This is a genomic window from Chitinophaga sp. 22308 (genome assembly GCF_052045305.1).
Taxonomy (GTDB): domain Bacteria; phylum Bacteroidota; class Bacteroidia; order Chitinophagales; family Chitinophagaceae; genus Chitinophaga; species Chitinophaga varians_A.
Genome location: NZ_JBQEOP010000001.1, coordinates 1,224,886 through 1,282,191, shown reverse-complemented (window position 1 = coordinate 1,282,191; position 57,306 = coordinate 1,224,886). Strand labels below are relative to the sequence as shown.

General features: G+C 48.6%; 56 protein-coding genes (2 of these 56 cut by a window edge). 17 read left to right on the top strand and 39 right to left on the bottom strand.

Going from position 1 to position 57,306, the window contains the following annotated elements:
• The 6 genes from ACTJJS_RS05455 to ACTJJS_RS05430 form a co-directional block, all read right to left on the bottom strand.
• Positions 1-969: the 5' portion of a GMC oxidoreductase gene (locus ACTJJS_RS05455; RefSeq protein ID WP_168868958.1), read on the bottom strand. 729 nt of this gene lie to the left of the window's left edge; the window shows 969 of its 1,698 coding nt (coding positions 1-969); the start codon lies at positions 967-969; its stop codon lies off the left edge, out of view.
• A 76-nt stretch (positions 970-1,045) separates the two neighbouring features.
• Positions 1,046-1,621 (bottom strand): gluconate 2-dehydrogenase subunit 3 family protein, encoded by a 576-nt coding sequence (locus ACTJJS_RS05450; protein ID WP_168868959.1) that lies wholly within the window; start codon positions 1,619-1,621, stop codon positions 1,046-1,048.
• Positions 1,622-1,800: 179 nt separating this feature from the next.
• Positions 1,801-2,550: a L,D-transpeptidase family protein gene (locus tag ACTJJS_RS05445; RefSeq protein WP_440662780.1), complete on the bottom strand. Its 750-nt coding sequence runs from the start codon at positions 2,548-2,550 to the stop codon at positions 1,801-1,803.
• 276 nt (positions 2,551-2,826) lie between these two features.
• On the bottom strand, positions 2,827-3,642 hold the full coding sequence (locus ACTJJS_RS05440) for a hypothetical protein (RefSeq protein ID WP_440662779.1): 816 nt from the start codon (positions 3,640-3,642) through the stop codon (positions 2,827-2,829).
• Positions 3,643-4,076: 434 nt separating this feature from the next.
• The gene (hppD, locus tag ACTJJS_RS05435; protein ID WP_440662778.1) at positions 4,077-5,204 is read right to left on the bottom strand and encodes a 4-hydroxyphenylpyruvate dioxygenase; all 1,128 of its coding nucleotides are present in this window, start codon (positions 5,202-5,204) and stop codon (positions 4,077-4,079) included.
• 71 nt (positions 5,205-5,275) lie between these two features.
• On the bottom strand, positions 5,276-6,433 hold the full coding sequence (locus ACTJJS_RS05430; RefSeq protein ID WP_343746853.1) for a homogentisate 1,2-dioxygenase: 1,158 nt from the start codon (positions 6,431-6,433) through the stop codon (positions 5,276-5,278).
• Between the two features lie 488 nt (positions 6,434-6,921).
• Between ACTJJS_RS05430 and ACTJJS_RS05425 the strand changes: the two genes are divergently transcribed.
• The 6 genes from ACTJJS_RS05425 (at position 6,922) to rpe (ending at position 14,676) form a co-directional block, all read left to right on the top strand.
• The gene (locus tag ACTJJS_RS05425) at positions 6,922-7,584 is read left to right on the top strand and encodes a hypothetical protein (protein ID WP_440662777.1); all 663 of its coding nucleotides are present in this window, start codon (positions 6,922-6,924) and stop codon (positions 7,582-7,584) included.
• A gap of 565 nt (positions 7,585-8,149) precedes the next feature.
• The gene (gene thrA, locus ACTJJS_RS05420; RefSeq protein WP_440662776.1) at positions 8,150-10,594 is read left to right on the top strand and encodes a bifunctional aspartate kinase/homoserine dehydrogenase I; all 2,445 of its coding nucleotides are present in this window, start codon (positions 8,150-8,152) and stop codon (positions 10,592-10,594) included.
• 76 nt (positions 10,595-10,670) lie between these two features.
• Complete coding sequence (locus ACTJJS_RS05415) at positions 10,671-11,597, top strand: homoserine kinase (RefSeq protein ID WP_440662775.1); 927 nt, start codon at positions 10,671-10,673, stop codon at positions 11,595-11,597.
• A gap of 21 nt (positions 11,598-11,618) precedes the next feature.
• The gene (gene thrC, locus ACTJJS_RS05410) at positions 11,619-12,914 is read left to right on the top strand and encodes a threonine synthase (protein ID WP_440662774.1); all 1,296 of its coding nucleotides are present in this window, start codon (positions 11,619-11,621) and stop codon (positions 12,912-12,914) included.
• A 23-nt stretch (positions 12,915-12,937) separates the two neighbouring features.
• Positions 12,938-13,945: a tetratricopeptide repeat protein gene (locus ACTJJS_RS05405; RefSeq protein ID WP_440662773.1), complete on the top strand. Its 1,008-nt coding sequence runs from the start codon at positions 12,938-12,940 to the stop codon at positions 13,943-13,945.
• A 62-nt stretch (positions 13,946-14,007) separates the two neighbouring features.
• Positions 14,008-14,676, top strand: coding sequence for a ribulose-phosphate 3-epimerase (rpe, locus tag ACTJJS_RS05400; RefSeq protein WP_262888714.1), 669 nt, complete (start codon positions 14,008-14,010; stop codon positions 14,674-14,676).
• Here rpe and ACTJJS_RS05395 read toward each other — a convergent pair.
• Together ACTJJS_RS05395 and ACTJJS_RS05390 are read right to left on the bottom strand one after the other, a co-directional pair.
• A complete protein-coding gene (locus ACTJJS_RS05395) occupies positions 14,654-15,046 on the bottom strand; it encodes a response regulator (RefSeq protein ID WP_343746848.1) in 393 nt (130 codons plus the stop codon). The genes rpe and ACTJJS_RS05395 overlap by 23 nt on opposite strands.
• Before the next feature lie 8 nt (positions 15,047-15,054).
• Complete coding sequence (locus tag ACTJJS_RS05390; RefSeq protein ID WP_440662772.1) at positions 15,055-17,706, bottom strand: PAS domain-containing sensor histidine kinase; 2,652 nt, start codon at positions 17,704-17,706, stop codon at positions 15,055-15,057.
• Between the two features lie 448 nt (positions 17,707-18,154).
• Here ACTJJS_RS05390 and ACTJJS_RS05385 point away from each other — a divergent pair, with 448 nt between their 5' ends.
• The 3 genes from ACTJJS_RS05385 to ACTJJS_RS05375 all read left to right on the top strand — a co-directional run bounded on the left by ACTJJS_RS05385 (position 18,155) and on the right by ACTJJS_RS05375 (position 20,619).
• On the top strand, positions 18,155-19,117 hold the full coding sequence (locus ACTJJS_RS05385) for a PhoH family protein (protein ID WP_168868971.1): 963 nt from the start codon (positions 18,155-18,157) through the stop codon (positions 19,115-19,117).
• A gap of 248 nt (positions 19,118-19,365) precedes the next feature.
• Entirely contained in the window at positions 19,366-19,845 is a 480-nt protein-coding gene (locus ACTJJS_RS05380; RefSeq protein WP_168868972.1) for a DUF4878 domain-containing protein, read from the top strand.
• 234 nt (positions 19,846-20,079) lie between these two features.
• The gene (locus tag ACTJJS_RS05375) at positions 20,080-20,619 is read left to right on the top strand and encodes an inorganic diphosphatase (RefSeq protein ID WP_440662771.1); all 540 of its coding nucleotides are present in this window, start codon (positions 20,080-20,082) and stop codon (positions 20,617-20,619) included.
• An 87-nt stretch (positions 20,620-20,706) separates the two neighbouring features.
• Here the strand turns inward: ACTJJS_RS05375 and ACTJJS_RS05370 are convergent, their stop codons facing one another.
• The gene (locus tag ACTJJS_RS05370) at positions 20,707-21,483 is read right to left on the bottom strand and encodes a C40 family peptidase (protein WP_440662770.1); all 777 of its coding nucleotides are present in this window, start codon (positions 21,481-21,483) and stop codon (positions 20,707-20,709) included.
• Positions 21,484-21,574: 91 nt separating this feature from the next.
• On the opposite strand from ACTJJS_RS05370, the gene ACTJJS_RS05365 reads away from it, so the two are divergent.
• From ACTJJS_RS05365 to ACTJJS_RS05350, 4 genes are all read left to right on the top strand, one after another.
• Positions 21,575-22,144, top strand: coding sequence for an RNA polymerase sigma factor (locus tag ACTJJS_RS05365; protein WP_168868974.1), 570 nt, complete (start codon positions 21,575-21,577; stop codon positions 22,142-22,144).
• Positions 22,137-23,255, top strand: a complete 1,119-nt coding sequence (locus ACTJJS_RS05360; RefSeq protein WP_440662769.1) for a zf-HC2 domain-containing protein — start codon at positions 22,137-22,139, stop codon at positions 23,253-23,255. Before ACTJJS_RS05365 ends, ACTJJS_RS05360 begins: the two co-directional genes overlap by 8 nt.
• Before the next feature lie 133 nt (positions 23,256-23,388).
• Positions 23,389-23,970, top strand: a complete 582-nt coding sequence (locus ACTJJS_RS05355; RefSeq protein ID WP_440662768.1) for an RNA polymerase sigma factor — start codon at positions 23,389-23,391, stop codon at positions 23,968-23,970.
• A 17-nt stretch (positions 23,971-23,987) separates the two neighbouring features.
• The gene (locus ACTJJS_RS05350) at positions 23,988-24,341 is read left to right on the top strand and encodes an anti-sigma factor family protein (RefSeq protein ID WP_440662767.1); all 354 of its coding nucleotides are present in this window, start codon (positions 23,988-23,990) and stop codon (positions 24,339-24,341) included.
• A 73-nt stretch (positions 24,342-24,414) separates the two neighbouring features.
• Here the strand turns inward: ACTJJS_RS05350 and ACTJJS_RS05345 are convergent, their stop codons facing one another.
• Both ACTJJS_RS05345 and clpB read right to left on the bottom strand, forming a co-directional pair.
• Complete coding sequence (locus tag ACTJJS_RS05345) at positions 24,415-24,894, bottom strand: nucleoside deaminase (RefSeq protein WP_440662766.1); 480 nt, start codon at positions 24,892-24,894, stop codon at positions 24,415-24,417.
• Positions 24,895-25,009: 115 nt separating this feature from the next.
• Positions 25,010-27,610 carry an ATP-dependent chaperone ClpB gene (gene clpB / locus ACTJJS_RS05340; RefSeq protein ID WP_168868979.1) on the bottom strand — a complete coding sequence of 867 codons (2,601 nt, stop codon included), beginning with the start codon at positions 27,608-27,610 and terminating at the stop codon, positions 25,010-25,012.
• 207 nt (positions 27,611-27,817) lie between these two features.
• Here clpB and ACTJJS_RS05335 point away from each other — a divergent pair, with 207 nt between their 5' ends.
• The gene (locus ACTJJS_RS05335) at positions 27,818-30,172 is read left to right on the top strand and encodes a right-handed parallel beta-helix repeat-containing protein (RefSeq protein ID WP_440662765.1); all 2,355 of its coding nucleotides are present in this window, start codon (positions 27,818-27,820) and stop codon (positions 30,170-30,172) included.
• 305 nt (positions 30,173-30,477) lie between these two features.
• On the opposite strand, the gene ACTJJS_RS05330 is transcribed toward ACTJJS_RS05335, so the two are convergent.
• From ACTJJS_RS05330 to ACTJJS_RS05315, 4 genes are read right to left on the bottom strand one after another with little or no spacing between them, the layout of a single operon-like run.
• The gene (locus ACTJJS_RS05330; RefSeq protein ID WP_440662764.1) at positions 30,478-31,323 is read right to left on the bottom strand and encodes a glycine betaine ABC transporter substrate-binding protein; all 846 of its coding nucleotides are present in this window, start codon (positions 31,321-31,323) and stop codon (positions 30,478-30,480) included.
• 7 nt (positions 31,324-31,330) lie between these two features.
• Positions 31,331-32,164 (bottom strand): ABC transporter permease, encoded by an 834-nt coding sequence (locus ACTJJS_RS05325; RefSeq protein WP_440662763.1) that lies wholly within the window; start codon positions 32,162-32,164, stop codon positions 31,331-31,333.
• Positions 32,165-32,175: 11 nt separating this feature from the next.
• On the bottom strand, positions 32,176-33,381 hold the full coding sequence (locus ACTJJS_RS05320; RefSeq protein ID WP_440662762.1) for a quaternary amine ABC transporter ATP-binding protein: 1,206 nt from the start codon (positions 33,379-33,381) through the stop codon (positions 32,176-32,178).
• A 14-nt stretch (positions 33,382-33,395) separates the two neighbouring features.
• Positions 33,396-34,499 (bottom strand): hypothetical protein, encoded by a 1,104-nt coding sequence (locus tag ACTJJS_RS05315; RefSeq protein WP_440662761.1) that lies wholly within the window; start codon positions 34,497-34,499, stop codon positions 33,396-33,398.
• A gap of 397 nt (positions 34,500-34,896) precedes the next feature.
• Here ACTJJS_RS05315 and ACTJJS_RS05310 point away from each other — a divergent pair, with 397 nt between their 5' ends.
• Entirely contained in the window at positions 34,897-36,192 is a 1,296-nt protein-coding gene (locus tag ACTJJS_RS05310; RefSeq protein WP_440662760.1) for an OmpA family protein, read from the top strand.
• Between the two features lie 111 nt (positions 36,193-36,303).
• Here ACTJJS_RS05310 and ACTJJS_RS05305 read toward each other — a convergent pair whose 3' ends face one another.
• Positions 36,304-38,208 (bottom strand): DUF3857 domain-containing protein, encoded by a 1,905-nt coding sequence (locus tag ACTJJS_RS05305; protein WP_440662759.1) that lies wholly within the window; start codon positions 38,206-38,208, stop codon positions 36,304-36,306.
• Positions 38,209-38,213: 5 nt separating this feature from the next.
• Complete coding sequence (locus tag ACTJJS_RS05300) at positions 38,214-40,241, bottom strand: transglutaminase domain-containing protein (RefSeq protein ID WP_440662758.1); 2,028 nt, start codon at positions 40,239-40,241, stop codon at positions 38,214-38,216.
• Between the two features lie 75 nt (positions 40,242-40,316).
• Here ACTJJS_RS05300 and queG point away from each other — a divergent pair, with 75 nt between their 5' ends.
• Positions 40,317-41,237: a tRNA epoxyqueuosine(34) reductase QueG gene (gene queG, locus ACTJJS_RS05295; protein WP_440662757.1), complete on the top strand. Its 921-nt coding sequence runs from the start codon at positions 40,317-40,319 to the stop codon at positions 41,235-41,237.
• On the opposite strand, the gene ACTJJS_RS05290 is transcribed toward queG, so the two are convergent.
• Positions 41,234-42,040: a DUF4350 domain-containing protein gene (locus tag ACTJJS_RS05290; protein WP_440662756.1), complete on the bottom strand. Its 807-nt coding sequence runs from the start codon at positions 42,038-42,040 to the stop codon at positions 41,234-41,236. The genes queG and ACTJJS_RS05290 overlap by 4 nt on opposite strands.
• 348 nt (positions 42,041-42,388) lie before the next feature.
• On the opposite strand from ACTJJS_RS05290, the gene ACTJJS_RS05285 reads away from it, so the two are divergent.
• Positions 42,389-42,595 carry a DUF6965 family protein gene (locus ACTJJS_RS05285; RefSeq protein ID WP_440662755.1) on the top strand — a complete coding sequence of 69 codons (207 nt, stop codon included), beginning with the start codon at positions 42,389-42,391 and terminating at the stop codon, positions 42,593-42,595.
• On the opposite strand, the gene ACTJJS_RS05280 is transcribed toward ACTJJS_RS05285, so the two are convergent.
• From ACTJJS_RS05280 to ACTJJS_RS05180, 21 genes are all read right to left on the bottom strand, one after another.
• Positions 42,592-43,404, bottom strand: coding sequence for an SOS response-associated peptidase (locus tag ACTJJS_RS05280; protein ID WP_440662754.1), 813 nt, complete (start codon positions 43,402-43,404; stop codon positions 42,592-42,594). The genes ACTJJS_RS05285 and ACTJJS_RS05280 overlap by 4 nt on opposite strands.
• Before the next feature lie 6 nt (positions 43,405-43,410).
• Positions 43,411-43,899: a hypothetical protein gene (locus ACTJJS_RS05275; protein WP_440662753.1), complete on the bottom strand. Its 489-nt coding sequence runs from the start codon at positions 43,897-43,899 to the stop codon at positions 43,411-43,413.
• Entirely contained in the window at positions 43,896-44,354 is a 459-nt protein-coding gene (locus ACTJJS_RS05270; protein ID WP_440662752.1) for a hypothetical protein, read from the bottom strand. The genes ACTJJS_RS05275 and ACTJJS_RS05270 overlap by 4 nt, the downstream gene beginning before the upstream one ends.
• 121 nt (positions 44,355-44,475) lie before the next feature.
• Positions 44,476-44,682: a hypothetical protein gene (locus ACTJJS_RS05265; RefSeq protein ID WP_440662751.1), complete on the bottom strand. Its 207-nt coding sequence runs from the start codon at positions 44,680-44,682 to the stop codon at positions 44,476-44,478.
• A 6-nt stretch (positions 44,683-44,688) separates the two neighbouring features.
• Positions 44,689-44,853 carry a helix-turn-helix domain-containing protein gene (locus ACTJJS_RS05260; protein ID WP_440662750.1) on the bottom strand — a complete coding sequence of 55 codons (165 nt, stop codon included), beginning with the start codon at positions 44,851-44,853 and terminating at the stop codon, positions 44,689-44,691.
• 768 nt (positions 44,854-45,621) lie between these two features.
• Positions 45,622-46,113 carry a helix-turn-helix domain-containing protein gene (locus tag ACTJJS_RS05255; protein WP_440662749.1) on the bottom strand — a complete coding sequence of 164 codons (492 nt, stop codon included), beginning with the start codon at positions 46,111-46,113 and terminating at the stop codon, positions 45,622-45,624.
• A gap of 58 nt (positions 46,114-46,171) precedes the next feature.
• Positions 46,172-46,411, bottom strand: coding sequence for a hypothetical protein (locus ACTJJS_RS05250; protein ID WP_440662748.1), 240 nt, complete (start codon positions 46,409-46,411; stop codon positions 46,172-46,174).
• A gap of 330 nt (positions 46,412-46,741) precedes the next feature.
• Positions 46,742-47,272: a hypothetical protein gene (locus tag ACTJJS_RS05245; RefSeq protein ID WP_440662747.1), complete on the bottom strand. Its 531-nt coding sequence runs from the start codon at positions 47,270-47,272 to the stop codon at positions 46,742-46,744.
• A complete protein-coding gene (locus ACTJJS_RS05240; protein ID WP_440662746.1) occupies positions 47,269-47,838 on the bottom strand; it encodes a hypothetical protein in 570 nt (189 codons plus the stop codon). Before ACTJJS_RS05240 ends, ACTJJS_RS05245 begins: the two co-directional genes overlap by 4 nt.
• Positions 47,839-47,939: 101 nt before the next feature.
• On the bottom strand, positions 47,940-48,197 hold the full coding sequence (locus ACTJJS_RS05235) for a hypothetical protein (protein WP_440662745.1): 258 nt from the start codon (positions 48,195-48,197) through the stop codon (positions 47,940-47,942).
• On the bottom strand, positions 48,194-48,577 hold the full coding sequence (locus tag ACTJJS_RS05230) for a hypothetical protein (protein ID WP_440662744.1): 384 nt from the start codon (positions 48,575-48,577) through the stop codon (positions 48,194-48,196). Before ACTJJS_RS05230 ends, ACTJJS_RS05235 begins: the two co-directional genes overlap by 4 nt.
• A complete protein-coding gene (locus ACTJJS_RS05225) occupies positions 48,574-48,906 on the bottom strand; it encodes a hypothetical protein (protein ID WP_440662743.1) in 333 nt (110 codons plus the stop codon). Before ACTJJS_RS05225 ends, ACTJJS_RS05230 begins: the two co-directional genes overlap by 4 nt.
• A gap of 11 nt (positions 48,907-48,917) precedes the next feature.
• On the bottom strand, positions 48,918-51,683 hold the full coding sequence (locus ACTJJS_RS05220) for a glycosyl hydrolase family 28-related protein (RefSeq protein WP_440662742.1): 2,766 nt from the start codon (positions 51,681-51,683) through the stop codon (positions 48,918-48,920).
• Positions 51,680-52,192, bottom strand: coding sequence for a hypothetical protein (locus tag ACTJJS_RS05215; protein ID WP_440662741.1), 513 nt, complete (start codon positions 52,190-52,192; stop codon positions 51,680-51,682). Before ACTJJS_RS05215 ends, ACTJJS_RS05220 begins: the two co-directional genes overlap by 4 nt.
• Before the next feature lie 61 nt (positions 52,193-52,253).
• A complete protein-coding gene (locus tag ACTJJS_RS05210; protein WP_440662740.1) occupies positions 52,254-52,568 on the bottom strand; it encodes a hypothetical protein in 315 nt (104 codons plus the stop codon).
• On the bottom strand, positions 52,558-53,127 hold the full coding sequence (locus tag ACTJJS_RS05205; RefSeq protein ID WP_440662739.1) for a hypothetical protein: 570 nt from the start codon (positions 53,125-53,127) through the stop codon (positions 52,558-52,560). Before ACTJJS_RS05205 ends, ACTJJS_RS05210 begins: the two co-directional genes overlap by 11 nt.
• Positions 53,124-54,338: a hypothetical protein gene (locus ACTJJS_RS05200; RefSeq protein WP_440662738.1), complete on the bottom strand. Its 1,215-nt coding sequence runs from the start codon at positions 54,336-54,338 to the stop codon at positions 53,124-53,126. The genes ACTJJS_RS05205 and ACTJJS_RS05200 overlap by 4 nt, the downstream gene beginning before the upstream one ends.
• On the bottom strand, positions 54,331-54,924 hold the full coding sequence (locus tag ACTJJS_RS05195) for a DUF6046 domain-containing protein (protein WP_440662737.1): 594 nt from the start codon (positions 54,922-54,924) through the stop codon (positions 54,331-54,333). Before ACTJJS_RS05195 ends, ACTJJS_RS05200 begins: the two co-directional genes overlap by 8 nt.
• Positions 54,924-56,570 carry a tape measure protein gene (locus ACTJJS_RS05190; protein WP_440662736.1) on the bottom strand — a complete coding sequence of 549 codons (1,647 nt, stop codon included), beginning with the start codon at positions 56,568-56,570 and terminating at the stop codon, positions 54,924-54,926. Before ACTJJS_RS05190 ends, ACTJJS_RS05195 begins: the two co-directional genes overlap by 1 nt.
• A 163-nt stretch (positions 56,571-56,733) precedes the next feature.
• Positions 56,734-57,090, bottom strand: a complete 357-nt coding sequence (locus ACTJJS_RS05185; protein WP_440662735.1) for a hypothetical protein — start codon at positions 57,088-57,090, stop codon at positions 56,734-56,736.
• 1 nt (position 57,091) lies between these two features.
• A protein-coding gene (locus tag ACTJJS_RS05180; RefSeq protein WP_440662734.1) for a hypothetical protein crosses the window boundary here: on the bottom strand, positions 57,092-57,306 show its 3' portion. Its footprint extends 208 nt past the window's final position; the window shows 215 of its 423 coding nt (coding positions 209-423); its start codon lies off the right edge, out of view; its stop codon occupies positions 57,092-57,094.

Here is a 57,306-nt window from a genome sequence, read left to right as displayed (position 1 = left end):
TCCGTTAGGGAAGCGGGAAGAAGTGGAGTTGAGCATCACGAAGGTGGAGCCGAGGGTGGAACCGTTGATGAAGATGATCTTGGCGTAGTATTCCACCATTTCCTTGGTGTTTTTGTCGATCACCCTTACACCGGTTGCTTTGCCTTGTTTTTCGTCGTAGATAACAGAATTTACGATGGCGTCCGGATGGAGCGTCAGGTTACCGGTGGCCATGGCAGCAGGCAGCGTAGACGACTGCGTGCTGAAGTAGGCGCCAAACGGACATCCGCGGCTGCACAGGTTACGGAACTGACAGCTTTCACGGCCGGGCAGTGGCTTGGTAATGTTTGCCACACGGCCCATGGTGATAATACGGCCTTTATATTTGCTTTCAACGGCTTTTTTCACGTCTTTTTCCACGCAGTTCATTTCCATAGCGGGCATGAACTGGCCATCAGGCAGCTGGGGCAGTCCTTCTTTCTGACCGCTGATGCCGGCAAATTTCTCTACATAGTCGTACCAGGGCGCTATGTCTTTATAACGGATCGGCCAGTCTACGGCGATACCGTCTTTCAGGTTGGCTTCAAAGTCAATATCGCTCAAACGGTAGGACTGGCGGCCCCACATGATGGACTTACCGCCTACGATGTCAGGACGGTACCAGTCGAAGCGTTTTACTTCGTTATATGGGCTCTGGGAGTCGTTGATCCAGTATTTTTCGTTGTGCTCACTATAAGGGTAGTCGCGGCTCAGTTTGGGATGGGTTTCGCGCTGGTCTACGGTGATGCGGCCACGATGCGTAAATTCCCATGGGTCTTTGGTCGCTGTTTCGTAGTCTTTCACGTGTTCCAGTTTCTTGCCACGGTCCAGCATCAGTACCTTCAGGCCTTTTTCTGTCAGTTCTTTGGCAGCCCAGCCACCGCTTACACCGGAGCCGATGACGATAGCGTCATAGGTGTTCTGCTCCTGTGCTTTGATATTTAAGTTCATGGAATGTCATTATGGGTTTGAAAAGAAAGATACCGGCCGGCGCGGGCCAGCCATTCCGCCTGTCTGTAATGACGGCTTAAACAGCCCAGGCTTTATCACCTTTTTTGTAAGGGATGCAACCTTCGTACTTACCAGGTACCGGCACATAGCGTAATGCCTGGGTAGCGCCTTCCTTGGACGTGAAATAACCCAGCAGGGTCAGTTCCTTCAGGTACTGGAAGTAATGGGTAGGATCGCCTTCTTTCTTGTCTTTCCGTTTGTTGTACTCCACCCGCTCTTTATCGATCTGGGTGAGTAATTCGGTGCGCTGCTCAGGGGTAATGTCCATAAAGTTCTTTTTGAACTGTTTCTGGCTGGCAGCATCAATTTTCTTCAGGCCATCGAGGAATACCTCCTGGTCGCTTTTTTTGTAGCAATCGTTCATCATCACTACAATGAAATCGTCAACCTTGGCGGCTTTGGCACCAGGTGTACTGGTGGTGGGTATGATGGTTTCCGCTATTTCAGCCAGTAACGCTTTGGTTTCAGGCTTGTGCAAATCATAGTTTTTCGGTGCGGAACCGGTGCAGCTTTCTAATGCTGATAACGTGGAAGCGGAAATGGCAGTCCCCAACAAAATCGCCACATTCCTGATTGCGTCTCTTCTGTGCATAAATAGTATATTGATTTGACCTTTGGACAAGTTTCAAAAAAAAAATCTAAAAAACAAATAGAATAATGATGAAATACGCGTGATAGATACCGAATCGTTGAAAAAAACGAAGATCCGGGCAATTTATTATATGCCCGGATCTTCGTTTTATTTTTACCAGTGGTCAGGATAGTCCCGGCCTACATAATATACTTGCCCCTGTCGTCTACCATTACGACTGGCAGACGGTGGTGTTTCTCAAAATAATCGTACGCACTCCGCAGCTCTGTCCAGAACTGTTTGGAGGAGTTGTCGGTCAGGGAGAAGTTGCCCAGGTACTCCATTGACCGGCTGTTACCGAATTTTACCGGGAATACGTGTACTGGAATAAAGTCCTGGCCGGCATTTTTGGCGTTTACGGCCAGAATGTACACCTCATCGATGAATTCGTTGGTCAGCGGGATACAGCCCACCGTGATACAATCGCCATGGATGTAGATTTCGCCGCCTGGTTTTTTCGGATCGCTCAGGATGCGGTCAGAAAAATTAGGGTAGTTGATACCCAGCGACAAGTGATAGTTGCTGTTTGGGTTGAAGTCGTTGATATAATAGAACCCTTCCGGTACCTGGCGGTCGCCTTCTTTTCTTTTAGGCCCCATTTTACCCGACAGGGTACACACCCGGTACGATTTAAACAGGCGGAACGTATCGGCCACACTGTTCTTTACCCAAATTTCCATTTCACTGTCCAGCTTGAAAGAGCGGACGAAAATGTATTTGGCGGGATAAGTAAGGCCTTTTTTCTCAAATTCCTTCTTTAGTAGTTCTTCTTTTTCCCGGTACGCCTCCCCTACTTTAGGGAACATTTTCTGGTTATCCAGGAAAGACTGTTGAGCTGAAAGGGTCCCCACCCCCAACAACAACATAGCCAAAACAACAAGTCGCTTCATATCAGATTTTCACAAAATTTTAAGAATTACACCAGATTTATGTAAGCAAGATAAAACAATAAGAGTGACAAAATGAAATATATCACCATACTTACTTTTCTGTTGGCTATCTTCAGTATATAGTGCTTGTGCCCCTGATAGATCAATATCGCCGTAAATGCCTGAAAAATCCCACCTAATAAAAACAGTACGCCAAACAGTGTTTGTATGCTCATAAAAAAAACGAAACAGTTAATATGAATATTGTACCGTAAAGTTACGCGAATATTGTTATCCTCAGAGTTTTGTCCATTCCAGTTTAACAGTTCCTTCGTCCATGCCATTGCGGAATGTGCCGCGTACCGGGTACCTGCTGGCGTTGTAGGCGTAGCTATAGGTATGGGTGTAGGTACGGGAGGAATAGGCAGTGCTGATGCTTTCGGACAGTACGTTATGGGCTGAGAGGTTGGCAGGTGTCACGTCCATCAGGTAAGCCAGTTCCGGGCAGAGCTGTTGCGGGTTCTGCTGGCGGTCGTAGGTGTAGGTGACGGTGGAGGTGAGGTTAAAGCGGTTTTGGCCGGGCTGTTTGCCGTAGTTGTCCATCCGGGCCACATTGCCTTCCTTGTCCCAGGTGTACTGCTGATAGCCGGACACCTCAGTTTTAGCCGGCTGTACGGCCAGGTGGTAGCGGGCGCTGATTTTCCCGTCGGCGTTGTATACGAGGGAGTCTACAGTATATACCATATTGTTCCGGTAGTAACTGATCGTTTGCAATTGACGGCTGCCGGGCATGTAGCTGAAAGTCGCGTTCAGGTCGCCGGTGAGGGCCGTGGCGTCGTCCGTGGAGAGTGTCCTGACGAGGCGGCCGTTTTCATATACCGGCAGCTGTATGTCCTGCCAGGTGGTACCGTCTTCTGCCTGATGTACCTGGATGATTTTCCGGAGCGTTTTATCCGGGTTGTACTCCAGCGATGTGTTGCCTGCCGGGGAGGATATTTTGTGCAGATAAGTGCCTCCGGGCGTGTCTTTATCTGCCCGGAAAGCTGTTGCAAAGGCCATTGATGTTAACAACAAGGCACAGGTAGCCCATTGGGCTTTGGCATAATGTAGCATAGGTGTATATATTTAAAAAATTATCTATCTAAATATTTTAAAATATCATATATACAAATAGGGAAAAAGCCAGGAATATGGTTTTTATTTAAAGCATTGATTTTCGTCGGGTATATCTACGGAAAACAACACAGAATGGTTTTAGTGAAGATAATAAATATATATTATGAATTGTAATATATATTTTATTTTTATAATAATTTAAGAAGATATAAATACAGTGGCTGATTATAATTGATGAGTTTGCTATTGACAGCAGAAGCCACATTTTGTCGCTGGAAGATGCATAAAGCGTTCTACCCTGCTATGAGGGAAATAAAAAAACCGCACTGTGTTTCCACAGTGCGGTGCAGGCGTTGTTTTGTTTTAGCCTTCAGCAATATAGCAGGCTTGCGATGGAGGTTGTAACCAAAGCCGGGTTTCTATCCTAACAATTATAAATTACCGCGCAGGGCCTGTTCTCTCTCGATGGACTCAAACAGTGCCTTGAAATTTCCTTTACCGAAAGACTGGGCGCCTTTACGCTGTATGATTTCAAAAAATACGGTTGGACGGTCCTGGATAGGTTTTGTAAAAATCTGCAACAGATAGCCTTCATCATCGCGGTCAACCAGGATACCGAGCTTACGCAGTGGTTCTATAGACTCATCGATGGTACCTACTCTTTCCAGCAACGTATCATAGTAGGAACCAGGAACGGTCAGAAACTCCACGCCGCGGTCCTGCAGGTCGGAAACGGTTTGAATGATATCATTGGTAGCGATGGCAACGTGTTGCACGCCAGGGCCGCCATAGAAATCCAGGTACTCTTCGATCTGGGATTTTTTCTTCCCTTCAGCAGGTTCGTTGATCGGGAATTTCACACGGCCGTTACCGTTACTCATTACTTTACTCATGAGTGCCGAGTATTCGGTGGAGATATCGCTGTCGTCGAAGGAGATCAGGTTTTTGAAGCCCATGGTGCGCTCATAGAAAGACACCCAGGTATTCATTTCGTTCCAGCCTACGTTGCCCACGCAGTGGTCTACATATTGCAAACCGGTATCAGTAGGGTTATAGGCGGTCTTCCACTCCTTGTAACCTGGCAGGAACGGGCCATTATAATTTTTTCGTTCAATGAAGAGGTGTACGGTATCGCCGTAAGTCTGGATACCGCTGCGCACTACTTCGCCGAATTCATCTTTTTCCACCACTGGCTCCAGATAGGGAGTAGCGCCACGTTTAACGGTTTCTTCAAAAGCAGAACGGGCATCGTCTACCCAAAGCGCCAGCACCTTTACACCGTCGCCGTGTTTGGCCACATGGCGTGCAATATCGCCATCGGGCAACAGGGAGGTGGTCAGTACGAAGCGAAGTTTGTTTTGTACCAGCACATAGGAAGCCCGGTCTTTCACGCCGGTTTCAGGGCCGGCGTAGGCCACTGACTGAAAACCGAAAGCGGTCTTATAATAGTGTGCGGCCTGTTTTGCGTTTCCTACGTAAAACTCAACGTAATCAGTACCGTTCAATGGCAGAAAATCCTGCCCAGTCAGGTTGGAAGCGTTTGCTACTGCGGTTTCCATAATTCAGTGTTTTAGATTTTTGTTGTTTAAGTTGTTTTGGTGTGTATCTGTTGATGTTTTGTTGTTGTATTTTATTCTGCCCAGCTCATCACATAACCGCCGTCTTCAATGCCCAGTGCCGCCTCGGTGATTTGCAGGGGGTGGAAAGTGTCTACCATTACCGCCAGTTCTTTGGTTTCTTTGGCTCCAATGCTTTTTTCCACCGCTCCGGGATGCGGGCCATGCGGTATACCGGCAGGATGCAGTGTGATCATGCCACGGGTAACGTGTTTGCGGCTCATAAAGTCACCGTCCACATAGTAGAGCACTTCATCGCTGTCAATGTTGCTGTGATTGTAGGGAGCCGGTATGGCCTGCGGATGATAATCGAACAGACGCGGACAGAAAGAACACACTACGAAATTGTTGCCTTCAAATGTCTGATGTACCGGCGGTGGCTGGTGAACCCTGCCTGTGATAGGTTCAAAATCATGGATAGAAAAAGCGAAAGGATATTCACAACCATCCCATCCCACCACATCAAAAGGATGATGTTTATAGTGAATGGGATAGATCACCCCTTTCTTTTTTATGTTGATCAGGAAGTCTCCCTCCTGGTCTATCGTTTCCAGATTTTTAGGCTGCCTGATGTCGCGCTCACAATAGGGGGCATGTTCCAGCAGCTGTCCGTATTTGCTGAGATACCGCTTCGGATAACGCATAGGGCTAAACGATTCCACAATAAAAAGGCGGTTGTTTTCCGTAGCGAAACTGATTTGGTAAATGGTGCCGCGGGGAATCACCAGGTAGTCGCCGTAGCCGAATTCCAGTTGGCCGTATTGTGTTCTCAGCAATCCGCTTCCTTCGTGCACAAAAATCATTTCATCCGCGTCGGCATTTTTGTAAAAGTAGGTTTCCATGCTTTTACGTGGCGCGGCCAGTACGATATGCAGGTCACTGTTTACCAGTACGGCTTTGCGGCTTTTCAGGAAATCATCTTCCGGCTGGATATTAAAGCCCTGAAAGCTGCGGTGTTTCAGCATTTTCTCTTCCGCCACTTTCGGTGCCACCACATAGGGCTCATCCACTTTCACGATTTCAGTAGGCGGATGGCAGTGGTACAGCAGGCTGGAATGGGAAGAAAAACCCTCTGTAGAAAACAATTGTTCCGAATACAGTCCCCCGTCCGGTTTGCGGAACTGGGTATGTCGTTTATGTGGGATTTGTCCTAGTTGATGATAATGTGGCATAACGCGTTATTGATTAAAAGACTGTTTTGGTGTATGTAATATTGAATTGGTGTATGACGCTAAAAAATCTGTTGTATTGGATATTATCACGCAGCACAATAAAGGCTGATGCTAAAAGACAAATTGCCGGTAAAACGATGTGCGCACATGCAGCAACAGCGATAAGAAAGCCATTACAAAGTTACGCGATATAAACAGGAAAAGCAGCCGGAAGGGGCTGTTTCGGAAGGGTTATGCCAGAGCCGAATCCATGGCGAGGGTGGCCATGAGAAAGTAGTAGTTAAGCTGACTGTTGCTTGTATATTTCAGTGAAACGGACAAGTGGCGAATAATTTAGTCAGCTAAAGTTAAGGATATTTTATTTCCTTCCAAGTAAAATATTGTTTTAGCAGGAAAATACTAGCACCTAAAACCGTACACTTTGTTTTTATGGCCATTACCTTACCATCCTTTTAAAAACTATCTTAGTGTTCTTTAGTATATATATCATGAAATACTTATTGTTATTGTTTTTGTTGCCCTTTACTGTTTTGGCACAATCAAAAGGCCCCAACCAGCCGTTGAGCATCCCTAAAAGCTATAAAAAAGTGGCTGAGGCCACAGGCGATCTTGACAAGGACGGCAAGGACGAACAGGTGATGATCTATGACACGGAACCAGACAAGGAAGATAATTTTAAGAGGATATTATATATCTGCCGGGTCACTGACGGAGGATTAAGTCTCTGGCAACAAAAAGTGCTGGCTGTGCTGCCCGCCCATTCCATGCCACAGTACACCGAGGTAAAAGACCTGGCCATCAATCGCAATACGATAGTGCTCAAACAGGAAGAGTACCCCGGTGGCAGGAACCTCACACAATACACCCACATCTTCCGCTTTCAGCAAAACGACTGGTACCTGATCGGTTCCAGGGTCGCGATGAACACGAATTGTTGGGGCGCACAGATCTTCGAGATCAATTTTTCCACCGGCGACATAGTGGTGTCCGTGGTCCCCGATGGTGGTTGTGACGAAGAGAACAGTACCCAGCCAAAGAAAAGCCGCCAGCAATACAAACATACGTTTACCACCCTGCCTCTGCTGGATAAATTGCAATTGGGGGAAAACCAGCTGCATATTCCCGGATGCAAGGAGACGATTTATTATTGAGTCCCCAGGGCTGAAGCCCTGGGCGACAATTTGTTTCAGTTTATCGGCCGCATTCCGCTCGTTATTCTCCATCTCTTTTTATCGAAGATCATTTGTCATAGCTTATGTGACAAATGAAACATCATTTAGTGGTTCATTTTTCGCCTTTTTTGTCATAAAAATGTCTTTAAAACATTCTTTCCGACGTTCAAATCCAGCCTAAACTGAAATATACAGATCAAAAAAATCGCAGTATATCGTACAAAAATTCACGTTAAATAAAATTTTTTAAATAAAAACTAATTATATAGATATTATTTAGATGATTTATAAATATCCCCACTACCCTTTTATTTACCGGTAGAATTCCAGACTTTTGTTACACAATCGTCATAATAGTGCAAGCAATCGCTACATATCATCTCTCCTCCGCCACTCCCTCCTCCCAGGGGGAATGCCTGAGCACTATTATTACGACCACCATTACAACCCCGGCGCGGGGTTAGTTTTCACATATCATCCAGCGACCACACCCGTGGTAACAACCGGAAACCCGGAATATCCATTCGTATAAATTTTATTCACTATGCAAGTACTTAAGTTTGGTGGTACTTCCGTTGGAAGCGCCAAAGCCATAGACCAGGTTTGTCAGATCCTCAAAAAAAACAAGCCGGCAGGCCGTTATGCGATCGTTGTATCGGCGCTGGGCGGCACTACGGACAAGCTTATACGTTGCGGGCAACTGGCCGGTGAAGGCCAGGAACAATACAAGTCCGTATTACAGGAAATAGAAAACAGGCACCTGGACACTATCCGCGAATTGTTCCCTATCACTGCGCAAAGCAGCATGATCAGCCAACTGAAGAAAAAACTCAACACCCTTGAAAACCTGTGTGACGGCATCTTCCAGGTAGGTGAGCTAAGCGCCCGCTCGCTCGACAAAATCATGAGCTACGGAGAACTGATCTCCTGCGTGATCGTGGCGGAAAAGCTCAGGCAGCAAGGTTTCTCTGCTACCTGTAAAGACAGCCGGGAACTGATTATAACCGATAACAACTATGGCCACGCCACTGTTAACTTCCACGCCACCAACCACCTGATCACAGAATATTTTGCGCAGCATCCGGCAGACTATGTGGTACTGCCCGGCTTTGTGGCCGCAGCCGCCAATGGCGACACCACCACCCTGGGCCGCGGCGGTTCCGATTATACCGCCGCCATCATCGCCGCAGCTGTAAACGCAGACCTGCTCGATATCTGGACAGATGTAAGCGGCATGATGACTGCCGATCCCCGGCTGGTGTCCCAGGCCCTTCCCATTGCCCACATTTCTTATGAAGAAGCCATGGAGCTGTCACACTTCGGCGCCAAAGTAATTTATCCGCCCACCATACAACCGGTGATGGATAAACGAATTCCCATATGGATCAAAAACACCTTCGCCCCGGAAGACTATGGCACCCTGATACAGGACACAGAAGAGCGTTCTTTCCCGGTGACCGGCATCTCCGGCATTCAACATATATCCCTGCTCACCCTCGAAGGGAGTGGCATGGTCGGCATTCCCGGCTTCTCTAAAAGACTGTTTGAAGCGCTCCTACAGGAACGCATCAACGTTATTTTCATTACCCAGAGCTCTTCCGAACACTCTATCACCGTGGGCATACACGAAGCTGATATGCTGAAAGCCAAAACAGCGGTAGACAGTGAATTTGCCCAGGAGATACACGACAAACGCATCGATCCGCTGCAGGTGGAAAAAGACCTCTGCATCGTGGCAGTGGTGGGCGACAAAATGAAAAACCACCATGGCACCAGCGGCAAGCTGTTCGGCACCCTCGGCCGCAACGGCGTCAACGTCAGGGCTATCGCCCAGGGCTCTACGGAGAAAAACATCTCCGCCGTGATCAATAAAGCAGATCTCAAAAAAGCGCTCAACCTGATACATGAAGCGTTTTTCGAAGCACCGCTCAAACAGGTCAACCTGTTCGTGGCCGGCGTAGGCAATGTAGGCAGCAAATTACTGGAACAACTGCAGCAACAACAGCATTACCTGCAGGAAGAACTGGGATTACAAATAAGAGTGGCCGGTATGGCCAACAGCAAAAACGCCCTGTTCAGCGAATATGGCATCGGCCTTCACGACTGGAAAAACCAGCTGACACAAGGCGACGCCATGGACCTGGCCTCCTTTGTGGAACGCATCAAAGCCATGAACCTGCGTAACAGCGTTTTCGTAGACAACACTGCCAGCGCCGATGTGGCCGCCGTGTACCATGAGTTCCTGCAACATGGCATCTCCGTGGTCACCTGCAACAAAATCGCCTGTTCATCGGACTATGCCTATTACAAAAAGCTGAAAGACCTGGCCCGTAAATACAACGCTTCCTTCCTCTTTGAAACCAATGTGGGCGCAGGCCTCCCCGTTATCAACACCCTCAATGACCTTGTAAGGAGCGGTGACAGGGTACAGAGCATTGAAGCGGTGCTTTCCGGCAGCCTGAACTTCGTATTTAACCACTTTGTGAATGGCAACAGTTTCCGCAGCGTGGTAAAAGCGGCACAGGACGAAGGTTACACTGAGCCCGATCCACGTATTGACCTCAGCGGCAAAGATGTAATGCGAAAAATCCTGATACTGGCACGAGAGAGTGGCGCCGCTATCGAAATGGACGATATCACCAACCATTCCTTCCTGCCGGAAGCCTGCCTGGACGCCCCGTCCGTAGCTGATTTCTACGAAACGCTGGACGAACATGCGGACCATTTCCAGCAGTTGTACCACGAAGCGGCCAGCGCCGGCAAGAGGCTGAAATTCGTGGCCCGCTATGCCGATGGCCAGGCATCCGTAGGCCTGCAATGTGTGGCGCCCGACCATCCCTTCTACAAACTGGAAGGCAAAGACAACATCGTGCTTTACACCACCAACCGGTACCAGGAACAGCCGCTGATTGTAAAAGGCGCCGGGGCCGGCGCAGACGTGACCGCCTCCGGAATTTTCGCAGACATCATCCGGTCGGCACGTTTATGACGTCCTGTTAAATCTCTGTAACCTCGTTGCACAAGCAACACCGAATGATTAAATTAATGAACGCAACCCTTCCCATATGGACAGTATAAAAGTATTCGCCCCCGGCACTGTTGCCAATGTAGCCTGTGGCTTCGATGTCATCGGTCTTGCCATGGACGCGCCCGGCGATGAGATGATCCTTCGCCGCACCAGCGCGCCTGGCATCCGCATCAAAGCCGTACACGGCGCCGACCTTCCCGTTGACCCGGCTAAAAACGTAGCCAGCGTGGCAGTTCAGGCATTGCTGCAGAAATATGGCCACCCCGATACCGGTATTGAAATAGAGATATTCAAACATATCCATCCCGGCAGCGGCATCGGCTCCAGCGCCGCCAGCAGCGCCGGTGCCGTCGTGGCGGTCAACCACCTGCTGGGTGAACCGTTCACCAAAAAGCAACTGGTACGCTTCGCCATGGAAGGAGAAAGACTGGCCTGTGGCTCCGCACATGCCGACAATGTGGCGCCGGCCATCCTCGGCGGGTTCACGCTGGTACGCAGCTACCGCCCGCTGGACATCACCACCCTGCATACCCCCGCAGAACTATGGGTGACCGTTATCCATCCGCAGATAGAAGTCAAAACCTCCGATGCCCGCGAAATACTCAAACAGAAAGTGCTGATGACAGACGCCATCCGCCAGTGGGGCAACGTAGGCGCCATGGTAGCCGCGCTCTACCAGGAAGACTATGACCTCATCAGCCGTTCACTGGAAGATGTTATCGTGGAACCGGTACGCTCTATCCTCATTCCCGCTTTCCAGGAACTGAAGCTCAAATGCAAGGAAGCCGGCGCACTCGGTGGCGGCATTTCCGGTTCAGGGCCGTCTGTGTTCATGCTCAGCAAAGGCGAAGCCAACGCACGCAAGGTCGCGGACACGATGAACAACGTATATGCGCCACTGGGAGTGGACTACAAAATATACGTGTCACGTATCAACACCGCCGGCGTTAAAATCATTGACTAATTTTTCACCAATCCAAATCGCATGCAGTATTATAGTTTACAGGACGCACAGCACAAAGCATCATTCGAAACCGCCGTTATACAAGGCATTGCGCCAGACAGAGGATTATACTTTCCCGCGCAGATCCCTTCATTGGACCCGGAATTTATTACTCACCTGCATACCTATACGGACCAGGAGATCGGCTATGAAGTGATCCGTCCGTTTATCGGCGATGAGATACCAGAAGCCGCACTGAAAAAGATTGTGAACGACACACTGCATTTTCCTTTTCCGATACAAAAGGTCACCGGTCACACTTACGCCCTGGAGCTTTTTCACGGCCCCACCCTCGCCTTTAAAGACGTAGGCGCCCGCTTCATGGCTGGTTGCCTCGGGTACTTCCGGCGTAGCAGCAGTCGGCCAGTCACCGTGCTGGTAGCTACTTCCGGCGACACCGGCGGCGCCGTGGCCAGTGGTTTTTATAATGTTCCCGGCGTAGATGTGGTCATCCTCTACCCTTCCAAAAAAGTAAGCACCTTACAGGAAAAACAACTGACCACCCTCGGCGGCAATATCCGTGCGCTGGAAGTACAGGGCACTTTCGATGACTGCCAGCGTATGGTGAAAAGTGCTTTCCTGGATGCAGACATACAGTCGCACCGGCAGCTCACCTCCGCCAATTCCATCAACGTGGCCCGCTGGCTGCCGCAGATGTTTTATTATTTCCTGGCCTACAAACAGATGAAAGCCGCCCATCCGCGGCTGGTGTTCGCCGTGCCCAGCGGTAACTTCGGTAATATCTGCGCCGGTATGATGGCCGCCGCCATCGGGCTGCCGGTATCTCATTTTGTTGCCGCCACCAACGTCAATGATACCGTGCCCCGATTCATGCAAAACGGCCGGTACGAACCGGGCAAAGCGGTACCTACCCTGTCCAACGCCATGGACGTGGCCGACCCCAGCAATTTCGTACGGGTATTACAGTTATTTGGCAACAGCCTGCCGGCATTAAAAGAAAAATTCACCGCTTACGCATACACGGACAAAGACACTGCTCGCACCATGGAACAGGTATGGAAAGAACACCATTATATGCTGGACCCTCACGGCGCCGTGGGTTATCTGGGCCTGCAGCAGTTTCTTGCTAATGCACCTGAGCTGACCGGCGTATTCCTGGAAACAGCACATCCCGTGAAGTTTGAAGACACCGCGCCCAAAGCCGTGCGTGACGAAATTCATACACCGCCCCGCGTGATGTCGCTCTATGGCAGGGAAAAAAACGCCACGCTCCTGCCGGCAGATTACGACGCGTTCAAAAACTGGTTAATGCGCTAAGGATTTCTTAGTTTTGGCGGCGTATGAAATATTTACCTATCCTCGTGGCCATGGCTGGCGTCGTGGCCTGCAACAATGACCACAAAAAGCCCGAACAGCAGGCTGGCGCCGACTCTGTGCTGTACAGCGATATTATCCGGCCGGTAACTGATTCTATCCAACATTTCCCGGACCAGGACGCGCTGTATTACCGCCGCGCATTACTGCTGTTCAATACAAATCCGAATCTTGCGCAGGCCGACTTTGAAAAAGCAGCCAGCCTGAAGCCGGCCAACCCCGACTATTGGGCAGGCGCCGGAGAAGCGGCACTGCTGGAGAGCCACTACGACAAAGCAGAGCTTTATTTCAGCAAAGCGCTGGCTAACGCTCCCACCTATACGTATCTTCAGTACAAGCTGGCCACGGCCATGCTGGAGAACAAACATGTCACACAGGCAGACAGCCTGGCCAACGTGCTGGCCGGCACCGCCGAAGGAAAGGACAAAGCTTTCTACCTGAAAGCCCGTATGGCAGAAGACCGTCATGACACTACGGCCGCCATTGAACATTTGAAAGCAGCCGTAGCCGCCGCCGGCCCGCATGCAGAATACGAAGCCGTGATGGAACTGGCCGACCTGCTGCGTGCCCGCAAAACTCCGGAAGCCGTACGTTATTATACAGCAGCGTGGCACCAGGACTCGCTCAATGCAGCTCCCCTCTACGATGCCGGACAGGTACAGGAAGAAATGGGCGACACCAACGCCGCCATGAACACCTACCGGAAATGCATCGTGGCCGATCCGGGGTTTGCACCCGCTTACATGGCGTTGGGCAATATCCACAGCAGCAGGAACCAATGGAAAGAAGCGTACAATTTCTATAATCTGGCAGCCAAGGCCGCTCCTACCGATGCACAGGCCTACTATCAGCGGGCCCGCTGCCAGGAACAGCTGGGCAATAAAAAAGAGGCGATAGACGACTATGCGAAAGCAGCGTCTTTCCGGAAAGATTTTAAAGAAGCAAAAGAAGCCATGCAACGGCTGAGCCGCTAAGCGGGCCAGCCGCGTTTATGTCCTTCGCAATGCTTACATTTAGCATATAAAACTGATTACTATTGGAAAACGCTCCTGTAATGATAGCGCCGTCCTTACTGGCGGCCAATTTCCTTGAACTGGGGAAAGAAGTGGAAATGGTGAACCGCAGCGAAGCTGACTGGTTTCACCTGGATGTAATGGATGGCCGTTTTGTGCCCAATATCAGCTACGGTCTGCCGGTGATCGCGCAGATCAAAAAGGTGGCTCGCAAACCGTGCGACGTACACCTGATGATTGAAGAACCGGAGAAATATGCCGCTGAATTCAAAAAAGCCGGCGCAGATATCCTTACAGTACATGCAGAAGCCTGCATACACCTGCACCGCAATATCCAGCAGATAAAAAGCCTGGGCATGAAAGCCGGTGTGGCCCTTAATCCACATACGCCGGCAGTGGTGCTGGAAAACGTGATACGTGATATAGATGTGGTGCTGGTGATGAGCGTTAATCCGGGTTTCGGCGGACAAACATTCATTGAACAAACCTATCAGAAAATAAGGCAGGTACGGCAACTGATCAAAGACAACCAGGCAACAGCCCTGATAGAAGTAGATGGCGGTATCAGTATAGAAAATGCCGGCCAGCTGGTGCAGGCAGGCGCCAACGTGCTGGTGGCAGGCAGCTCCATTTTTGCTTCAGCAGATCCCGAAAAAACAATAGCAGCACTTAAGCAGAGAGGTGGTCAATAATCTCTTTGGACAAGGGTTTGGTAAGATAGCCATTTACCACCGGATAGTGACGGACACGCTCTTTGTCTTTCTCATCAATGGAAGAAGTCAGCACGAAGATGCGGATTTGTTTGGGCAGCTGGTCATGGAAAACACTGTATTCGTCCAGAAACTCCCAGCCATCCATAATCGGCATATTGAGGTCCAGCAGAATAAGGTCGGGCAGCTCCTCCACCTTATCTGCATGCTGCCGGATATGGTCCAATACATCCTGCGCATCTGAAAACACCCTGATATTGGTGCATATCCCCTGCCGTTCTATCATGATTTTAGCAATTTGCTGGTGAATTGGGTCGTCGTCTACTATAAAAATCATATTGATCAGCTTCATAAAAGGGATTATTCCGGCCTAAATGTAATAATAAATTTGGTTCCTTGTCCCGGCCTGCTTTCTGCCTTGATACTTCCACCCATTGCCTCCACCTGTGTTTTGGTGATAAACAACCCGATGCCTTTCGCATCCTTGTTACGGTGAAAGGTTTTCCGGAAGCCAAACAGCTTGTTACCGAAACGTTCCATATCGATACCAATGCCATTGTCCTGCACCGTGAGCACGATGTAATCGTTCTCCCTAAATGTCTGTAGATGCAGCTCAGGCTCCCGTTCGGGTGAACGGTAACGGATTGCATTGGTAATGAAGTTCTGCAGGATACTGTCGAGATACACCCGCGGATACTCTATTTGCGGCGCCTGCTCAAAATCATAGGTAATTTTGATGTTACTGGTTTCAATATCTACCAACAGAATATCTTTCACTTTTTGTACCCGCTCCGCGAACAACAGTTTTTCTTTCTCCACATTCACGTCTTTCCGTATCTGCACCACCTCCACCAGGTCGTTGAGCGTTTCATCTATTTTTTTGATCACCTCATGCAACATGCCCAGGTACAGTTCTCTTTCCTGCTGGGACGAGGCTTCGTTATGCATCTGCATCAGCGCGCGCAGGTTGGCGATGGGCGCACGCAGGTTATGGGAAGTAATATGGGCGAAGTCTTCCAGTTGTTTGTTCTGGTTGACCAGGTTTTTGTTAAGATTGGACAGCTGATCGTTGGCTTTGCGCAGGTCTTTCTGCATTTTGCGGCTTTCTGTAATGTCGCGCATGAAGACCGAGATACCGCCGTCCTGCATGGGCGTCAGGAGGAAGTCGTACCATTTGTCCGGTTTAGGGAAATAAATACCGAAAGATTGTGATTGTTGCTGCTGAATGCATTCCTGCAGGCGTGCGTAAAACACGGTGCCCGACAGTTTGGGGAACACTTCGAAAATATTGCTGCCCATCTCCACTTTCTGGCCGATCATTTTTTCGGCTTTCTGATTGAGGAAATTGAGCTTGCCATCTTTCTCCATGGCAGCGTAGCCCATGTCTACCGTGTCGAAGAAGAGACGCATCAGTTCCGTGTTGCGGGTCAACGCCTCCCTAATGGCCGATTGTTCCGTTACGTCCTGCACTACGCCGAACAGGCGTGTATGCCTGCCGTTATCATATCCGGGCTGGCCGATACAACGCACTCTTTTCGTTTGTTGTTTGGCGGAGATGATGGTCAGCTGTGCATCGAACGGTTTGCCGGTCTCAATACATTGTTTTACGAGTCCTTCCAATACCGGCTGGGATTCCGGCGAGAAAAAGCTCATCGCTGTGCGGTAGTTGACCGGCGTATCCGGTTCCACATCGTGTATTTTATAGGATTCGTAAGACCAGCGGACTTCTTCTGTGTCGAGGTCCATTTCCCATCCGCCGATTTTTCCTATTTCGCCTGTTTGCAGCAGGAATTCCTGGTTTTTAATATTCTCCAGTTCCTGTACTTTCTTATCGGTGATATCGTTTACCAGCGCAACCACGATCATCTCTTTGTCCACCGGTTCAATTACCGGGAAGACGGTGAGGTCGAAGTATACTTCGCGGCCGACGGTGGTCCAGCGTTCATCCTGGCTGAAATCTATTTTCTTTTCCACGCGCAGCGGTTTTCCTTCTTCGAGTGCCCGGAGGAACAGTTTGTCCAGTTCAAAACGGGTGGCCAGGTCGTCGTTCATGACGTTGAAATTGCGACGGGCCGCGGGGTGCGGGGAATTAAAGAAAAATCTTTGTGTTTGATTGATGCGGCGGATAAAGCCGAAGTTGTCAAACTGGATATAGCCGATGGGTAGATTTTCGATGATATTGTCGAGCAGTCTTTCGCTTTTCTGGAGGCTGATTTCTGCTACCTTTTTCTCCGTGATGTCATCAAGGATGAGGAAGTAGTTGGCCATTCTGCTGTGACGGTCTGTCACCGGGAAGATGGTGGCTTCATAGTACAGCGGAAAGAGGCGGGTAACGTTACCATAGTTTTTTTCCGCGTAGTTGAGGAGGATTTCGCGTTTCAGTGTTTTGCCTGTATCGCGGGCCTCTTCAAACATGCGGGCGAGGCCGTTGAGGCGGTAGAACGGGTCTTGCAGCCATTTATATTCCGGATTATTAAGGAAGGCGTGTTGCGGGCCCCATATCTGGCGCTGGCGGCTGTTCATCTCCACGCAGGTGCCGTCCGGTTCGAACTGTTGGAGGCCGACGGGGAGGTTTTCGAGTATCTGGCGGAAATATTGTTCGTCTTCCATGACCCGAAGTTCGGGCAGTTTACGGTCGGTGATGTCGAGGCCTACAAGGAGGCATTCCTGCAGGAGTCCATCGTTGCCCATTACCGGATAGATAGCTGATTCCAGCCACAGCTGGGTGTTCCCATCATGCAGCAGAAAGCAGATTTGCTCTTGTATGGATTGTCCGGTCTGTAGTTGTTGCCAGATCCGGACCCACTGTTTTTCATCGGCGGGCAAGAGCAATTCCCTGAAGTAGCGTCCGGTGGTGAGTTCCGGTGGTTGCTGCAAAGCGTTTGCCATTCGCGGATTCAGGGTAGTAATGCATTCAGCGGCATCCAGATTCACAGACAATGCGCAGGCATTGATGGCAGCTTCCAAATGCTGCAGATGCCGGTAATGCTGTTCCAGCATAACGTCCTTCATTTAATTACTAGCGGGATTCTAAGATCGTTGTGTATTTAAGCTCAAAATAGACATTATATGACAAAAAAGCGTCATTACAATACTAAAAGGTACAACTTCCGGCATGATTTTCCGTGTTTTTCAAAACGGACTATTTACCGGTAGTGCCTGTTGTTCAGGGAATTATCCACCAGTTGTGGATTTTCAGTTTTCAGATTTTGTTGATTGATCAATATCTTTGCGTTCATTTTCCGGCAGAGCCGGAGCTACAAATAAAGTAAAATAAAATATCAATTAATGAAGTTCTGATTATTAGGGGAACCTGAGCGTGAAAAGTGGAAGCGTTTCGAGCAAAATGATCACAGAATTTAGTGATTGCTTAACAATACTGCTCTCCAGGTTGTCTTTAAATTCCTATATTAGGAGTGAGAATTTTGAATAATTTCCCGGACTTTAAATCGTTGAATCATTGACTGAATCCATTATTAACTTAGACAGTATTAATCCCATTGAGTTTTTCGGTGTTAACAACGGAAAACTGGATTTGCTGAAGAAAAAATTCCCACTGTTGAAGATCCTGTCCAGGGGTACCCAGTTAAAATTGAGTGGGGCACCGGAAGAAGTGGCCACGGCGGAGGAAAAAATCAGTCAAATCGTAAAATATCTCGAACGTAATGGTAATCTGACAGAGAATTACTTTGAGCAGATCCTGGGGGATGAAGAGGGAACGGCAGTTGATCATTTCAGCGACCGTAACCCTAACGAGGTGCTGGTATTTGGTCCGAATGCCCGTACAGTACGGGCCCGTACAGCCAACCAGAAAAAAATGGTCGCACTGGCGGACAAAAATGACATTGTATTTGCCATAGGGCCGGCGGGTACGGGTAAAACCTACACGGCGGTAGCACTGGCGGTACGTGCATTAAAAAACAAAGCTGTTAAAAAAATCATTCTTACCCGTCCGGCGGTGGAAGCAGGTGAAAGCCTGGGGTTCCTGCCCGGCGACCTGAAAGAAAAAATTGATCCTTATCTGCGGCCATTGTATGATGCGCTGGACGATATGATCCCGGCAGAAAAGCTGAGCTACTATATGACCAACCGTGTCATAGAAATAGCGCCGCTGGCTTATATGCGCGGCCGTACCCTGGATAATTCCTTTATTATCCTGGACGAGGCGCAGAACGCCACCGACCTGCAGATCAAAATGTTCCTGACACGTATCGGTGCCTCCGCCAAAGCTATCATCACCGGCGACCTCACCCAGATCGACCTGCCGAAGAACCAGAAATCGGGCCTTGAAAAAGCCACCCGTATCCTGCGTAATATCGACGGAATCGGGTCTGTAGAGCTGGATGAAGAAGACGTGGTGCGCCACCGCCTGGTGAAGGCCATTATCCGGGCGTATGACGCAGATAAAGAGAGAGAAGGATAATTGACGAATTTTTTCATTTAGTCATTTATAAATTGAAAGGCTTGAATTATTACGCCTTAATTTATAAATGACTAAATGAAAAATTTTTTGAATATTAACGCTTTTTTAACGGTCTTTGCAGTAAGTTACCTGGTTTTTTAAGGGGATAATTCAGTTCGGAAGCCTGTGATTCAGCATTGCGGTGATAGTACTTTGCAGATTTGAATGTTTAACCCTATTTTTGTTCTGATATAATAATTATCGACCGCATGACCAATTATCGTCGAATTCTGACACTGGCAGTGATGGGATTGATGCTGCTGAGCAGCTGTAAGAAACGGGCCACCCCTCAAGAGGTAGCGCTGGCGTTTATGCACGCTATACAGGATTCGAACTTCGACCAGGCCAGAGATTATGCCACCAAAGAGTCTCAACAGGTAATACAGATTTACTCCATTTTTGACGGCCGCCGCAGCGATGCGGAAAGGGAAAAAATCCGGAAGGCTAAAATAGAAGTTGTTGGCGTAGAAGAAAACGGCAACAAAGCTTCCGTGACCATTCAGAATTCCTCCGCCAACCAGCAGGAAATCCTGCAGCTGGTAAAGGAAAGCGGTCAATGGAAAATTTCACTGACATTTGAAAGTATCATACCTAACTATATTCCCCCGGCCAGCCAGGGCCTGGACTCCACTACTGTACTAACGCCGGACACCACTGCCGGCGGCATGGGAGTTCCTGCAGTTAAATGATTTTTGCCGCTTTCTGCGCTTTTTTGCGTAAGAAAGGGATAATTTTTAGCTATTAACCATCAGTTGCCTTAATTTTGCCGATGCATGAATGGGCAGGGGTGATTGATTTCCAAAGGCCAACGAGGGAAACCACTGACCATATCTTCATGAAAAGTGAAGTGAATACTGTATTCACTTTTCAAACATTAATACAATATTGAACAATAAACCTTAAAAGCAGAAAAGTAGACTATTATGATGACAAATCCCTGGCACAGTGTGAGTCCCGGGTCTGAGGTACCACACATCGTAAATGCCATTATCGAGATTCCAAAGGGATGCCGTGCCAAATATGAACTGGACAAAGAAAGCGGCTTGCTGAAGCTGGACCGCGTTTTATACTCCTCTGTATACTACCCTGCCAATTATGGTTTCATTCCCCAGTCTTACTGCGATGACCATGATCCGCTGGACATCCTGGTACTGTCGCAGGTGGAGTGTGTGCCGATGTGCATCGTTGAAGCCAAAGTAATTGGTGTTATGCAGATGATAGACGGCGGCGAGGCGGATGACAAAATCATCGCTGTAGCAGCTAACGATATGAGCGTAAACCACATCAATGATATCTCTGAACTGCCTCCTCATTTTATCGATGAGATGAGACACTTCTTTGAAGAGTACAAAAGACTGGAGAAAAAATCAGTGATCGTGGAAGAGTTCCAGAACAAGAAGAAAGCTGAACAGATCATTAACCAGAGCTTTGAAGATTACAGAAAAATCTTCAAACAGAGCTAAATAAATCAATTTTCGGATTTTTGATGTTGGAATTTCAGGTGTTGTTTTGACATCTCCCCAAATTCCAACATCACAAATCCGGAAGTTTTAGAAAAGTCTTTTGATAATCCGCAGCTGATGCGTCCTGACGTGGGTATCAGCATTAATGATGCCCTGGTTATCGATCGGATCTATGCGTACCTTACCGGAAGAGTGGATGAGCTCATGATCATTGAGCAACAGTCCCACGTGCGTGATCCTTCCTTCAGGATTATCAAAAAAGGCAAGGTCCCCCAGCCTGGCTTCCTGCAGAAAATCAACCGTGGCACCCTGTGTAGCCTGTTGAGACGCATCACGAAGCAAAGGTATCCCGGACAGTTTAAATACATTTTGTACAAAACCGGAGCAATCCACCCCAAAGACATTCCTGCCGCCCCAGAGATAAGCCGTATTCAGAAATTTCATAGCATCTGCCAGCAGATGTTTCGTATTGACAGGAGCGCCAGCTGCAGGCAGCGCGTGTGGTTTTTCCAGTAAAGTCACCTGTGTATTTCCCCATTTTGCGGAAAGGTTGGTATACCCTTTCAACAAACAACCAAAGGGAACGATCATAGATTGACCGTTGAGCAGGATTTCATTGTTCCATTCCGGCAGATAGTGGGTAGCCGGGGCCTGGTATATCTCGTCGGACACTTCTTCGAGGTGAGACTGGGAAGCCCAGCCGATATAACCGTCATACTGGTTCACCACTTCCACCCATCCGTCGGGGGCAGTGTTGATGATCTCCACACCTTCGCCCCAAAGCAGCTGGGAAATCATTTCACTTCTGTGTGCGGCGGTGGCCCTAAGGGGTGCTACAGGCACAACAACGATCGCGTATGGCATATTAATTGTATAATTCCGTTTTTTAATTCAATAATCTCGCGTCTGAATGAACTTTTTCCGCTTTTATACGTAAATATAGAGTATTAAGTTTATGCACCAACAGTTAACCAATTTAGCAGACAAGGAACTTATATCCCGTGCCCGGAAACAAGACCGGGAAGCAGAAGGTGTACTAATGGACAGGTATAGTCATTTACTGGTTGCCATTACACTGCCTTATCTGGATAAAGCCCCCAAGCCAGACCCCAACATCGTATTTCCCACCCTTTTGCAACGGCTCAGCGCCAGTCTCAAAACCCAGACGATCTACAAAGCCAACGAATGGATATTGCATATACAGAAAGGATATTTCACTAATCCTGACAAAAATATCCCTTTCTACCCGTCACGGGATGGCAGGGACCTTTTGCATATTGAGAACAAAGTCGAAAAAGCAGGTACCAATATTATTGACCGCCAGGACCTGGCCGTAAGGCTGGAACAGGCCCTTCAGCGGATGAATGCCGACGACCGTGATCTGATAACGCAGTTCTATATTGATAATAAAAGCTTTGCCGATCTGACCGCTGCCATGGGAATCACACGTGAAAAACTGAGGAACCAGCTGAAAGCAGCCAAGGGAAAACTTGCCAAGCTATATATGAATCAGGGATATGTTTAGTAGTAAACCAAACAATGAAAAAATTTTAAAGGTATTTTCCGGCATCCGTTGTCTTAGTAAAGATCAGTTGCCCCGCTATATGGAAGGGAGGCTGACAGATATTGAAAAACACCTCGTAGAGCAACATCTTGCCGACTGCGACCTGTGTTTTGGCGCGCTACAGGCGCTGGAACAGGAAACCGGCAACGAGCAATACCAGGACCTGACCGGAAAGCTCCAGCGTTTTATACATGATAGTATACAACCGGTGTCTCATGTCCATAAGGTAGCGCAGTACACCAAAAAGGAAAAGACCAAGGAAAGCCTGCTGGTATATTTCTGGCTGATCGCCTTTTTGGTGATCGGCGTAGCCAGCGTGTACGTATTACGCGGCCACCTGCGCAACCAGCCACCGCCGCCGCCCCGTATGTTGGCGGCCGCCCAGCCTGCCGCAAAAGACTCGAACACGGCCACTCCCCCTTCCGGAGAAGTGACCAATCAGCCTATTGTAACATCTGAACAGCCAGCGCCGGCGCCCGGTCGGCAGACAGCCGCCACCCCTGCCACCGTCACTCCGGCCACCAAGCCTGCCGCCACAACGGCCACGCCGGCCTCCCCGGCGCCGCCACGCCCCACCGCTGCAGACTCCATCGCCAAAGCCAAAGCCGCTGCACTGAAAGCACAGCAGAAAAAACATGCCGCCGACAGCATCCGCAAGGCCCAGGCCCTTCAGAAACAACAGGATTCCCTGAAAAAAGACAAGGAAAAGGGAAATGACAGCGACGACAAAAAGCCGGAACCCCAACCTGCGCCTAAACAGGAAGTCAAAGAACCGGCACCGCAGCCTAAAAAAGAAGCCCCTCCCGCCGCTGAGCCTATTAACAGCGACGAATACCTCTATAAAGCTGCCATGGTGTACCAACAACAAGGCAACCTCGGCGAAGCTATTGACAGGTACAAACGGATTGCCTCCAATAGCTCCGGCAAATACGCCGAGATGGCCACCTATCAGCTGGCTATCTGCTACCGCAGCAAAGGACAAATGAATAAAGCGCGCCGGTTTTTCCGTGAAGTAATACGGATGGACGGCTCTCTCAAAAACAACGCGCAACAGGCATTGGACAGCATGTAATCAATTATAAATTACGAATTACGAATTGGAGTTTGTCTTGTAGCCAAGTCTGCAAGTGAATACATATTTGTAATTCGTATTTTTGTGGAATTTAGCGCTGTCTGCATCTTACAGGCAGCATTCTTTTTAGCCTGTGAATAATCCAGCGATACAACAACTGACAGACCAGGAGTTACTGCAACGGTTCAAAACTGATCAAAACAGTGAATGGATAGGTGTGCTTTTTGACCGCTATGCCCTGTTATTACTGGGTATGTGCATGAAATACCTGAAAAACGAAGAAGATGCACGCGACGCCGTGCAACAGATCTTTCTAAAGGTATTATCTGACGTCAATAAACATGAGATACAGTTTTTTCGCGCCTGGATATACCAGGTAGCGAAAAACTACTGCCTCATGCAGCTACGGCAGCATCACCTGAAATACCGGGAAGAGATTACCGATAAACATGCCGGGGAACTGGCCGCTGATCCGGAAGACCAACAGTCGCATCAGGAAAAAGACCTGATGCTTAACAACATGGAACAGGCCCTGGCTTTTCTGAGCCCGGAACAGAAAATCTGCGTAGAGCTCTTCTACCTGCAAAAGAAGTCCTATCAGGAAATAGCCTCACAGACCGGTTACAGCCTGTTACAGGTAAAAAGCTATATCCAGAATGGTAAACGTAATCTCAAATTAATACTGGAAAAACAACAACGCGCAAACAAGCGTTAATTTGCATCAAATACGATATGAACGAGCATTTCAATGATATATTTGTCACTACGGGCTGTCCCACACAACAGCAGCTACTGGACTACGTGCAGGGCAAGCTGTCTGCGGAAGAACAGCATGAAGTGGAAATGCACCTGACTGATTGTGAATTTTGCAGTGAAGCTCTGGAAGGCCTGTCCAACATCAAAGACAAGGAAAAAATCCCTGTGTGGATCAGCGAAATGAAATGGGACCTCCTGAAAAAATTACGGAAGAAATACCGCACCCGCAGGAAAACGGAAAATTATATATCCCTTGCCGTTATCATCCTTTGTATCATTTTCCTGGTACTGGCGATATTCTGGGCATATCATTTTGCAGTAAAACATTAAGTTCCGGAGGATTTGAAAACAGGAGAACTGTCAGGGTTAAACTTCTTCAAATCTTCCGGTCATCTCTCCCCGGCTAATACAGGGTTTTGTTATTCATAGCTGCCCATTGCCGGAACACTTCCAACGCATTTTCATCCCGCAAAGCTATCAGCGGGATTTTCTTTTCTTCATGCGGCTTGGTGATCTCGCGATAAATAAAAGAGTCATCGAAATTGATGGCAGCAGCATCTTCCTTGGTATTAGCATAATACACTTTTGACGGCCGTGCCCAATAGATAGCCCCGAGGCACATGGGGCAAGGCTCACAGGAGGTGTATATTTCGCAGTCTGTCAGCTGGAAAGTGCCCAGCCTTTTACAAGCATCACGGATAGCCATTACTTCCGCATGGGCAGTAGGATCATTTTCACACAGCACCTGGTTCCATCCTTCTCCCACGATCTCCTCCCCTCTTACCACTATAGACCCGAAAGGGCCACCATCCCCCTGCTCCATTCCCTTACGGGACAAAGCCACTGCATATTGCATGAATTTTCTTTCTCTTTCTCCAATCATAAACGCTACAAATATTGGTTCATTCAAATTTACCGAAAAGAAGGCATAAAAAACCCCGCGAAGAATCGCGGGGTTTATCGTTAACTATGTATCGTCGTATTTAGAATTGCTTGTATTATTTGTTTCGGATGACTACCACGCCGTCGAAAACATCGATCAGCACGGGTTTGGATTTATCAATGTCTCCTGCCAGTATTTTTTTGCTGAGCAGGTTGATGATTTCCTTCTGTATTAATCTTTTCAGCGGCCTTGCGCCAAACTGCGGATCATAGCCCTGTACAGAAAGATACTCCAGCGCATAGTCAGAAAATTCCAATATCATGCCACTTTTTGCCACCATGTCCTTCAGTTGCTGTAACTGAATGTTAATTATTCCTTTAATTTCATCACGCAGCAGTGGCTGGAACATAATCACTTCATCCACCCTGTTGAGGAACTCCGGTCTGATGGTAGTACGCAGCAGTGCCATTACTTCTTCTTTCGTCTTGTCTACTACTTCCTCTCTGTTGGAATCGTTAATGTTTTCAAAATTTTCCTGGATAATATGGCTGCCCATATTGCTGGTCATGATGATGATGGTGTTTTTGAAATTCACTACGCGGCCTTTGTTATCGGTCAGACGGCCATCATCAAGTACCTGTAACAAAATGTTAAAAGTGTCCGGGTGTGCTTTTTCGATTTCATCGAGCAGCACTACAGAGTAGGGCTTACGGCGTACTGCTTCTGTCAGCTGACCGCCTTCATCGTATCCTACATATCCCGGAGGCGCGCCCACCAGGCGGCTTACGGAATGTTTCTCCTGGTATTCGCTCATGTCGATGCGGGTCATCATCTGATCGTCATCGAACAGGTATTCTGCCAGTGCTTTGGCCAGCTCGGTTTTACCCACCCCGGTTGTACCCAGGAAGATAAAGGAGCCGATAGGCCGGCGCGGGTCCTGCAAACCAGCGCGACTGCGGCGGATAGCATCGGACACGGCGATGATGGCTTCTTCCTGTCCCACTACGCGGCGGTGCAGCTCTTCTTCGAGGTGCAGCAGCTTGTCTTTTTCACTCTGCATCATCTTCGCCACCGGGATACCGGTAGCTTTGGCCACATTCTCCGCGATATCTTCCGCATCTACTTCCTCTTTAAGAAGACGTTTGTTATGCGCAGATATTGTACTCAGTTCTTCCGTCAGGTCCTGTACCAGTTTTTCCTGTTCTTTCACCTTACCGTAGCGTATTTCCGCCACGCGGCCGAAATCACCGTTACGTTCCGCCTGTTCAGCTTCCAGTTTCAGGTTTTCGATGGCCGACTTAGCGCCCTGGATCTTGTCCACCACTTCTTTCTCTGCCTGCCACTTGGCTTTGAACGTATTCCGTTCTTCGCTGAGGCGGGCTATTTCTTCACTCAGTTCCCTGAGTTTATCTTCGTCATTTTCTCTTTTGATCGCTTCTTTTTCGATTTCCAGCTGACGTATCCTTCTTTCCAGTTCATCCAGTTCTTCCGGCATGGAGTTCATTTCCAGCCGCAGTTTGGCTGCGCTTTCATCAATCAGGTCAATGGCTTTGTCAGGCAGGAAACGATCCGTGATATAACGGTGCGACAGTTCTACCGCGGCAATGATCGCTTCGTCTTTGATCAGCACATGGTGATGGCTTTCGTACCTTTCTTTCAGGCCGCGGAGGATAGAGATAGCGTCTTCCACGCTGGGCTCGTCCACCAGCACTTTCTGGAAGCGGCGTTCGAGCGCTTTATCTTTTTCGAAGTATTTCTGGTATTCATTGAGCGTAGTAGCGCCGATAGCACGGAGCTCTCCACGGGCCAGGGCGGGTTTCAGTATGTTGGCAGCGTCCATGGCGCCTTCCATGGCACCGGCACCGATCAGCGTGTGGATCTCATCGATAAAGAGGATGATGTCTCCATCACTGTCTGTCACTTCTTTCACCACTGCTTTCAGTCTTTCTTCGAACTCACCGCGGTATTTGGCACCGGCCATAAGGGCGCCCATATCGAGGCCGTAGATGGTTTTTGATTTCAGGTTTTCCGGCACGTCGCCATTGAGGATACGGTGTGCCAGTCCTTCTACGATAGCGGTTTTACCTACGCCTGGTTCACCTACCAGTATCGGATTGTTTTTAGATCTGCGGGAGAGGATGTGCAGGGTCCTGCGGATTTCCTCATCGCGGCCTATCACCGGGTCCAGCTTGCCTTCGCGGGCCAGCTCGTTCAGGTTTTTAGCGTATTTCTGTAATGTATTGAACTGGGTACCGCCGCTTTGGGAATTAACGGTTTCGCCCTTACGTAATTCTTTGATGGCTGCTTTAAGGCCTTTCTCTGTGAGACCGGCATCTTTCAGCAGTTTGGAAGTATCATCGCTACCGCCGAGGAGGGCCAGCAGCAAATGCTCCACGCTTACAAACTCATCTTTAAATTCCTTAATAGTAGCGCCTGCACGCAGTAAAGCGTTGTTGGCGTCGCGGCTCAATACTTGTCCGGCTTCGCCGCCCACCATTTTGGGATATTTCTGCAGCTGCTCATTGAGTTTGGTATTGAGCAGGCTGGTATTTACAGCATTCTTTTTCAGCAGGTATTCTACCGGGCTGTCATTGTCTTCCAACAAGGCCTTTAAGATGTGCCCCGTTTCGATAGCCTGGTTTTGGTTATTAAATGCCAGTTGCTGCGCCTGTTGCAGTATTTCCTGCGATTTTATAGTGAAGTTATTCAGGTTCATATAGTAATGTTTTGCTCCTTTTTTTAGTGATTTACAAACGTGTTGTAGTATTAACAAAGCCTGAACCAATGTTGTTTTTCGGAAATTATGACATATTACGTATAAGTTTCCTGCATTTTTAGCAGAAGATAAGGTTATTAACTGTTAAAATAGCATGAAAGACTTTAAATCAGCGCCGTATATTAGCGTTTCTCTAATATGTGAGCGATGAAATCTATCAACCTCTATCTTCTCCTGCTGATGTCCCTGGCGGGACCGCTGGCTTCCAAGGCCCAGGAACGTGTGTCTAACGACACCGTATATATACCAGCAGGCATCCGCACCGGCGACCCATTGCCGCCTGATGGCAATATCATCCGGTTACAGCATGTGCTGCGGGAGAAACGGGCAGCCTATCCCGGTAAAACACTGGCCATCATCTTTACGCAGCCCGGCACCTGGTACCTGGACACCACGCTGGTCATCACACCGGAACTGGCCAACGGCAACGGCAGTATTGTATTTATGCCTGCCAACACGGGTGACAGCATCACCCTCAGCGGCGGCCAACCCATTAAAGTAAAATGGCGGCGCTGGAAGAAAGGTATCTATAAAGCCAGGCTCGACCTGCCTTATAACTTTGATCAGTTGTACATCAATGATGAACAACAGGTACGCGCCCGCTACCCCAACTACGACAGCAGCGCAAAACACTACAACGGCAGCGCCGCCGATGCGCTCAGCCCTGAAAGGATAAAAACATGGAAACATCCACAGGGCGGATATGTTCATGCTTTGCATAAGGGAGAATGGGGCGGTTACCATTACCGCATCACCGGCGTAAACCCCGACAACACCCTGCAACTCGAAGGCGGTTATCAGAACAACCGGCAGATGGGCATGCACGCCGCCCATCGTTTTGTTGAGAACATTTTCGAAGAGCTGGACACCACCCGCGAATGGTTCTATGATCAACCTGATAAAACACTGTATTATAAGCCGGCACCCGGTACCCGCCTGTCAAAAGCCAACGTGGTAGTATCACGGCTGCAACAGGTGATAGCCCTCAAAGGCAGCGCAGACAATCCGGTACGGAATGTGACCATCGCCAACCTGCGCTTTGCACATACCGCCCCAACGTTTATGGATACACGGGAACCGCTGCTGCGCAGCGACTGGACCATTTACCGCGGCGGCACCGTCCTGCTGGAAGGCACCGAACACTGCTCCATCCGGGACTGCGAATTTGACCATAACGGCGGCAACGCTGTTTTTGTAAGCAACTATAACCGCCACGCCCTCATCAGCGGATGCCACATCCATGATGCCGGCGGCAGCGGCATCTGCTTTGTCGGCAATCCGGACGCCGTCCGTTCACCGTTGTTTGAATACAATGAGTCACAGCCACTGGCCGCCATCGATACCGTACGCGGCCCTAAAACCAACCACTACCCGGACTCCTGTACAGCCTATAACAACCTGATTTACCGCACCGGCACCATCGAAAAACAAACTGCCGGCGTGCAGCTGTCCATGGCGATGAACATCAGCGTACTGCATAACACCATCTATGACGTACCCCGTGCAGGCATCAACGTGAGTGAAGGCACCTTTGGCGGGCATGACATTGCATATAACGATGTATTTAACACAGTCCTGGAAACAGGCGACCATGGCGCATTCAACTCCTGGGGCCGCGACCGTTACTGGCATCCGGACCGCCGTACCATGGACAGCCTTACAGCAGCACACCCTGAGCTTATCCTGCTGGACGCCATCTACACCACCCACCTGCATCACAACCGCTTCCGCTGCGATCACGGCTGGGACATCGATCTGGACGATGGCTCCTCCAATTATTACATCTACAATAACGTGTGCCTGAATGGAGGGCTTAAACTGCGCGAAGGTTTCTACAGGACTGTAGAAAACAATGTTATTCTCAATAACTCTTTCCATCCACATGTATGGTTTAAAAACAGCCATGATATCTTCCGGCACAATATTGTCACCGGCCCTTACAAACCTATTGGCATCCATCACTGGGGCGATGAAATTGACAACAACCTGTTCCCGGCAAATACAGCCCTTCCCACGGAAACAGACAAACATTCCGTTAGCGGCGATCCGGGGTTCGTCAACCCGATTGGAGGAGACTACCGGGTGAAAGCCACCTCCCCTGCCCTGCTCATACTGTTCAACAACTTCTCCATGGACAGTTTCGGCGTAGTATCCCCGGCACTGCGACATCTGGCGAAAAAAGTGCCGTTGCCCGTACTGGCGCAACAACGCCTGCTTACCACATCTGAAACCACCTGGCTGGGCGCCCGCATCAAAAACATCGAAACATTGGGAGAACGCTCGGCAGCAGGGTTACCGGACGACAATGGCGTGTACGTAATCAGCGTGCCGGACAACTTTCCTTACCAGTTGCAGGCCGGTGATGTGATTTTAAAAGTTGGAGATACGGTGGTGGAAAAAGTAAAAGACATTCTGAATGCGTATAGCCGTCAGGGTGACAGACGGGAAAAACTGACTATTTTCCGGAATCAGCGACTGCAAATTATTGGTCCCCAGGGCTGAAGCCCTGGGCTACAATTAGATTTGGTTGTCTCTTGCGGCAGTGGGGATATTACATGCAGTAGGGTTGATAGGTATGTGGAGCGGAGATTGACAGGTGTTTGGTGTGGAGATTGACGTTTGGTGCGGAGATTGACAGGTGTTTGGTGTGGAGGTTGATAGACGTTTGGAGCCGAGATTGTAACAAAAGTTAAGGGCAGACACTTTAAGGTGTCTGCCCTTTTTTCAATCATCCTTCTATCAACACTTAATAACATCTGTTATTTCTTCCGAAATCCTGAAATCAAAAAATCGAGCATCAAAAAATGTTACATCCATTCTTTTACCAGCGCTTCGTGTTGGCTGATCCATTGTTTTACAGCGACGTCTTCTTTACCGTCGGCATCAGCCATGACGTTCATGAGGGAGCTTAATTGTTCCGAATTGAGTTTGAACTTACGGAAGAAGTTAACCGCTACGGTGTCTTTCACGGTGAACTCGCTGTTGGCGATGGTCATGATTTTCTCCATGTCGCCGAATATCATTTTAGGATCTTCAAGGAAACGAAGTTTGAAACGGGCGAACATGTGATGCGGCGCCCAGCCCGTTACCACTATTGGCATTTTTTCATCGATACTTTTCTTCAGGGTCGCCATCATAGCCGCTTCGCTGGAGGATTGCAGCTCATAGTCCAGATCATAGGCGCGGATAGCGTCTTCCGCTTTGGTCATGATACCTGCGCCGGCATCGATGCCTACTACTTTACCGCCGAAAGCAGGTTTCTGTTTGGCCAGATCTTCGATGGTACGGGCGGCGACATAGTCTGGCACTACCAGGCCAATCCTCGCGCTGTCGAAGTTGGTATTAAGCACCGTGACTTTATCTCCGAATGTTTCCATGTATGTTTTATGGGTAACAGGCATCCAGGTGTCCATAAACACGTCGGCATCGCCACCGGCGACAGCTGCGAAGATGGGCGCCACGTCGGCATTTTTGAGCGCGACGGTATAGCCTTGCTGTTCCAGGAGCACTTTGGCCAGGTGGGTCATGGCCACCCCTTCCGCCCAGTTGACATAACCGATGGTAATTTTCCTGCTGCCTTTTTTATCGCCCTGCTGACAGGCGGCGAATGTCAGCGTTACTGCCGCCAGTGCGAGGAGAAGAATTTTTTTCATACTATCTTTATTTAGCGTTTTTCTTTAATTTCTTTTTACCGAACGATTGTGTGATACGGTCCAGTATAATGGCCAGTATCACTACAGCAATACCACCTTCGAAGCCCAGTCCTATTTTGAGCTGGGTAATCCCTTTCAGGACAACTTCCCCGAGTCCGCCCGCTGCGATCATCGCTGATACCACTACCATAGAGAGAGCCATCATAATCGTCTGGTTGACGCCAGCGAGGATAGTCGGCAGTGCCAACGGCAGTTCCACTTTAAAGAGCAATTGCCGCGGAGTAGCGCCAAAAGAACGGGTAGCTTCCACGATATCTTCCGGCACCTGGCTGATGCCCAGCGTGGTCAGTCTTACCGCAGGCGGCATAGCAAAGATAATGGTCGCAAACACACCGGGCACTTTCCCCAGCCCAAAGAAAAGCACCGCAGGGATCAGGTACACGAAGGCCGGCATGGTTTGCATGAAATCGAGCAACGGGCGCATCACACGACCGGCGGTCCTGCTTCTTGCCGCCCATATGCCCAGCGGAATACCGATGATCAGCGCAATAAAGGCAGATACCAGTATCAGGGAGAGTGTTTCCATGGTAGGCGCCCAGTAGCCCATCGCGTAGATCAGGGACAGGCCCAGTGCCGTAACCACGCCTATGCCCCATCCGGCCCGTCGCCAGGCGAGGATGGCCACCAGTGTGATCACCACATAGAAGGGAAGGAAGGTGAATAATCCCACCACCCCGTCTACCATGGTTTCCACGCAGGCTTTTACCATCTTAAAGAAGGGGCTGAAATTGTGCGTGAGCCAATTAATAAATTGTTCTATATATTTTCCGATTCTAATCATACAAAATTCGTTTATGCTTGCGGGTTAGTCTGGCTACCCGTGGTTTCAATTATCAGGGATGTCTGGGATATCAGCCCCAGCAGCTTGTTATTGGCGGGGTTTACCACAGCCACTGGTTTATCTGTTTCCGCGATGAAGGGCAGCATTTGTTCCACAGTGGTATCCGGGTGTGCTACCGGCACATCGCGATGGATGACCGCTTCGATGGTTTTATCGCCCCGTTGTTTTACTTCCAGCACTTCATGGAGGTATACGAAACCGAGGAAATGTTTATCTACCGTAACGGCTGGCAATATTTTAAGGCCGGTGGCCCTCATTTTACGGAGACTGCCTTCGGGGCCGTCTTTCCGGAAAACGGCCGTCGTGGGTTTGGTGTCCATGAGGGAAGAGGCGGTGATGATCGCTTTGCGGTCAACCTTCTCCACGAAGGAGCTCACATATTCATTGGCCGGTGCCGTGAGGATTTCTTCCGGTGTACCGATCTGTATCACTTCTCCGTCTTTCATGATAGCGATGCGATCGCCGAGGCGGATGGCCTCATCGAGGTCGTGGGTGATGAACACAATGGTTTTATGCATTTTTTCCTGGAGGTCCAGCAGTTCATCCTGCATCTGGGTGCGGATAAGCGGGTCCAGGGCAGAGAAGGCTTCGTCCATGAGCAGTACTTCCGGCTCGTTGGCCAGTGCGCGTGCCAGGCCTACGCGTTGCTGCATCCCCCCCGAGAGTTCAGCGGGCATCATATTTTCATAGCCTTTGAGGCCTACCAGTTCGATAACATTACGCGCCTTCTCCAGTCTCTCTTCCACCGGCATGCCTTGCAGCTCGAGGCCGAAAGCCACGTTCTCCAGTACAGAGCGATGCGGCAGCAATCCGAATTTCTGGAACACCATGGCTATTTCCTTGCGGCGTACCTTCTGCAGGTCGGCATCGGCGAGGGCCGTGATATCCACGTTATTGAGCAACACTTTGCCGGCACTGGGTTCTATGAGGCGGTTCAGGCAGCGCAGGAGGCTGGATTTACCACTGCCGGAGAGGCCCATGATTACAAAAAACTCTCCTTTTTCAATTTCAAAGGAAGCGTTTTTCACGCCGACGGTAGCACCGGTACGTTCCAGTATGTCCGCTTTTGATTGGCCTTGCTGAAGCATCTGCAGCGCCTCTTGTTGTTCGCGGCCGAAGATCAGCGTAAGATTTTCTATTTTTAGTTTAGGCATCATCGTGATTTTAGCATTTAGAAATAGTACCCGATGTTCAGGTTCAGGCGGCTGTGCCAGCGGGCATCGGGCGTACCGGCAGCCAGGGCTTCGTTCCATACAGGTCCCAGCCACGGATGGTTTTTACCGGCGGCCCAATCCACATAAGTAAATATGTGGCCTGCCGTGATCATACATCCCAGCACATTCATCTGGGAGTTGTAAAGCCCTTTGCCCTGTTTCTGCATATAGGAGTAATCGTTATAAAACGTTAATGCACTGACAGGTCCCCAGTGGACCGGCTGTGTATAAGACAGGGAGGCCGTGTGCATAAATGCTTCAGCGGCTACCTGATAAGACGAGCCATAGGCCGCCATTTCCACATGGTCCGCTAGTTGGGCAGAGTCGGCCACATTATAGCGGTAGTACATGGATTGCAGTTTGAGGTTCCAGCGGTCTTTGTTCAGGTTGCTGTGTACCGCTGCGGCCCAGTGGCTTCCCATGTTTCCGGAGGGGATGTTATACAATCCGCCCAGCATTACGGAAGCGCCTATACTGTTATTTTTATTCAGGAAATATTCCACGCGGGCATTTCCCTGATTGACTTCTTTATTGCGGCCAGCCACATCGTAAGAGTAGCGGCCGGGGTCAATGGCCGACTTATCGCCGAAGCTGAGTTCTTCCGCGTTCTTGAAGAATGCCAGCTGATACAGCCAGCGGTTGGCGCGGCGTTCAAACTTGATCCCCATATCATAGTCATCTTCTTTCCCAACATAATAAGGCAGGTTAAAAAACCAGCTGTGCGAGTTGTAGGTCACGTTACCGAAGGGCACCTGTGTAAGGCCTATATCGAGGTGCGTACTATCGTTGAAGTGATAGCGCACATATCCTTCCTTGAGGAAGCTGCCACCAAAATCTTTTGAGTAAAAGCGGTATTCAGCGTGCAGCGATAATTTTTTCCAGGACGCGTCCGCATTTACGCGGAACATGTCGAAGCCGAAATCGCCACCTCTCTTCATCTGTTCCTTTTTCCAGGACGAGAGGTTATAGTTAAAGCGCAATGCGCCTCCGACGTGAAACGTGGGTTTATCTGTTTTTCTGGTTTCCGTACTATCCTGTGCAACAATAACCAAACTAGGCAAGAGAAGCAATAAGCATAGCAACAACCAATGCAATGATTTTATCATAGTCATCAATTATTTAATATGTTTAAGCTGATCTATTCCCGGGCGACATAGGGGACCTATGAGCATGCCACTGCACTGTTGACAGCGAGCGTAAAAGGAAAACCGGGCGCGAAACGGCCCGACAAATGATCAAATTTCCAATAATATTGACTGTTATAGCGTAATGCGTTGTGCTCGGAAGGCACTTTTAAACAGTCGGGTTTTGCGTTAAGCTTTGCAAAAATACGAAAAAATGGCTCCGCTGCCAAGCATTTTTTGAAAAACATCAAACAACCTCGCAAAAGAGATTGTTATAAGTTCGGTTGAATTCCAATCTGTTCCAGCAATTTCTTCATCATTAAACCCTACAATTATGTCATTTGACTTACTTGAAAGTGCAAAAAGTATTTTTAACAGTAATGTCGTTAGTCAGGCTTCCTCACAACTGGGGGAGAGCGAAGGCGGCATCCAAAAAGCATTAAGTGGGATTGTACCGGTCGTATTAACGGGACTGTTAAATAAAGCCGGTTCAGGTGGAGACGCCGGTGGTTTACTGAATATGATCAAAGGCGTGGCAGGCGACGCTAATCCGTCAGCCGTGGCGGGCGCCTTGCAAAGTGGCGGTGGTGGCCTGCTGGCCAAAGGCGGGGACCTGCTGCGCAGCCTCTTTGGCGACAAAATCAGTTCTATCACGGGCATGTTGTCTTCCTTCGCAGGCATCAAGGAATCTTCTGCCAGCACCTTATTGCAGACAGCCGCACCAGCCACATTAGGCGCAGCAGGACAATATGCGGCGCAAAACAACCTTACCCCCAATTCTTTCCTTTCCTTCCTGAATACACAAAAAGACAGCATCTTAAACGCCGTGCCCGGCGGCCTTAACCTGGCCGGCATATTGGGCCTTTCCAGTCTGGGCGACCTTGGCAAAAAACTGGGCGGCCTTGCTGCAGGCATTGGCGGAGCAGGTATTGGGGCCGCTACCGGCGCTGCCAACTCCGCGATCAACACAGTAAAACAGAGCGGCGGCGGCAGGTGGATATGGTCACTCCTGCTGATACTGGTGGCCATCATCCTGCTATGGTACCTGATGAGGGGCTGTGGAGGCAATAAGCCTGAAAGCACCACCGCCACCGATAGTATTACCACCAGTCAGCTGGCAGATTCCGCAGCCACGCATGTAACAGAAGGCGGTCCTGTTGTCAGCCGCGAGAATATCCAGGTGACACTGCCCGATGGTACCGTACTTCAGGCCTACAAAGGCGGTATTGAAGACCAACTGGTGACCTTCCTCAAAGACGACAGCCGGCCGGCCGGGAAAGATGTATGGTTTGATTTCGATAACCTCAATTTCAAAACCGGCAGCGCAGAGCTCACACCGGAAAGTATGCAGCAGGTGAAAAACATCGCTGCCATCCTCAAAGCTTTCCCTAAAGCTAAAATCAAAATCGGCGGTTACACCGATAAAACCGGCGACAGTACCAAGAACCTGAAACTGTCGCAGGAACGTGCCACAGCTGTGGAAACAGCCCTCAAAAACGAAAAGGCGGACATGAAACAGCTGCTGGGCGCCGAAGGTTATGGCTCACAATTCGCCAAAGCTGAAGCCACCGCTCCTGATGAAGAAAGGAAAAAAGACAGGCATATCTCTGTGAGCGTACGGGAAAAATAATTACGAATTACGAATTACGAATTGAGGGCTGTCTCATAGGGTGGTTACTTATTAACCGCTTTATAAGACAGCCCTCAATTCGTAATTCGTAATTCGTAATTCGTAATTGACCTATTCCTTCACCAGCACCATCCGGTTGCGGTCTGCACGGTAGATGGCGGTATAGAATTTTGCAAATTCGTTGTATTCTGCCGCGGGGAAAGTACCAGCTTTCCGCTGCAATTTGCGTATATACGTAATAGTGTTACCTTTCATGGCAGCGGTGGCGCTGTAGCTGCCGAACTTCGTTTGCAGGGCTACCGGCGCCGGCATTGCTTCAGCTTTGTAACCTTCCGGCACCGTAATGCTGACAGAATCTACATGTTCAAAAGCGAATTTCAGCACTACATCAGAGATACGGTTACTATCCGGTTCCAATTTACCTACCCTGCTCCGGTTGAGGATATTGGGGACAATAAAAATACGTTTGCCCGTTACCGTGGCATAGGCATTGCAGTTAAGGTCCAGCTGTTCTTCAATCTCCGGAATGAGCGCCGGCAGCTCCCGGCAGTCAAATTTACCTACATCATAACTTGACAAATCGAGGGATTTGCGCATCATCTCCAGCTGTTTGTCTTTGCTGTACACATGCAGCGCTTCATGCAGCGTTTCCTGTTCTTCACCGCTACGCATAGTAACAGCAGACACCTTCAGGTTGCCGTTGTCCTGCATGACCGCATTGACAGTACGTACCTGCCGGTTGTCTTTCATGCCCAATGCGGGCGTGTGCACCAGTTTTCCCCCTTCTTCCGTGAGCAGTAATACCGCACGGTCTGATGTAAAGCCACTCAGGTATCCGGCAGGAAGCGTATTGCTGGTACATTCCAGCCAGGTGGTATCCTTGTCCGGCACACACAGGATCACGTGATTGAAGTTATCATCCGGAAATTGTTCATTAATATATTTCTCCCCCTCTCCTGCTTTTACCCAGGCACAGTAGGATTTAATGCCCGCCTCTTTCAACAATGCCATCATGTAATTAGACAACGCCTTGCAATCGCCGTAGCCCTTTGCAGCAACGGTTTTGGCATCAAAGGTCTGTAAGCCGCCGATACCCAGCTGAATGCTGATGTAACGGTAATTTTGCTGCAGCCATTTATAGAGCGCCTGTATCTTCTGTGCTTTGGACGACTGACCGGCCGTCAGCTCCTGTACCTTCTGTTTGATGTTGTCCGGCAACTCATCTCTGCCGGCATTGATGGTGTAACCAAATTTACCCAGGCCTTCCCACGTGCTACCGTTGCCCTCGTAATCATCGAACTTAAAAACAGAAGGCGATAATAACACGTTGGCGCTCAGCTCCACAAATTCCCTGGAATAAGGTTCCCCTGCAAACGCAGGAATATTTTTCACTTCCCAGCTGTATGCTACTTTCCCTTTTTCAGCCACCTTTGGCTCCCCGGCAGCGCCGGAAGCCAGATAACGTAATTTGTAGCCTACAGGCGTTTCTACAACAAAGCGGGACAGTTCCACTGTACATTCTTTTATGATCTGAGGCATCCAGGAGCGGAGATGATAGGTGTTATTCACCCGTTCTTCCACTTCATATTCCACCGTATAGGGGTAGATGTTATGATAGAACCGGTGTACTTTATAGCGGGTATCGGTCATCAGGCTGCCGTCACCGTCTACACTGAGGTCTTTGATATCGGACTGTTTCAGTCTTTTTACCAGTTTACCGTCAGCGTCGTATAACGCGCCGCTGATGGACCTCACATCGACCTGTTTGTTATATGACTCTACGAGCGTACTGGCCTCAGCGCCTTCTTCATCGAGCACGGTGAGCACATAGTGGGTAACCACATTCACTTCTTTCGGACCGGAGATGGTCTGGACAATCTCCTCGAACCGCTTCACCAGGTGGGCATTTTCCCGCATAGAGTCCGGGATGGCCTTCACAGGATACACCGGGTCGCCGGCCATCAGCCTGGTACAGCATAACAATGCGGCTGCAAGGGATGACATTATTTTATACATGGGGGTTATTTTTTCTTTTTTAACACGATCTGTTCGGCCTGTTTTTTCACGACCAGGTCGAAAAACTCGCGCAGGGACGGATAGTCTTCCGGCGCAAAGTTAGCTTTGTTGAGTTTCACACGGGAACGCAGCTGGATGTGGTTATCCTGTTGCTGGATCAGGTACTGAAAAATGCCTTCCTCTTCGTTGTACTTTGCGATAGCTGGTTTCGGCAGCTCATCTATTTCATATCCTTCGGGCAGTTCCATGTTCAGCGAATAGATTTCGTCAAACACAGCGTTCATTTCAACCGGGAACTTGCGCTCCGCGGATTTGAAGATGTTGGAACGGTTGGCTTCCGTAAACATCGGGTTGATATAGATCAGCTGATCGTTGTCCAGCCTGATTTTGAAGTCAAACTTGACCATTACCGGCGATTCCAGTGTTTTCAGGTCTTCTATTTCCTTGTTGGCCAGTTCCACTTCTCCCACAAAGCCTTTGCGTATATTGTCAAAGAACTCTTCCTGATTTTTTTCCTTTACTGTTTTGCGGACTTTATAAGATTCGAAGTAGGTAGGTCTTTGCTGGAAAGAACCTTCTATCATGCCGTTTTCGATTTTGCCCAACATCACGCTGGTGAACTTTTGTTCGCGCAGGGAATCGGCTTCGAAAGACACGCCGGTAGCGCCTTCATCCACAATACGGGCAGGCCCGTTGTAGCAGTTGGGAGAAAGGCGGGCAAACCCCAGCAATGGGTCAGAGGCGTCGAGGCTGACAAACCTATCGTCGAGGCGTACCCCTGCAATGGTATAGTTAAAGCGGGCCAGCAGCGGATAAAACGGATAGATATGACCGTTATCCCGGGTGCTGAGGATCACCGGCCGGGCGTCCAGTTTCGCTCTTTTCAGCATAGCCACGAGCAGCAGGTTTACTTCCGCCACGGTACCGTTTTTACTGTTAAAGATGGATTTCAGTGTCCTGAAAATCCATACGCCGGAATGGTCCGTGCAGGTGAAATTGCTTCTCACCCAGTGATAGATCGCATTTGCTTTTTCTTCGTCTGTTTTGGCGTCTTTCACCAAACCGTCCACCACATCACCCAGGAAGCCGTTGTTATTACCAAGTGCAGAACCGAAGTTTTCATCTTTCATCAGTTCTTCCATCAGTTTGGGCCAGGTATTGGTTATCGGTTGGGGAGGCCTGTTAGGCCAGTTGATGGAAGCCAGCTGGAATTCTATCCGGTTGACGTAGTTATCCGTTGTGGTGATAAAATCTTCCTCGCGCATGGCCGGCACGTTTTGCAGGTACCATTTATAGATCATGACGCTGGGCGTAACGGTGGTCACTTCAGACGGTGAGCCTGCAGAGCCGCCATAGCCGTTGCTGGCTTCCGAGCGGAAAGTCAGTGTAGTACGGCTTTGTTCCTTGGAGAACACAAATTTCTCATATCCCTGGGGAATCTGGATGTAATCGAAATATTCCGGGATGCCTACACTGTATTCGCTGTAGCGGACAGGGTAAGGTCCCTGGAAATCCCACGAGCGCAGGTGTTGGTAGTAGGGAGACAGGACCGTATAGGTGTACTCGATAATGGTGCCCTCTTTTACGGCCGGAATCGCGAATTTCTTCACGGCGATGTTCTTATCCTGTTTGTCCGTGAAGACGTTTTTACTGTCCATTTTCGTTTCCACGACCTCCCCGTTTTCGAGATTGTAGGCAGACGCTTTCAGGTTCTGCACCTTCTCCTCTTCGGAGCTGCCTTTGTGCAGCGTAATTTTTACGGTGGCCAGGTCGTACGCGTTTTTGTCAATGATTTTGATACGGGCATGGACTTTATACACCATACGGAACCAGCTTCCATCGGATTCAAAGCGGGAAGAACCGATCCTGGCCAGGACGATAGCATGCGCTCCAGAGTCGCCGGCTACAGGGGGTACGGTAAAATCTTCTTTGGAAACTTTGCCATATTTTATTTTAGCGCCATCCTGCGCAAGGGTTGTTATGGCATACAGACAACCGATGATAAAGGTTAATAAACCGGACTTGCAGTTCATACAGGTATAGGGGATTGAGCTACGAAGATAATAGAAATTATGCATCGCGTGTTTGTTATCCGTAATTTTGCGGGGATGAACAACACCTTATATATCAAACAGCTGGCGGCTGAACTGGGTTTCGACCATTGCGGCATTGCAAAGGCGGAGCAGTTGGACGATGATGCCCGCAGGCTGGAGCGCTGGCTCAATAAGGGAATGCATGGCAACATGCAGTACATGGAGAACCATTTCGACAAACGGATAGATCCCCGTAAACTGGTGGAAGGAGCGCAGTCGGTGATCACGCTGTTATTCAACTATTTTCCTTCCGAAAGGCAGCGGCCGGATGCTCCTCAAGTTTCCAAGTATGCCTATGGACAGGACTACCATGAAGTGATCCGGGCGAGGCTCAAAACCATGTTGCTGCGGATGCAGGAGCATATCGGGCCGGTGCAGGGGCGCGGTTTTGTAGATTCTGCCCCGGTGCTGGAGCGCAGCTGGGCCCGCCGCAGCGGTCTTGGCTGGATTGGCAAAAACGGGAACCTCATCCACAAACAGGCCGGTTCTTTCTTTTTCATCGCCACGCTGATCACGGACATCCCGCTGGAATATGACAGCCCGGTCGGTGATTATTGCGGCACCTGTACCCGTTGCCTGGACGCCTGCCCCACCGGGGCGCTGGTAGCGCCCGGCGTGGTGGATGGCAGTCGTTGTATTTCTTATTTTACGATAGAGCTGAAAGAGCAGCTTATTCCTGAAAAGATGCAGGGGCAGTTTGACGGCTGGATGTTTGGCTGTGACACCTGCCAGGATGTTTGTCCCTGGAACCGCTTCTCCAAAGCCCATTCCGAAGCGGAATTTGCGCCTATACCGGCTATTCTCAATTTCAGCACGCAGGACTGGGAAGACATGACAGAAGAGGCTTTCCGGGAAATATTCCGGCACTCGCCGTTAAAACGCAGCAAGTATGCCGGTATCCGCAGGAATCTTCATTTTCTGAACCCAAAGCCTTAACGTTTTGCGGGTATTTGTTTTTTAAGCCAGGCAGTGAGCGCCGCTGCTGCCTCATAGTTGTGGTAGTCTGCAGGCAACCTTTTTCCGTCTACATATTCGTTGTAGAACCAGGGGTCGCCTACCGCGAAGACCGTCCCCTTCCCTACTTTGGCCACTGCCATGATATTAAAGCCGTTGTCCTTAAAAACAGCCCTGGCAGGCGCTTTCAGCGTAAGCGTAGACAGTTCCTTAATATATACTTTCCCTACTCCGGGGAAGATCTCATGGTTTTGTGGCAATACAAAGGCGCCTTGTTCCCAGTTACGGCCCTGTACACGGTTTCGGCTGTCGCCATTAAAATGAATCCCGAACTGTTCACTGAGCAGGTTGAAGTGATCAAACTCCGCATTGAGCGAATCATTTTGCAGCAACACGAGGATGCCACCCGCTTTCACCCAGTTGTAGATAACTTTAGCTGCTGCCGCGTCCATATAATTGGGTGCGGGTGATTCCTTGTCTGTGTCCGGGTCGATGATCATATAGATATCTGATTTCCGGAGATTGGCCGCAGTGGGCGCGTCATGGAGGGTATCGCGGCGGATGCCGAGCGAGTCGAAGATATGGCCCCATATGGACAGGCCGCCGCTCTCGTCTTCATCCCAGATATAGTGCCAGCGGACGGTATTGCCGGCTTTGTCTTTTTTGTGTTCGTAATTGTAGTGGTAATCCAGCGTCACGACCGGCTGGCGGCGCTCCTGTTGAGCACTGGCAGTAAGGGCAGCCAGCAGGCAGCCAAATATTGCCACGAGTAATTGTTTTCTCATCACATGGAATTAGGGCTAAAAAATACAGATTATCCTTGTAAAAGGGTAATACTATCGTATTAAATCATCCGCATATATTGTTAACAACATTCATTTATCTTTTAACAAAATAATATCTGCTAAATACTTGACAATGGATTTAGCATCACCTACTTTTGTACTCAATAAATGCTTTCAATCAATTATATATATCCCGGCTTCGCCGGAAGATAACTGATTCAGCTTTTTATGGACCTGAGTGCCATAACGTGGAATTTTAGAACTTATCGATGCGATTGAATATAGTACAGCATTTTGAAAGACATACTTTGAAGTATGTCTATTTTTATGTCAAAAAAACGATAGTAAATGACAGTACAAGAGTGGGAGGAATACTTTTCCGGCAAAACCCTGCCGGCAGAAATTAAGCTCGACGACGCGACAGTAATAAAGAATCCGCGGCAGTGTATAGACAGCCATTTAGCGGTTTTGAAGAATAGCGGCAACAACTCCACCTTTTCCGGATTTGGATTCCGGTTTGAGGCGATCCGCAAGCACCTGGAGCAGCAGGCCTAAGAAACTGTAATCGGCGGGAGGTCCGGGACGTGGATTTGATCAATCACTTCGGTGGTGTTTTCGTGCTTCTTCCGGACAGAGTTTACCGGCCAGAACTCAAAGGCGGAATCAGGAGCCTGGTAGCTGATCACCCGTTCAATGCCGGCATCTCCCAGCTCCGGGCTAATCCATTCCTTTGCCAGTTCCTCAGTGAGGACCAGCGGCATCCGGCCAGCATAATCTCCAGAGTTATGAATCTGGGACAGGGATTTATTAGCCTCCCGGGTTGCCAGGGTAAATGTCTTTGTTGGAACAAGGGTTTCGTATTGCCATTTGCCATCATCTCCTCTTACTGGTGCATCAGACAACGTCCATAGACCCGCGATAAAAAACGGTTTGTCACCCTGGCTTATGTAGTAACAGACCTTAACCAATTCCTCTTTTATACCTTTCTTGGTTTCCTTTTTCATGGGCACTTCCCTGTATTCAAAGAAGCCTGTCACGGGGATCAGGCAGCGCTGGTGCCGGATGGCATTCCAGTCAGTCCGCGGCTGCAGGAATTTTTCCGAACGGGCATTCAGGTAGAACTGCCGCTGTTTGGCCAAGTCTGCTGGCTTGTGAATGCGTTTCGGTACCGGTCCCCATGTAAATTCGTCCAGTTCCGGACCATCTCCTTCATCAATTACAACTGGCCAGGAATTGAACGACATCCCCAGCTGATGGTATTTTGGGAATATGCTGAGCTGCTTGGGAGCCTTACCTCTCTTGAGCCATGGCATTAGTTCCTCAAGTGTTGGGATATCAATTTTCATTGAGATGTCGTAGCACATTGGAAATTATTTAAAGATGTCATTTAAATCTACGATTAATTCCTGACCACATGGCCCTTCTAATCGAACCGAGAGGACACCGTACCGCAATGTCAAATAAGAATGCATTTTCCAGTCTCCCCAATTTGTATGTTTACGCATGTATTTATAGGCCTTTTCGTCAAGCAGGCCGGTAGTCTTATATTTCCTGCTGCCCAAGGCCCCCAAAAAATTACGGTATCCTTCCGGTTGATCTGCCGCTTTGTATAACTTCTCAACCTCTTCCGGCCGCTCCAAATTATAGACGTATTTCCGGGGATCAAATCGTATATGTTGGAAGTGCTCATTCGCTTCGGCAATTGTCTCATAGGGAGTAAACACAAAACTTTCCCGGATACCACTGGAAATTCCCCAGGGGAATGACTGCCTGACAACAAAACCGGCGCCATATATGATCCCATTGACGTGCTCACGTGTGAGGAGAAGCAAGGGATTTGTAAATACAAAACGGTTCATTGCGGCAGGTGTATTACTTTCAGTTTTTCAACAATATGCTCGAAACTAGCGCTCCATTGCCAATCTTGCCGGGTCTGGTAGTAAATCCATCGCTTTACCGGCATATCATTTACAAAATAACTCCATTCACCGTCTGTTGTTCGTCTTTCTCGCCGCAAGACCACACCAGTCAATGTGGTTAGTGTTTCGTCCAGCAGGTCCAGTTCATAATCGATCAAGCGTGTGACATGGTCAATGTCTTCCAACGCCAAAGTCTCATTTTGATTGGCGACCCACTCATAGTATCGATTACCATACACGTCCCGTCTCTCCTCCTTCCGAAGCTCGCAGACGACCTTTTTTTCGATGCTGACGTTGAAGTAAAACTTGTGCCATGCCCCTGTAACCTGCGAGATTTGAACGTGCTTCTTTTCATTACCCCAGAAGGCGTAAAATCTTATATCTACCCGACACATGCTAACAAATTTAGTACTCGCAAAAACAATAAACTCCGTAAGACACAGCCAATACAGAAGGAGGTCTCACGGAGTTTTTTTTAAGATATGTCATTGCGAAAATACTAAAATATTTAGCATTTCAAAGAAATTTTGATTCAATGGCATTGGCAATACCTATCATCAGGTCTTCAGGAAGGTCATCGGCCACAGCCTTAAGATGTCCATTCTCAGGGCGGAAGACGACCTCTGTGCCGTTGATAACGGTAGAGTAGGAAACAATACCCCCTTCTTCCCGCGGAGTTATGTGATAGTGAGTGCCATTTACGATAAGATCAAACGGCTCCATGGTAGACTATTTAAAGTAGAATAATTCTCCAGGGTGAACATTCAAGGCGCGAGCCAGCGCCTCAACAGTGGATATGGTGGTATTTACCTCACCTCGTTCAATTTTTCCGAGCTGTGTTTCATCCATGCCAGCAGCTACTGCGAGATCAAGGCGCGTGCGTCCTTGCTCCACCTTCCGGATTCTGCGAAGGTTGGCCCCAAACTGCTTTATGTATTTTTCATTACGAATGTTCACCCCGGCAATGTGCGCCAGAAAGTAGATAAAAAATAATGCATATATGCATTGTTTTAATTTTTTTATTACATTCGTTTATCTTTGCCTCCCCAAAAATATTACGAGGCATCGCTTTTAATCCTGTTCCACCGACCAAACAAGAGCACAGGACGAGAAGTGAGGCCCGCGACCTTTGTGCGCGGGCTCTTCTTTGTCTGGCTCATCTTGGTCGGTGGACAGCAAAGTTGAGTTCCGCGCCTTTTTTTATTTCCCCGCGCGGAGTTTGTAACCATAAACTCCCTCAAATATGCTCGATCCAAAAGAAGAACGGGACGTCTGGATAGAATCAATACTATTAGTGCTCTTTCTCGCTCTGATGGCGTTCTTCGCCTTACAAGGTTCACTACCTCATTAAAACAATAATAATCAACATACTACGGCAGCTCCTCAGTTTGTACAAACAGGGGATTTTTTTCATAATCCTTATAATCAAATACGATTAAACGCAAAATGCCCCGGATATCTACCCGGGGCAAATAAAAAGCCGCCCTGGAAAGAGCGGCCGGCATCTGACATTTAAAATGTTAACCCGGCGCAATGTTAAGGCACGCCGGCCAAATTTTCCAGTTCATTATTGTTCACCGGTTTCAGCCTATTCACTTTGTTCAAGGCACAAAAAAATCCGCTGTTTGGCGGATTATTCGCGGCGCTCATTCTTAGCCAACATTATACGATATCAAGACGTTTGCCAAGGGCGGTAGCTATTTTCGATAATATGTCCTGACCGGTGGAATATTTACCCTGTTCAATCCGGGATATGTTCTGTTTTAACAGTCCCGTTCTTTCTGCAAGTTCAACCTGGCTTATGCCTTCTTCTTCACGCAGAGCTTTTATCTTCTCCCCAATGCGCCTGCGGTGATAAAGGAGATCTACTTGCGGAAGCTCTTCTGCCAACTCTATGAGACGCTTTTTCATCGCTGATAATAGATCCTGGTATGTTTCATAGCCTTTTTCTTGAGCAACATCAGTCATTACCTCTTCATCTGCTTCACCTATTAAATAGGCGCCGTCCCAAAGGCTTATTGGCTCAAACATGTTGAACTCCGTTCTAACCTGCATATCAAGGCTTTCACTTGATCCAAAACCAGATTCAATAATTTCAGCTTGCTCAGACAAGTCATAACCTTTCGCTTCTAATATTTGCGTTAGTGTGTTCATGATAAACATTTACAGTGTTAAGAGAGAAAATTGCCGGGATTTCTCCCGGCCCCGGTGACTAGCGTTTGAAAGGTTTACTGCGAAGATCTATGTCTGATACATCTGTGAGGTCAATAACCAGATCGTTATTTTCATTGCGGGACGCTCTTGCTGTAAACCATGAGCCATCCTTGCTCCAACAATCATATTTCTTACTGTACTTGTCAAACAAACGGCCTTCATTTTCAAAACCGTTTTCGGTCAAGTGTTCGCCCCATGCGGCTTTTGCGTTGTCTGCTTTGATAATAATTTGTTCCATGTTTTTGTTGCCGTATTTACCCTGTTGCCGCCAGCTTTGATTTGTTGAAACAAAGATAGTAATCAAATTTGATTACTGCAAATTTATTTTGAAATTGCCCAATAAAAAAATCCGCCGGTCATGGGGGCGGATTCTTACGGAGCGGCCTTTATACGCGGCGCCGGGTGGTAACCAGCGCGAAGATGCAGCAGCGGTGCGCAGCGTATGTGCGTTAAATGCAAAACCCGCTAAGAATAGCGGGTAATATATTTTGCACCTGGCGGGTGCATGAGAAGTAAGAAAAAAACCAACCTTCACAAATCTATGCGGTCAGTACGCAGCGTATGTGCGTTACTGAAATATGGACATAGCCTGTTTGTACATACTCTTGAAGCTGTCTGTCAACTCATCAGCCGGTTCTGCGGTCGCAGATCCAGCAGCCCAGCTCTTTTTATAAGCACGTGCAAACTGTTCGATGTCAGGCACGTCCATCCTTAAACGTAGCTTGGGCATATCAATATGACCGCCAATGTACAGTCCACGGTCCTGCAACCGATCCAGCAGCATGTAAAGGCTATCAGCCAGGTTATTGAATGCTATGAACAGCCGGGGGTTATTGGTTCCGTTCTCAGCTTTCTGCACTACTCCAGAAATTAGCCCGTCGTATTGCGCCGGCCACCTGCCGGCATCGGCCTGAAGTCCCGAAAAGTTAAAGTTGATTCCTGACTTGCCGTTTCGTCCCTCTATTCGGAAAACCATATATGCCGCCCTCTTCACTTCCACCGGGAAACTGGTCTTTTTGATCTCCTGAATAACCACCGGCATTTCGACCGCGGTTCTTTTATACGGTACTACCGGCTTTTCGCTATAATAATTCTTCATAATATTTTTAGTTTAGATCTGACATAAACCCACAGGCCTAACAACACAGCCGTTCCAGCATGAGCTAACCAGTGCAATACGATCTGTCTTTTCTTCTCAGAGATGGTAGCCCGCTGGTCGGCGTTTTCAATCTTCAGCTGGCTGATCTGTCGGTCCTTATCTGCCAGGGAATCACGCAACTGCGCTATATGCGCCAGTTCAGCAGTACTCTTTACCGGATACGGAATACCTACCGTGTCCGGCCGCGGCGCTCGATAATTCCGCCGCAGGCTGTCCAGCGTGTTGGTCAACCGGGTCACCTGCCGCTTATACCGGTCCACCAGGTCTGCACACTGCCTTCCGATGCTGTCCGCGGCATACTGTTTGGCCCGGGCAAGTTCGACCAGTAGGCTATCACCAGACCGCTGCAGGGAATCCAACGTGCCGGTGTAATCCGGATTATCCGCCCGCTTATACTGCGGGATCTTGCCAGCGCTGTCTGGTATACAAGGGAAGTGCTTCAGCGATAAGTCAGCAAAGTCTCCCGGGTGCCGGTCAAACACCTGGCGGGCCTTTTCGGTAGTCATGCAGCCGGAAAGTATGAGAATAATGCAGGAGACTAAAAAGAGATACAGGCTGTAAAGCACTGCAGCATCACCCCAACTGATCGACCTATTGAGTATCTTTTTCATTTCTTGTCAGCTTTGTTTTGCAGGAGCAGTAATATTTCGCTCTGCTTCTTGATTATTTCATCCTGTTTCCGGGTTAACTCCCTGGTATCCTCTCTGTAATCGGTCATAAAAACTGCTTTCCAGTTTTCCAGATTGGTTACCCTGACCTCTGTCTTCGCGACCATAGCGCCGGTGTTAAATATCAATGTGCCAACGGCGATAATAAAAGCCGCCATAGCGCTCAGTAAGTGCCATACCTTTAGTTGCGCGTTCATCTTCTTCGGTTATTTTTAAGTACTTTCAGACAGGCGATTAGGAATATTAATCCCTGTAGCGCCACCACCCACAAACACTGCCGGCGGCAGATCATGTAATGGGGGATATCAATTGCTTGATTGATGGCCAAGGCCGTAATGAGTGACAAAACATCTCGGTCCCGCCGTAAATTGCTTCCCGTATAAAGCCACATTGCAATGAACGCGGACAGGTACGACAGCATGCCAAACAGATGGTAGAAATACCATTGTTTACCATCCCACATGTCTGAAGGAAAGAACCAATAAACGATATCCTGGCTTCCCAGCCATATTTGATGCAGGCAGGTAAGCGGCCAGGATATCGCCAGTAGGATCAATATGCCGTCTTTGCGTTTCATTTAGCAGGCGGCGGTGTTTTAATAGGTGGGGGCAGCGGGCCGCCTGGACCGTCCATAGTTTTGGGGGCGTCCTTCTTAGCCAGGAAGCTCACGCCAAACGCTCCGCTCAGCAGCAAGGTGATGCTGTCCAGGATGTCTAAATACTGCTTCACAGCTGGAAAGTATCCGGCATTAGTTGCCGCATGCATTCCCGCAATAAGGATAATAAGTACACCGATGACAACCTGCAACTTTTTGAAGAATGGTGGATTTTCAGTCCGCAGGCGATCTACAAGCTCTCGGAAGAAGTCCGCGCCAAGTATCATTTTAATCAGATTCAAAATTTTCATTGTTCACTGTTTTATGGATTAAGGGTTATTTGTTTCCAGCCGGTATTTCCGGTTCCGGTTTTTTTGAAATACGGAAGGCCGTTTGTTGTATCTGAATACCAGCTACCTACCGGGGCTGTTACGGCACCTTCCGGAGAACCGCTCCCAGATGAGTACTGCACACCGTTTATTTTAGCGCTTCCGTCAATTGTTACATTACCGCTGGAAAACTGAAAACTACTGGCTGAAAACGTTATTGGTTGACTGAAGAAACTGAACGAGTTTGTCGATCCGAACATCCCTAAAAATCCAACTTGCGCCCCTGTTTCGTCCAGAAAATTTATGTATGCTGAGCCCCCCGATGTAGCTTTACGCAACGAAAATGCCAGCCCATCGCGTGTAATAACATTGCCAGTATTTACGATGTCGTTGAGTGTGGGCGGCGATGTCCATCCGAAGGTGCCAGTATTGTCGATGGCAGTGATGTATTTACCGGTAGCGGGCGTACCGGCTTCCATCTTAAACCGGTTTTGACTTGCTACTATACCACTGTAGAACTTGATAGCACTACCTGTGATCCCCAGCGTATCAGTAGTACCGGCTATGCCTATTTTTCCTTTTTGTGAGTTGCTTGCATTTACCAACTCCATGTATGTCTCACCAGATGATGTCGCTTTTTTCAATGAAAGACCAGCGCCATCCCGGATATTACCGATGCCTCCACGTACCTGTAGTTTCGCGTCGATGCCGGTTGCTACACTATCTCCCATGTAAATCGGCCCGCTCTCCGGCCGCGAATTAAGCGACAAATTTGTGCCGTTCACCCAGACCGGGAATCCAAAATTTGATGTTTTTATTTCCAGTCTCTCATCAGACCGGGACCACTCGAACACTCCATCACGAATGGTTGATGTACCTACCCGTACGGACGGGTAGGTTGTGTCCTCCATGACATTCAAATTCCCATTCCACCAGTTATGCCACGATTTTGCCGGTGCGTCATCCACATATGAAGCAGCGTCCACCATCGTATGGTAGGGGAACTTCGCAGTACTTCCTACTCCACTTTCAAAGTCCCCGCCCAGTATTGAAACGTGGTCAGTAATACCTTCAGCAAGGAATGTGCGTTGCGCAGATGTTGCCGGGGTGGCCGTAGGATATGTGATACTCATATCATTCACGGTGACTTGCAGGCGAATGAACGTAAACAAATTTGAACGCATAGAGGTGCTGGTTATGTAAACTCCATGCGCAGCACCCTGATCAAAGACTTGTGCATAACAGCTTCTAAATACGCTATTCCCGTAATTGCCCCCTGAGCTATTGTTATCCAAACGAAACAGGCCGCCGCCGAAACCTTGTACTGTCTCGTAGTCGTTATAAATTGCGTTAGTAAGATTTACCGCGTAGTGATTCCCGTCGTGGCCGAATACCCGGATGTCCTTCCATGTGCTGCCCCAAAGCCCGTTATCTTTACCTGTGCTGTACGCAGGCGGCATATAGTAGATGCCGTTGCCGGTATTCTGAAAGGCGATGGAAGGATCAAACAACAGGCCTATGCCGTAAATGTTTACAGTTCGCCCAGCACCGGTAATTTGTATGATATCCTGGCCGGCGGTGACCTGCTTTATTACTGAACCTTTTAAATACGGACTTGAATCAGGCGCATTAATACTGTTGAATTTTGCACTACCGTAAGCTCCGATACCTGTTAGAACAGGATAGGAACCATCGCCGCGAATTGTAATATTCTTACTCACAACCAACGGTGCGGTGATTTTATAGGCAGCAGGCGCTTTAGGCATGTACACTGTACCATTTTCCGGCGTCGCATTGATTGTTGCTTGGATCGCCGCCAGATCATCCGTCGTGCCATCTCCCACAGCACCATACCATCTAACATCCATATATCCCAGCTCAGAATATTTAACCCTGGTTTTGATACTATCAACCAGCCCCGTGGGAACGATTACCGGGGCCCCTGTGGTACGCCGGAAAGTAAATGTTCCGGTTGGCCCGTCGTAGAATGCCGAATCTATAGCTGATATCTGAGATGGTCTTTTAAGAATCAAACGTCCACTTATATCAGGCTGTAGAAATGATAAGGTGTCTGCATTGGCCAACGGGAGAAATGTCACGGCAGAAGGCGTAAATTCAGCATACAAGCTGCCAGCGCTTCCTGTAAGCCTCGTGAAGTTTACGCCTGTACTGAAATAGTTGTTGGCGGTAGAATCATATAAATCAAATCGGTTAAGCCCCAGCTGACCGATATTCACGCCTTTGGTTTGAAACCGGAATACCCCCTGCTTACCGGCCGGTGAATAGGTGAACCCGGACAGACTATTGTCAGCCTCTGTAAACCCGAGAACCTGTGATCCGCTGGAAAGGCTAAATATTGGTTTCCCGGCAAGCCCGTAATTGAGCGAAAACCGGCTGCTCCCGGTTTGGATATCGGTATCAAAAAGCAAGGGCGCGCCGAGCTGGAAAGTGTTCCCGGTCAACTTCAGTCCATTGTTGGCGAAATACACATTGCCGGCACCTCCTGGTATGCTTATCCAATAGTTACCATTCCATAATCGAACTGGTGGTGTAGCGGGATGTCCAACGGTATCCTGTGGTAGAATTACCACTGCCCCGACACGGTTGGGAGCAAAACCTACAGTATCCCGAACGGGGAAATACAGCCCGTTATCGAAAAGCACATTCCCCGGGTATCGGTAATCCCCGTATACCGGTTCCGGTGTCTGGCCAAAGCAGATACACGGTATCAGTAGTAATAAAAAGATCAACTTTCTCATGCTGTAATCATCTCTTGGTATAAAACAAAAATGGTCTGGCCCTTGAACATGCCTTTAGGGATACTCACCTGGCTAATATTAGGATTCCATATATACTCGGTTGCTTTCAACGGTTTGGTTTCAAGCTCGATCTGCAAAATATTCTTACCGGTAAGCGGATTCCCGTTGATATCGGTCAGGGTGATAAGTGTTTCGCCATTATTGCCCGCGGTATACGATGTAGAACTGGTTTTCTGGTACATAGAAGTAGTAGGATTTGGTGGCGTCCATGGATTAGACGGGTTTTGGTTTGGATTGGTATTGCCATTCGGATTCTGGTCCACTATCGCCAATACATTCCCATTGTTGCCGAAGTTGGTGGCGTAGATAACACCTGAAAGCGTCATCTGCCGGTATACATTGGCATCCGTAACCAACTCGTCGTCATAGGTATACTTTTGTCCGGACAACGGTATGGCATTCGCATTTTCCACCCCGCTATCCTGGATGATTTTGTAAAGTAGATCCAAGCTGCTGTAACAGTTCAAGCATACATCCAATATGCTTTGTCCGTATACCGAGGTAAAGTTTTTAGCGGCCATTGTCCTTTGTTGCGTTTGGGTTTATGGTTAATCCATCTTGGGAAACCGTCACCGTTGGATTGGTGACAGTATAGCCGTCGCTGGTAAGGTTCAGTTTTATTGCTCTTTGCAATTGCTGCTGCTGTCCTGATGAATTTAAATACCCGAAAACGCCAACGCCGTCAGGGGGATTTTCCTTCCACCATCCAGGGAAAGCGTTTATTGTATCCATGATGTGCTGTTCGTCGCTTTCTGCAATCAGGAAATCACCATCGCGGACTTGCAAGTCATTTTGCATCAAAGCTATATCGTAGTTAACTGCCATGTATGACGGTTGTATTTTCAATTTCATTTCGTTGTGTCGGCGTGATAGTCCCGGTAACGGGGGTGGCCGTAATAGCGGTGGCTCCAGTCCCTGTAGTTACGCCAGTATGCACATGACTATTGAATGTTGTCACCAGGTCGTTCACTTTGTTTTCGAGAGCATTTAGTTTATTGGTAAGATCAATGACCTTTACCAATCCGCCAAAGCTGCCGTTATTCAGGGTGATTTTATCCGGTGATACATCAATGACAGAATTGCCTACTACGGTGTAAATCCTATCCAATTCACTGAACATGGCCACATAAGGGGGCACGTATTTACTCAGTACCACTACTACTGTGCTGTTGACTGCCGGCACATGCAGAACTCCGTCATCGACTTCTGCCATGAGCTGAGCGTCCAGTATATCGGCAACCGCCGTTCCTGTTATGTTACTGCAGGTGCAGGTCCGGTTGTCAATATCAACTGATTCGACATTACAAAGCATCATGGACACCTTATCTGAGGCGTCCATACCGGCCAACTGCCTAACTGCTCGCTCTATCTTTGAATCACTCATATGGCATTTCCTTTACTATCCAATCTTGCCACCTGGTAGTCCAGGGTTATAGTTTGCCGCATCCCGGCGGTACCCCCGGTACGGTTTACCGCCTTCACTTTGTACCTACCATTCCGCTCAGGCAGCACATCGTCTAAAATGTCCACATTGTCCCCCTGCTGTACGTAAGGGATACCGAATGTGGTGAATTTCCCCTTAAAGCCGTTATAGTAGTACTTTTGAAGCTCCTTTTTTGCCAAATCAATCAGCTCTGACGCGGTAGCTACATTCCAGAAGTATAGCGTTCGCCGTTCTCCGGCAGTATTAGGGGCAAAATCAGCTTTTTGGCCTGCCGGTTTTACTGTGCCTACAAACTGCCCATTTTGCTGGGTAACGAGTACCTCCAAACGTTCTTTTTTAGTTTTTGCCTTACCGTCTTTCGTTGTCACTGCCAATTCACGTTTATTTATTGAATAGGCGATGGCTGATAATTGGATATCGTCTTTTCGTTTATAGTCTAATTCGTCAGAGATGATATTTTGCTGAAATTTGAAAACTTTACGGCCACTGGCGATAGCATCCGATTCAAGATACACCTGAGCGCCGCTACGCAGCTCATTGCCTCTGAAATAGCTCTGGAAATGATAGTCCTTACGGAGCCGGGCCAGCACCTCGCAAACGGTTTCGTTTTGTGTCCGGAAGGCCCCGAACGTTGTTTTTGTCAGGGCATTAACCGTAAATCCTGACCCTTTAAGTAAATCGGTTAGTATGTCTTCAAGGGTTGCCGAGGCAGGATATGCCTTGTTGGGGGCAATTATCTGCTTCAATTTCCACATATTATCTTCGCACTCCAACACTATCGGTTGCTTGCTGGTAACCTGGGATATATACCCGGTAAACAGTACACTGGTCTTCAAAACCTCATTACCGGAATTTTCATAGTATCGGTATCCGCCTTCAATTGTAACCTTATCTCCACGTAGGAAAAGGGGTACGTTAGTCGAAAAGCCACCGATATTGACACCTGGACCGGTTAATGAGACGAGCTTACCGTTCCCATCTCTCACATACACGTTTTTGGGCAGGGTGATCTTTGCCTTGTTGGTAAGATCTTCCCAGCTGTCGGATGCCTCATACTCCGCGACAAAATCATAGCGCAGGACTGACTTACGATTTGGAAAATCGGTTGTCGGCTGCTGCGTGAAGGTGATATTTGTGACGACCCTATACATTCGTAATTAAAAGTTCGATCGGTGTATCTGAAATGGCATTGATGGTAAATATCTGCTGGCTGTATCCTCCTGGCTCCTGTGCTGTATTAAAATCGGCCACAACAATATTGTAGATATCCAGGTGCTGTAAATACGAGCTGGTTACCCGGATAGGTACCGGGGCGTCTATCAAACGTTTTAGGGCAATCACCTCATCTACTGGATAATGACCGTTTTGTCCGGTGAGTATCCCATTGATGGTGATCTGATAATCCCCTTTTCCAATGTATTCCTTCACCGTACCATCCCGGCCCTGTATAGCCGTAGAGACTATATTTTTAGGCAGGCTCACTGCCATCAATACTGTTACAAGTTTAACCGAGGGCACTGTTACTGTTTGGCCATTAGATCCTGTGTACGTAACACCTTCCAGCGTCAGGTCGGTAAGTACTGGCGTGCCTAAAGTGGATTGGTATAGTGCCTTATCCTGATAGGATGTTTGATCAATCTTACCTTCATAATTATTGGGTAGTGCTTTAACCATCCGCACATTTTGCAGATTATAGGCCCGTATGAGCTGTCCCGCTATATTTGCTGCTGTTGCCATCACTGTCCTGCTACGATTTGAGAATCATTCACAGCGCTTAGGAGTGCCTGCGTTACCAGTTCCTTCACCTTGCCGGCACCTTCTGCGATGTTCGTGGTCTTGACGGTAAACTCCCTTATCAGATTGTCTATTTTGATATTAATCGTATATGACTTCGAGCCGGTAACCTTGGATGCACCCGTGTCTGTTTTGTTTGCAACAGGCGCGGTCATTCCTGTACCACCCGCACCGGCCGCTGCCACTGTTTTGGGGGTACCGGATTTTGCTTCTTCTGGATTGTCTTTTGCGAAATCTGCCAAGCCGGCATCCCAACCCTTTTTAGCAGCTTCACCAATACGTTTTGCCGAGTTAAACATGGCGTCAGCCATTTGTTTGCTGCCGGCCATATATTCATTCCAATCGAAGTTAAATAATCCCTTTAACCCCCTATATAGTCCAGCAAAGACATCCGACACTATAGAAGCAAATTCTTTCAATACTCCCCACGTGGCCCAAATGAACGCACGGAACTTTGCGAAGTGGTTATAGCAATAGATAACAGCAGCTGTTACTGCAGCAATTGCGGTAATAATAAACCCGATAGGATTGGCTGCAAAAGCCTGGTTCAATAATACCTGCATGCCGGCCCACGCTTTTGTTGCAGCAGAGGCAGTGAGCATACCATCTCCCAGTAATACAATACTGGCATATTGTAAGCCCTCCCAAAACAAACTGGCTTTAGTTATAAGTAAGGCTCCAAACATCATCGTCTTATATGCCAGCCACCCACCAGCTGCCACGAAAAGAATAGATCCAAAATCTTTAACCAGGCGCTTGTGTTGAACAAGCCAATCCCAAGTGCTACGCATAGATTCGATAAAGCCAGACATAGATCCCACAATGGCATCTATTGCGGGTTTAAGATCGTCGAACATCTTAACCTTCAGCTGAAAAAGGGCATCCCCCAAGTTGCTGATCTGCACCGAAGTATTTCCAGCCATATTTTCCAAACCATTAGCGTAAATACCCCCTTGCTCATGTGCCTTCTTTAACGCGTTGGTAAGCATATTGTAGCTAATGTCCATATCTTTTACTTGTTCCGTATGCTTGCCAGTTGCTGCAGCCAATATACCGTAAATGTTTATTCCAGCTAAGGCAAATTGTTTTATGTCCATCGCACTGGCAACGCCAACGTTTTTTATCTGTTGCAGATTGACAACCATTCTATTAAGCTCATCATCCCCGCCTCCGGTGGCCGCAATAGCATTAGCAAGGTCAAGAACTGTGGCGCGGGCATCTTTTGCGCTAACTGAAGCAGATATTAATATCTTATTGGCATTTAGAAGACCGTCAAACGCAAATGGAGTTTTCATTGCATCCTCCATCGTGTTCTGAATAACCTCAGCAGCTGCGTTAGAATCCCTTAACATGGTAGTTAGTCCGGTCCGCGCATTTTCCACTTTACTGCCGGCATCAACAACATCCATGGCAAACTTTCTAACCTCGTTAAGGCCGAAAGCCAAACCCATACCTGCGCCAACCTTATTAATCGTAGACTGCAGATCGTTCATAGTGCCTTCCACTTTTTTGGCAGTACTATCCACATTTCTGAGCTGATTTGAAATCAGGTCACGGAGGGTTAATATATAGCTTACTGTCTCGCTCACTGTTTTTCCATTTGGCCGGTTTTCTTCAATGCAAATTCCAGATACCCCCAAAGTCGATAAACATCATCCTCTTCAAGGGTATCTGGATCTATGTGCAGGTAGTATAGGATGAAGGCAGAAATCTTAGTGTATTCAGAACTGCCGTCTGTTATGGCATTTTCTTCTATTTTTTTTTGAACGTATTGACTGCAAATTTGATGAGGTCCTGAGCGGCCATTGCGGCGCCAAGATTATACCGGTCATTTTCCGGCAGATCGCTCATTATGCGGGGATCACTAGCTTCCGGAATAATTGTCAATTCCAGCAGGTCCTGTGCTGCGGAAACCATCAGTCCGCCCATCGCCTTGTCCAGGATGCGGGTTTTTGCCAGCCGGTTTGGCTCTTTTAAATAGCCGATAATTTGTTCTCCGGTATCCGGGTCTTCGAATACAATAGGGGTAATTTTCAGACCATATTGCTTTTGCAGCTCATCTGCCTTTGCCTGAATTTGTTCACTGGTCAGTTTGGAGTCTTTTTTCATATTACAGATGTTCAATTCTGCCTATGATGAGCGGCAGGGATACAATTAATTTTGTGTCGTTTTGGGCCGCTTCCACGCCTTCTTCGGTGAACTCACATGCCCGCAGGATGTCCCTGCTCGTGTTTGCGATGCTGTTGCCGAAAATTACCGGTATGTCGAACATCCCGATTTGCAGAGGGTCCCGGTTCGGTGCGGCTGCAATAATCCTACGCAGCT

What these genes read in the sequence shown, in the direction of transcription:
- ACTJJS_RS05450 (WP_168868959.1), bottom strand. Translation starts at nt 1,621, where the DNA reads ATGCACAGAAGAGACGCAATCAGGAATGTGGCGATTTTGTTGGGGACT.
- ACTJJS_RS05445 (WP_440662780.1), bottom strand. Translation starts at nt 2,550, where the DNA reads ATGAAGCGACTTGTTGTTTTGGCTATGTTGTTGTTGGGGGTGGGGACC.
- ACTJJS_RS05440 (WP_440662779.1), bottom strand. Translation starts at nt 3,642, where the DNA reads ATGCTACATTATGCCAAAGCCCAATGGGCTACCTGTGCCTTGTTGTTA.
- hppD (WP_440662778.1), bottom strand. Translation starts at nt 5,204, where the DNA reads ATGGAAACCGCAGTAGCAAACGCTTCCAACCTGACTGGGCAGGATTTT.
- ACTJJS_RS05430 (WP_343746853.1), bottom strand. Translation starts at nt 6,433, where the DNA reads ATGCCACATTATCATCAACTAGGACAAATCCCACATAAACGACATACC.
- ACTJJS_RS05425 (WP_440662777.1), top strand. Translation starts at nt 6,922, where the DNA reads ATGAAATACTTATTGTTATTGTTTTTGTTGCCCTTTACTGTTTTGGCA.
- thrA (WP_440662776.1), top strand. Translation starts at nt 8,150, where the DNA reads ATGCAAGTACTTAAGTTTGGTGGTACTTCCGTTGGAAGCGCCAAAGCC.
- ACTJJS_RS05415 (WP_440662775.1), top strand. Translation starts at nt 10,671, where the DNA reads ATGGACAGTATAAAAGTATTCGCCCCCGGCACTGTTGCCAATGTAGCC.
- thrC (WP_440662774.1), top strand. Translation starts at nt 11,619, where the DNA reads ATGCAGTATTATAGTTTACAGGACGCACAGCACAAAGCATCATTCGAA.
- ACTJJS_RS05405 (WP_440662773.1), top strand. Translation starts at nt 12,938, where the DNA reads ATGAAATATTTACCTATCCTCGTGGCCATGGCTGGCGTCGTGGCCTGC.
- ACTJJS_RS05395 (WP_343746848.1), bottom strand. Translation starts at nt 15,046, where the DNA reads ATGAAGCTGATCAATATGATTTTTATAGTAGACGACGACCCAATTCAC.
- ACTJJS_RS05390 (WP_440662772.1), bottom strand. Translation starts at nt 17,706, where the DNA reads ATGAAGGACGTTATGCTGGAACAGCATTACCGGCATCTGCAGCATTTG.
- ACTJJS_RS05380 (WP_168868972.1), top strand. Translation starts at nt 19,366, where the DNA reads ATGACCAATTATCGTCGAATTCTGACACTGGCAGTGATGGGATTGATG.
- ACTJJS_RS05375 (WP_440662771.1), top strand. Translation starts at nt 20,080, where the DNA reads ATGATGACAAATCCCTGGCACAGTGTGAGTCCCGGGTCTGAGGTACCA.
- ACTJJS_RS05370 (WP_440662770.1), bottom strand. Translation starts at nt 21,483, where the DNA reads ATGCCATACGCGATCGTTGTTGTGCCTGTAGCACCCCTTAGGGCCACC.
- ACTJJS_RS05365 (WP_168868974.1), top strand. Translation starts at nt 21,575, where the DNA reads ATGCACCAACAGTTAACCAATTTAGCAGACAAGGAACTTATATCCCGT.
- ACTJJS_RS05360 (WP_440662769.1), top strand. Translation starts at nt 22,137, where the DNA reads ATGTTTAGTAGTAAACCAAACAATGAAAAAATTTTAAAGGTATTTTCC.
- ACTJJS_RS05350 (WP_440662767.1), top strand. Translation starts at nt 23,988, where the DNA reads ATGAACGAGCATTTCAATGATATATTTGTCACTACGGGCTGTCCCACA.
- ACTJJS_RS05345 (WP_440662766.1), bottom strand. Translation starts at nt 24,894, where the DNA reads ATGATTGGAGAAAGAGAAAGAAAATTCATGCAATATGCAGTGGCTTTG.
- clpB (WP_168868979.1), bottom strand. Translation starts at nt 27,610, where the DNA reads ATGAACCTGAATAACTTCACTATAAAATCGCAGGAAATACTGCAACAG.
- ACTJJS_RS05335 (WP_440662765.1), top strand. Translation starts at nt 27,818, where the DNA reads ATGAAATCTATCAACCTCTATCTTCTCCTGCTGATGTCCCTGGCGGGA.
- ACTJJS_RS05330 (WP_440662764.1), bottom strand. Translation starts at nt 31,323, where the DNA reads ATGAAAAAAATTCTTCTCCTCGCACTGGCGGCAGTAACGCTGACATTC.
- ACTJJS_RS05325 (WP_440662763.1), bottom strand. Translation starts at nt 32,164, where the DNA reads ATGATTAGAATCGGAAAATATATAGAACAATTTATTAATTGGCTCACG.
- ACTJJS_RS05320 (WP_440662762.1), bottom strand. Translation starts at nt 33,381, where the DNA reads ATGATGCCTAAACTAAAAATAGAAAATCTTACGCTGATCTTCGGCCGC.
- ACTJJS_RS05310 (WP_440662760.1), top strand. Translation starts at nt 34,897, where the DNA reads ATGTCATTTGACTTACTTGAAAGTGCAAAAAGTATTTTTAACAGTAAT.
- ACTJJS_RS05305 (WP_440662759.1), bottom strand. Translation starts at nt 38,208, where the DNA reads ATGTATAAAATAATGTCATCCCTTGCAGCCGCATTGTTATGCTGTACC.
- ACTJJS_RS05300 (WP_440662758.1), bottom strand. Translation starts at nt 40,241, where the DNA reads ATGAACTGCAAGTCCGGTTTATTAACCTTTATCATCGGTTGTCTGTAT.
- queG (WP_440662757.1), top strand. Translation starts at nt 40,317, where the DNA reads ATGAACAACACCTTATATATCAAACAGCTGGCGGCTGAACTGGGTTTC.
- ACTJJS_RS05290 (WP_440662756.1), bottom strand. Translation starts at nt 42,040, where the DNA reads ATGAGAAAACAATTACTCGTGGCAATATTTGGCTGCCTGCTGGCTGCC.
- ACTJJS_RS05285 (WP_440662755.1), top strand. Translation starts at nt 42,389, where the DNA reads ATGACAGTACAAGAGTGGGAGGAATACTTTTCCGGCAAAACCCTGCCG.
- ACTJJS_RS05280 (WP_440662754.1), bottom strand. Translation starts at nt 43,404, where the DNA reads ATGTGCTACGACATCTCAATGAAAATTGATATCCCAACACTTGAGGAA.
- ACTJJS_RS05275 (WP_440662753.1), bottom strand. Translation starts at nt 43,899, where the DNA reads ATGAACCGTTTTGTATTTACAAATCCCTTGCTTCTCCTCACACGTGAG.
- ACTJJS_RS05270 (WP_440662752.1), bottom strand. Translation starts at nt 44,354, where the DNA reads ATGTGTCGGGTAGATATAAGATTTTACGCCTTCTGGGGTAATGAAAAG.
- ACTJJS_RS05265 (WP_440662751.1), bottom strand. Translation starts at nt 44,682, where the DNA reads ATGGAGCCGTTTGATCTTATCGTAAATGGCACTCACTATCACATAACT.
- ACTJJS_RS05255 (WP_440662749.1), bottom strand. Translation starts at nt 46,113, where the DNA reads ATGAACACACTAACGCAAATATTAGAAGCGAAAGGTTATGACTTGTCT.
- ACTJJS_RS05250 (WP_440662748.1), bottom strand. Translation starts at nt 46,411, where the DNA reads ATGGAACAAATTATTATCAAAGCAGACAACGCAAAAGCCGCATGGGGC.
- ACTJJS_RS05245 (WP_440662747.1), bottom strand. Translation starts at nt 47,272, where the DNA reads ATGAAGAATTATTATAGCGAAAAGCCGGTAGTACCGTATAAAAGAACC.
- ACTJJS_RS05240 (WP_440662746.1), bottom strand. Translation starts at nt 47,838, where the DNA reads ATGACTACCGAAAAGGCCCGCCAGGTGTTTGACCGGCACCCGGGAGAC.
- ACTJJS_RS05235 (WP_440662745.1), bottom strand. Translation starts at nt 48,197, where the DNA reads ATGAACGCGCAACTAAAGGTATGGCACTTACTGAGCGCTATGGCGGCT.
- ACTJJS_RS05230 (WP_440662744.1), bottom strand. Translation starts at nt 48,577, where the DNA reads ATGAAACGCAAAGACGGCATATTGATCCTACTGGCGATATCCTGGCCG.
- ACTJJS_RS05225 (WP_440662743.1), bottom strand. Translation starts at nt 48,906, where the DNA reads ATGAAAATTTTGAATCTGATTAAAATGATACTTGGCGCGGACTTCTTC.
- ACTJJS_RS05220 (WP_440662742.1), bottom strand. Translation starts at nt 51,683, where the DNA reads ATGAGAAAGTTGATCTTTTTATTACTACTGATACCGTGTATCTGCTTT.
- ACTJJS_RS05210 (WP_440662740.1), bottom strand. Translation starts at nt 52,568, where the DNA reads ATGGCAGTTAACTACGATATAGCTTTGATGCAAAATGACTTGCAAGTC.
- ACTJJS_RS05205 (WP_440662739.1), bottom strand. Translation starts at nt 53,127, where the DNA reads ATGAGTGATTCAAAGATAGAGCGAGCAGTTAGGCAGTTGGCCGGTATG.
- ACTJJS_RS05200 (WP_440662738.1), bottom strand. Translation starts at nt 54,338, where the DNA reads ATGTATAGGGTCGTCACAAATATCACCTTCACGCAGCAGCCGACAACC.
- ACTJJS_RS05195 (WP_440662737.1), bottom strand. Translation starts at nt 54,924, where the DNA reads ATGGCAACAGCAGCAAATATAGCGGGACAGCTCATACGGGCCTATAAT.
- ACTJJS_RS05185 (WP_440662735.1), bottom strand. Translation starts at nt 57,090, where the DNA reads ATGAAAAAAGACTCCAAACTGACCAGTGAACAAATTCAGGCAAAGGCA.